The sequence below is a fragment of the Pseudomonas sp. M5A4_2d genome (genome assembly GCF_053345295.1).
In genome coordinates, this window is record NZ_JBKEZW010000001.1 from 1,363,306 (window position 1) to 1,414,935 (window position 51,630).

The window sequence follows — 51,630 nt, forward strand, 5'->3', positions numbered from 1 at the left end:
ATGGTTTGCAGTGCGCCGCCGCGCTTGCTCCCGGTGATGATCGGAGCGATACGGATGTCCCCCTCACCGGTAAAGCCAAGCTCCTTTTCCGCCAAATTATTCTTGCCTCGAAAAACGGCGAACTCAACCCCACGGGACTTGGCGTTGGACAAGAAGCGCTCGAGTCCTGGAATTTGCACGCACAGGGCTTTCACCGCTTCAGCTGGCGTCCTCACAGCCATCCGGAAGGACCGCCCAAACTGTCGAAGTTGACCATAGAGCAATATCGTGGTCATGGGCTGATGATTGATGGCAAGCGCCGCCATGTGCTTTTCTCCGGGCAATAAAAAGGCCCGCCTAAGCGAGCCTTGAAAGAGTTGATTTTCAGCTACAAGCAGCCTTGTAACGCTGCCAGTCTTTTATTGGCGATCCAGTTGCGAACTACCACATAATACTTGGCAACCGAGCCAGCCCCTTGAGGCTGGATATCGACGAAATATTGGGTGCCTTCTGTAAAAACGGTGTATCCACCGTCGCGCCCCGGCTGAAGCGTCGCGCCGGGCGTGCCACCGAAGATCGGTTGATTCTGCCATTCGTAGTGAACGCACTTAGCCAGTGCGGCGTCGGTTTTCTTCGAGGTCAGTACCTTGTACGGCCCCTCCTGACGCGCTTCGTTTATCGTAGGCGCCATGCACCCCGCCAGCATCGCCACCGCTACCGCCGCTATCAAAATCCGCATGTCGCTCCCTCTTTGGTTTGGCAGGACTGTAGCGCTGAGGAACGGATGCAAAAAGCCCAGCGCGAGAATGGGCATCGTAAAGGTCAATGAGTCAGGTTCGTCGGAGATCAGATTCGATCCATCATTCCTATTATCCTGGCAACCTCCGCAATATGCTTCTGTGTTTCAGGACGACCTATATGAATCCCCAAGTCATAGTCACAATTGCACCTGTATCGCTTCAGTTTATCTAGGGTCACAGCAACGGCTTTTGCCTTCAGACTGATGGCAGCCATGCTGCTAGTAAGGCTTTTGTGAGATCCGCCATCTGACGCCTGCACGATCCTAATGTTCTTATCTTTTAGTAATCTCCGGGCGCGATGGTAAGCCGAGTAATACGCTCTGCTACCAACATTTCGAAGCAAAATCTCGTCATCGACTCCCTTCTCTATCTCAGAAGTGGCATACAGCATGAAGTCCTGGTCTGTAACTGGCACTTACGCCTCCTTGTCTTCGGGAGTCGTCCCTATGGTGATGTATTCAGAAAGAGGGTTATCAAATTTAGCGCAAAGAGCTTCGGTAATTTCCCAATCAACATCAATCAGAGTTTCAATATCTGCATCGACTATATACTCAAACGAAACGCCCCACTCATTTGCTGTGAGCCGAAAGTTTTTTAGTCTTATGAAATGCTTTCTGACTATCTCGGACGCACGCTGAATTCGCAGCGCCACCTCCTTTTCGTCAACACCGTGAGCTTCAAAATAGTCTGCAGCCGCGACTAAGTGAAAAACATTTGCAGATGTGAGCGACTGGACATCGGCAATGCCCATACTGTGAAGCTGCGTCACGATCTCCTTTGCTGTTCTGAATAAACCAAATTGTGTTACAGGCTCTAGCGCCCTTATCAAATTCGTCGGATTATCTTTCGGATAACCAAAGGAGAGCATCTCAAGTACAAATGTAAGATTACTTATTGACGGCCCAATACCCGCTCTCGTCGCGTACCAATTCCAGTCTTTACCAATTAGTCCAGCGTGCATATTGAGCATCCGCTCGGTAGCATCGATATCCTGCTTGAAACTGAAAATTACTGCCCTCAACAGATAAGAATGGCGGGCTAGCTCTGGCGTTTTCTCTGCTTTTTCAAGGTCACGGCGTAAAGCGTGCCAATCGAAGTCATTAAGCTCGCCGGTTTCCACCAGCTTTGACCACATCGCATTCACCCGCTCCGCGAGTTCAGTTGCGTTTTTCTGTGCTGGGGCGACAGCCATGAATCCTCCTACGATCAGCAGAGTAATCTACCATTACCAATAGCCTAGGACGCACTGGACACTTAGCCAGCAACAAAACCGCTCGAGGTGACGAGTTAGTTTATCTAGGCTGCCTAACCCCACCATAAACTCTTCGGCATCAAATGGTTGCTTGTGCATCGTTGTGCCTGAGAATCAGGCGCGTGCGATCGAACCATGGGCCACCGAAAACTATGATCTCACTTGGCCGGCCGTACAGATGGTGCATCAGGAATGGGCCAGGTCCAAACGTGCCAGACTCTTCGCCGGGCAGCGCCGGATCTGCACCAAGGTAGATCCCTGCATGATTAGGATGAGCCGTCCGCCCTACAGCCATGACGATCATATCGCCGCGTTGCGGTTGGCCGACGCACATAAATCCGGCGGCCTGGTAGTGCGCCTCGTACAGACTGGTGTTCTCCGCACTCTCCCACCAGCCATCCGCACGCTCGAAGGCGTCAAATTTCAGCCCCCATTCGCGCTGGTACCAGTCGGCGCATACCTGCCAGCAGTCCCAGGCACCGTGCACGAATGGACGGTTGAGCAGCGGCGTGCTGCCAGTTGGCGTGATCGTGCGCAGGTCGCCCTCGGGCCAACTTAGGATGTACCAGGGCAAGGCCGTGGTCTCACACATGGCCAGGTCGTGCGGTGAAGGCCTGCTGGTAGCGTCCGGGTGCGAATGAACAATGCCGATGACTTCGCCCAAGTCTTCCGCTGCGGCGTAGTCCTCAGGATCGAGTCGAAACTCTTCATTCGGCTCCATGGCAATGTTCCTGCACGGGAAGTACTTCTGCGTGCGGCCCACGGCCAGCAGCAGGCCGCAGCATTCACGGGGGTATTCAGACGCCGCGTGCGCCTGGATGGCCGCAATGATGTGCTTGCGCAAGGTCAGCTCCGGGCAATGAGGGATACGGCGGGGAATCCGCCGAAGGACAGTTCGTTGTTCTCGCCGAAGCGCAGCTTGCAGGACGACAAACAGCCCTTGCACTGGTCAAGTGCAGAGTCGTCCGTGGGGTTGTCCTCGTCGTCGAACATGGCCGCGCCGGTGTAACCGCAATCAGGCCCGCGGTAACCATTGGTCATGGCCCAGTGGCAGAACGTCGTCATCTGGCGCCCGGGCAACGCGTGATTATCGATCTCTCCGGGAGACGACAGCTCCCAGACCACCGCTTCGCCGTCCTCGCTGGTTTTCTGGTCGATGTACCAGATCTCCAGCGCCTCCTGGGTCGGGTCGGCAGTGGGGTTGCCTTCGGGGAAGTTGGCCGCGTCCAGGTACTTGGCCAAGGTCTCGCGGACCGTCAGTTTGAACTTGAGCATGTCCTCGAAGGCCAGGCACAGTGCGGTGACGCGGCCGTTGACGTTGCCAGCGGCGAACGTTGGACGAGTGGCCGTGCCATCGCTGCTGGAGCCAATGCCTTCAATCTGTACCGGCCAGGCCGCGTACTCGGCGCCTTGCCACCAAATTGACTTGGCTGGCAGATCCTCTTCCGAATGCTCGTAGGCCAACAGTTCTTCGGGCGTGTGCGGAATTGTATGCCCATGGAAGCGCAGGTAATCCGCGCCGTACTCGGTGCCGTCAATTTCGAACAGGCGAATCTCGCCGCCGGGCTCCAGTTTCTGGATGTCCGTGATCAGTGCCATGGGCGGTTATCTCAGGGGTGAAAGGTTTGCTGGAAGGTGGCGGTGATGGCGTAGACCTGGCCTCCACGGTGCACAGGCTTGTAGCCGTTACACTTGTAGAGACCAAGCTCGCCAAGGGGCGGCGTCCAGAGAAAGCCTTTTGCCCCCTTGTGCCGGTCGAGGAACTTCCTGATTTCCAGGATACGGGATGCCATACCGGTGAAGGTCACCGGCCAAGATTCCGACTGATTATTGATCCCGTCCTCGACCGACTGCTCGTATCCGTCGCCGAACTTCTTGGAGCGAACGCGCTGGGTGATTTCCCCCTCCGCGCCCTTCTCCGTTGCCCAGGTGAATCGCTCAATTGCCATCAGCGCCCCTTTATTGCTTTGTTGATGACGCCGCCCTGGCCCATGTCTTTGTTACGCAGCTGCTGATATTTCTGCTCGACGAACGCGGCCAGCTCCTTGCCGAACAAGTCATACCCGGGCGTGTCAGCAGTGGACGACGCATTGCCGTCACCGTCGATGTGTACCTCGACATTGATTTGCGTTGCTCCCACCCCGCTGCCCCCCATTGCCATAACACCCAGCCTGCCGCTGGATGTTCGGGTCAGCGGCATGATCGCCTCTGCTCCAGCCTCACCCATGACGCCGGTTTTGCCATTGGCCATACCGAACGCTGTAGGCTTGCTGACAACAGAGTTGGTGAACGCTCCGCCGTCGGCGAACATCTGTACGCCGCCCGACCAGGCACCACCCTTGGCCTGAATGCTGCCAGGGGTGAAGTTGGATAGGTCGGTACCGGTATAGCCAGCAGTAGTGGAGCCTGCCGACGCTGCGCCGCCGAAGTACGAACCTGCGGCAGACACACCGAGCCCTACAAGGGAGCCGAGAAGGCCAGAGGTTGCTTGCCGAGTAGCAATGCGAGCCATGTCCGCGAGAACCGACTTCGTGAAGTCAGCAAACGACAGCTTCCCGGTCATGGCAAAGTTGACGACCGAATCCTCCATCGAGCTGAACGCATTGCCGAACAGGCTCTTGGTCTGCCCGGCTACGTTCTGCGCCGAATCCAAATAGTTGTCCCAGGCCGCCGAAGCCCCCTTCGTCCAATCTCCCTGGGCGTTCTCCACATCTGTGTAGTTTTGCCGGATCTGGTCAGTAGCAGCCTTGTTCGCATCTGCGAGCGCCTGCGACTTACGCTTGAACTCTTCCTCTGACATGTTCCGCGACGGGTCTGATTTCTGATTGGCCAACTCCAGTGACTGCTGCGCGAACCGGTCCTGCTGGTTGTTCAGTTCGCCGCTGAGTGCGTTCTGGCGGTCACCTTGTCCCACGCCAAGCACTGCGCGTTGGCCGGCCAGCTCCAAGGCCCTCTGTTGCTGCCCCAGTGCCTGCACGTAGGTGCTGATCGCTCGCTCCTGCTTCGCCAGGCGACCGGTCTCGTTGGTCGCCAGGACTTCAAGCTGGCTGTCAGCGTCTTTCTGCGCTTTGACCATCCCCGCGCGCGCGTCAGCGATCTTCTGGTCCAGCTGGATGCTTTGCGCGGCCGATGTGGTCTTCTTGCCCTTGGCAGCCTCCAGAGCGGATATCTCGGCCTCGTAGGCCGCCGTTACCTGGTCGCGCTCATTACCAATCAGGGCTTGGCGCCGCAACAGGTAGTCTGCCTCTGAAATAAGCCCAGCCTTTTGCGCTGCGTCCAACTGCTTCTGGTAGTTTTTGTAGTCGGCAGCGATAGCCGCGAGGTTGTTCTTCGCGTCATTGAAGCCGGTCAGATCCACGCTGCCGGCAGCAACCGCGGGGTCTTTGTTCTTGTCCTTAATGTTTTGGATCGTCTTAGCCACATAATCTGGCTGGACGAGCGGACTGTCCGGGTTTGCTTTGCGGAGATTTTCGACTGACCGCTGGTAATCTTTGATCAGCTTGTTGCGTTTCTCTGCATTGGTCAGGTTTGAATCGCTGATTGCCTTGAGCTTCTGCTCGGCATCAATCCCTTCCTGCTGAACACGCACCTGATCCTCTTGGGCTTTGGTTCGCTGATCGCCAACAAAGACCATAAGCTGAAGCTGATACAGTTCCTTCTCAGAAGCCGCGAGTTTCTTTTTGGCGTCAGTGTCATCCGGGTCAGCTTCGAGAGCACTTCGAGCATAAGCCGCACTTTGGGTAAGCTCGGTAATCCGTTTGGCCGGCCCTTCATCGCGACCAATATTTTTTATCGCGTCGAGGGACTTCTTGGCCTCATCCGTGATGCCTTTCCACGCCCTTTCGATAGTGCCGAGATTCTGAGTGATCTCACCAGCCCTGCCCTTTACGGTGTCGGCGTAAGTGTCGGTCAAGAGCTTCGCTGCACCAATGGTGTCGCCCTGCTCCTTAAGCGCAACAATCTGTGAATAAACCGAGGCGGTCAGGAAGTGATACTGATCATTCAGAGACTTCGCAGCAGCAACTGGGTCCTCAGCAATCTTGACGAACTCCGCTACCGTCGCGTCTACAGACTTCCCCGTCGCTTTCTCCATCGCCAAGGCGGCTTCTGAAATTTCAACGAAGCTCGTACCCGCAATCTTTCCATTGCCTGCCAGCGTCGACAGCACCTCTGCGGCCTGGCCAGTAGTACCGACCGTTGCGCTGATCTGACGCGCCATATCGCTCAGTTGGCCCGCACTCACACCGGCGTAATTGCCTGTGAGGATCAGCGCCTTGTTGTAGTTATCTTGCTCTTCACTGCCTTGATGGTAGGCGTATGCAAGACCGCCTACGGCGGCGGTAGCCAGAGCCAGCGGTGTCAGGATCGCAAGTAAGCCAACAGCCCCTGCACCCGCGCCAGCGCCCAACTGAGCCACGGCGCGAACACCGCTACCCCAGTCGCCCGAAGACAATGCATTGCCCAACTGAACAACGTTTTCCTGAGCTTGCCGAGTGCCCAGGCGCAGCTTGTCGAAACCGGTATTGGTTTTTTCGAGCTTTGCGTAATCCTTATCGATATTGCTCAGGGCTTTGTTGTAATCCTCCTGGCTCAAGCGCCCAGCATCCAGATGTTTGCCCAGTTGCTCTACCTGGGTGTCCAGCTTGGCCAGGGCCGCGCGAGCCGGGTCGATGGCACCCAACAGACTGTTGAGGGCCTTCTGCTCATCCATGGCGGACTTGGCCAAGGCCACCTGCTGCTTGTCGAGCTGCGCAGATATCTTCGCTGCCTCGGCCTCGCCATAGGCGCCGGTCTTGGTCAGCTTAGCGAGAGCGTCGCGCTGCTTTGCCAGGTCCTGGGTGGTTTTGGCGCTGGTGGACAGTGACTTTTCCAGCGCCTGCATTTCGTTCATCAGCGAAACGGCGGACTGCTCGGCCCGGCCGCCGGCCTTCGCCATATCATCCAGGCTCGTTTTAGCCTGGATTGCATCGGCCGAGTCGATCTTGACGCCGAGTTCTGCAATGTTCATCGACTCACCTTGAATAAGTGCCCGTGGTTACGGGCTGTTTTCCCTTTCCTCCGCCATGACGCGCAGGGCCTCGCCTTCCAGCACCTGCAGGTCCGGGAAGATTTCAGCGAGTTTCTTTTTCTTGATGCCGAGGAAGCTGGCAACATCGCGGATGCAGTTGTAGTCGAGGCCGATCGCGCCGCCGGCGCCCGCACGCCACTGCGTCGACATCCTGTTGAATAGGTAAAACGCTGGCCAGTTGCAGGGCCATACCTCGGTCACCTCTTCAAGGTCACCCGGGGAAAGCCCAAACAGACCCATCAGTTCAGCGGGTGCCGCCGGCGCGTAGAGTGCGCGGGCGGCGTCTGTCAGTTTCCCAGGCGGGCCTGGCTGAATGCGTTCTGGTAGGCGTTCACAACTGACTCAGCAGCGCCCTGGCAGGACTTCACCAATGCCAGGATGCTCTTATCGTCGAACTTGTCATCGAAGCCCCAGCCGACCACCAGGTCCTTGATCTGCTGCGCTTGCTGCTCAGTGTCAGCGGCTACGATTTCGGAAAGCGTAGGCGCATCGCCGAGGGCGGCCTGTGCCTCATCGCGCTTCAGGGTCCATTCATCGAACAAGGCGGCAAGCCCTGGACGATCCCGATACTTGAAGGTGAACTCGATCTTCTCGGGCTCGCCCCCAACGATAGGGATCGACACGAAGGCCTTGAACGTCGGGTTTTGGGCGATTCTGATCTTTGCCATGGGTTACGCCACCGCAGTCAGGTAACGGGTCGGCTCGCCCTGCAACGCCAGGTTGACCGTGCGGGTCAGCAAGTTGCTGCGGGACACAGTCGGCTGGTTGGAGAACGAGGTGAAGGCTCCGTAGAACAGCGTGTCGTTGCCCGGCAGGTTCAGGCGCGCAGCCTGAATGGTCTGGCTGGCATCTGCTGCACGCAGGATGGCGTTGAACGCCTGCCCCGGGTCATCAGCAATGGTCAGCGCCAGGCTTGCGGCAGCCTTGTCAGTTGGCATCTGGCGGCCCTGCTTGTCTTCCAAGAACACCACGTCCAGATAGTTCTGGGTTCCGCCGGCGAAAGCCACATCGGTGATTTGCGGAATCTGTACCCAGGTCAGAACCTTTTTCAGCGAGCCGATGCCAGAGCCGGCTGGGTAGACCTGCACGTCGGTGGTGTCGATCCCTTCGAGGGTGATGGCAGTGGCAGTGGCAGCTTTCACACGCACAACCCGATTGCCCAGCCGAGTCCAGCCAGATGTGACGATCACGATGTCGCCAGCCGACAGTGTGCCGCCAGTCACAGTGGCCACAGCCTCAGCCGCGTTGCTCAGCGCCGAAAACGGGATATCCGGGCCATAGGTAGCACCGTGCTGGAAGGTGCCACCGTCCGGAATTTTGTAGCCCATGGGTATTTCCTCTTTGCAGATATGAAAAAACCCGCTCAATGGCGGGTTCGTGGGTTTGCCCAGTGGGCGGGATCAGTTCGTGTCGGCTCGGTACAAGAACGAGACCGGGACGGTGTAGGTGGAATCGCCGGTGATGCCAGGGCCCGGGTCGACTGGCGACATGGTCACCACGGTGACCGAGCCCTTCTTGTCCCTTCCGTATAGTGGGAACAGAGCTGTCAGCTCGACCACAATCGGGTTTGTTTTAGTCTTGCCGGTGCCCGCTGGCGCGATGATGCTCACCTGGAACACGCCGGTGAAGAGTCGGTGATCGCCACCGAGCGTGTTGCTCGCGGTGTCGCCCGGGATAGTGAAGGCTCGCAGGTAGGTCTCGCCCTCCGCCGGCGTGTAGGCCGTGTTCTCGAACACGATCTTCAACTTCTCCGGCCTGGCAGCGTTCCAGGCGATCAGCTTTGTCTCGTAGATCGAGGCGATAATTGCGTGACTCATACCTGGTTGTTCCTGATGGCCTCCAGCACGATCTGCTGGAAGCGAGCCACGGTTACCCGGACCATGCCGCCGGGGGCCTGGGTGGAATGGCCGAACTCCAGCGGAATCGCGTAGGGCAAATTATTGATGATGTAGGCCATCTGGCCGGCAGTGAAGTCGCTCATCGCGGCTACCAGCGCCGCGGTAGTCTCGGCGCCGCTTGGGTCCACCTCGTCGAAGGTGACGTTCTCGACCATGCCAAGCGAGATGTGCCAGTTCGCACGGAACCTGCCGCCGACGTAGCCCTCTGGCGCCTTGATGTCCATGCCGTCGTTGAGCTTTCGGCCCTTCTTGAGCCTACCGCCCTTTTTGAGGTTGTCCGGGTCGCTGCGCAGCGCGCTGTTGTGATCGTCGACGGCCTTGTTGTACTGGGTGGCCACTGAGTTCTGCGCCCAGATCTCCGGGTTACCCACGGGGGACATCCGGATCAGGCTGCCGCCGACCTCAATGATGATTTCACGCACGCTGGCATCGATGGCTTCGCTAGTCTGCGCGGCGAACTCGGCCAGGCTCAGGGCGAAACTGCCGGATTGGCCAGCGCCTGCTCGGCTCACGAGCGCACCTGCAGCTCATACAGGATTGGCGTCCCGGCTGGGTTGACCTCTTTCAGCGGCGGCACGATTGACCAGGTGCGGCCCTGGGCCACGACTTTGTCGAGCAGACTAGGCACCCAGGCCAAGCCGTGCGCGGCGATTTTGAGCTTCTTGTCGCCCTGTTTGATGAGGCTGTTGTTCTGGAGTTCTTGCCCGGTGAAGTCGAGCAGGATGCCCTGGGCGGTTTGCTCGACAGTTGCGCCGGGCGCTGGGCCGCCCATTTCAGGGTCATACTCGCCCAGCTCCGTCTTGCTGATGGTCACGGACTGGCCGAACTCCGTGATCATCTCCAGAGCCATGACGGCCATTTCGTCGTAGAATGCCATGCTCATTTACCCAAGGAGGAAATATGAATTACGGAACGATAAGTGACGACCTAAACCGGACTTCGCGAGAGATTCGTGAAAATACCAGCGGTACAGGGAAAAGCCTTGAAGACAAGTTCAAGGCGAGAAATTCCTATCAAACTGCCTTTGAAAAGACAGGGTTCGGCGCCAAAGCTTCTAAGGAAATGGCAGAGCGAGACTTCCCTTTAGACCAGCCCGTGTCTTTCGATAACTTGGATAAGGCTGTGAGGACTATTAAAGATGGGGACCAAGCCATCAGAGATGCGTATCCGTTTCTGGACATGTATGAATTGTCCAACGACTGATCAAGCCCTAACAGCAAACAGCCCGCGTTTTTGTAGGTAGTCGGCAAACTGCGTTGCACTTGGACGGTCCGGCGCCGCCGGTAGAAGCCGGTTGCTGGTGGACGGGATCGCGGCGTACTGCCGCGTCACCGCCCCCTCAACACGATCCAGCAGCACGGCACCTTTGCGCTTCTCCACCGGGTCGATATCGTCCTGATGGATCTCGGCGGCGAGGGCCATCTGCCCGTACTGGATCCGCGCAGGAAGGTAGTTGTTCGGCTTGATCTCATGATCAAGCCGCACTTCCCGGCGCGGCCAGGACAGGGCCTGCTCGCTCTTCGTCTTACGCCCCTTCCAAGTCATGCCATCCATCGCCAAGGCAGCCCGGCGAAGCAACGCTTCCTGCGCTGGAACACCTTGAGGAATGACAGTGCCAAACTTCACGGCATACATGGCCAGGTCCTCGGCGCTCGCGTAGCTTTCGGCGTCAGGCTTGCCGGTGCCGTCCTCGATGATTAGTGTCATGCGTTTACTCGCTGAATGGGTTAAGACGGCCTGCTCGCTTTACGGAATACTGAATTCGACCAAGTGCGCACACGATGGAGTGCCCATAACCCTAAACAGAGTCAATGCAATAAATCGCCGGTCAGCCTAGTAGTTAAGAAATTCAAAGATCAGCACGTGTTTTGAGAAAGATCAGGTATCGAGCATCTTCAGTTGCGAAAATCTCTGGGCCAGCGCCCATGTATGCTCGCATCAACTCGTCTGCTGCAGAGTCTTCTTGACCGTCATCGAACAAAACCTGCCCAAGACGCAGATGCAAAAAGGGATTTCCGAGACCACCAGGGCAGGTCATTGCGTATTGCAAAGCTTCGCGAGCTGAGGTTTTGAATCCGGACAAGAAACACGCATCAGCGATAGCCGCCAGAATCCAAGTTGCGGCCTCCCAATCATTTTTGGGTGAAGGGATCATTTCCCAAGCCTTGTTATATTCTGTCACTGCTGCCTCAAAGCAGCCTGACTCAGCGAGCAGATCTCCGGCACTACTGAATTTCTTTATTTGCTCGTAAAGCTCAGGATTTAGCTCTCCATTTTCGCTCGTCATTATCCACTCCATAGATTCGGTGAAGTTCAGAAGTAAGAACCTATCTGAATCACGCCCTATTTAGTAGGTTTCTGAAGATCTCACGAAGCTTTTGCTTTGCCCTTTATTAGCCTTGCCTACATCTCAGTCGTATCACGCCCCGCTCAACTCGGCGACAAGCTTTTCCAAGGAGTCTTTCGAAGCGTTGGCCCGGTACTGGACATTGGCTTCATCGAGTTTGGCTTTCAGCGCCTCGATTTGAGTGGCCTCATCCGCCGGCGGTGTGGTGGCGGCCTTCTTCAGCGCTTCAACCTCGCCGCGCAGTGCGTCGACAGTCAAGGCAAGGCCGTCACGCTCAGTAGTCAGGTCACCTACTGAGGCATGGATGCTTCCCAGCACTTCGAACAGGCGCAACGCCAGTTCACCAGCCTCTGGACGGCGGATTTCGCCAGCCTCAAGGCCACCAATCAGGATCTCGATCGATCCATGTTCAACCCGCATAGTCGCGATGACTTTTTCCAGTTCGGCCTGGTTGGCACCGCCAAAAATCTGCACCCGCTTGGCCTCTTTCACCGACACGTCAATACCGGCCGCTTCGTATGCGTCGATCACGCTTGGCCAATCGCCAATCACCAGCACGCTGGTCACGCCGGCTTCGGGCTTATCGAAGTGTTCCGGATTGCGGTAACGTTTCTCCGGGTCGAAGCCATTGAGCTGGTTGCTGTAAGTCAGTTCCATGTGTTTTTCCAAGGCGGCCATTGCTGACCGCGCGTTGAGTTTTTGGGTTAGCCGCCAGTTGCCGGAGGCGTCGCAGTCAAAGTGATCATCACGCCGGCGGTTACCTTGTTGCTGCCCGCGTGCTTGACCCAGTTGGCAGCGGAGCCGACCGCGGCCAGGGTTGGGTTGGAACCGCCAGTGGTGGCTTTCCAGCTGTAACCCAGCACATCGATATTCACGGTACCTTCAGCGCGGTAGCCGATGCTCAGGTTCTCTTCGTCGTTCACTTCGTAGGAACGGAACCCCGGGGCCTGCGACTCGGTGATGGTTACCGCGTTTGGCAGCAGGCCGAAGATCACGTCCGCCGGCGCGGTATCGGTCACCAGTACAGGCTTGCCCAGTGTGCCCGGCAGGCCGCCGTAGATCACGACACCCGCTTCTTCGTAGATTTTGTTGGTGATCGCTTCGTCGACGATGTCGAAGTAAGCGCTGGAATGCATGACCCACAATGCGATACGGCCGAACTTGTCGCCGAATTTGCGCATGCCGCGAGTCAGGGTCTTCTTGCCATCAGTCTCGATGTTGGCCGAAACCACCATATCAGCGTTGGAGCCAATGGCAGCGCGCAGGCCAGCAGTAGCGTACTGGATGAAGCCTTCCAGGGTCGCGTCAGCAACATCGGCACCGACGATCTGGGAGAACTCCTCGACCGGACGACCGCGGCGCTTGAACGCTTCTTCGGTGGTCTGGTATGGGCCGTACTTCCAGGGAGCTTTGACGCCGACAGCTTCGCCGGCGCTGATCTTCTTGGCAGTTACCTTGCCGTCAGAGTTGACGTCACGATGCTCCAGCGAGCCGTTCAGCTTGTAGAGAGCGCGCTTGCGGAAGTCGCCTTCGATCAGTTCGTTGTCCAGCACCATTGCGCCGTTGGACGATGCGTTGAACACATCCAGGTTGTCCTGGACACGCTCGAGGTATGCGGTTTGCGCCTCATCGTTGTAGATGATCAAGTCGCTGTTAACGGTTGTAGCCATGGGTCAATCCCCTTATTTGGGCAATGCGAGATATGCGGTTTGGCCGTGCTTGCGCTGAAAGTCGCGCTTCTGCTCGGAGGTCATTTCGGAGCGCTTGAATGCAGCCTTGCCGCCACCCCCGCCCGGGGCAAATGTCCCTGAAGCCCTTGGCCACAGATGAGGTGCGCTCTCGCGCAGAGATTCCGCCCATTCGAGCGGAGTCAGAGGGGTCTTGCCGTCTTTACCGAGGATGACCTGGCCGGATTCATCAACGGCGACTGCATCGCCATCTTCGTTAAGGGTGAACACGCCTTTGGCGCGCAGGATGATGTCGTCGGTTGCTTCAGGTAGAGCGCCAGCTTTCAGTGCTGCTCCGCGCACGGAGTCGCCCAGGACTTTGCCCTGGAACTTGGCCGCGAAGGACTCAGCCTTCTCGGCGCGCTCGCTGATGGTCTTCAACTGTTTGTCGTAGTCACCGCGCAGGCGCTCGGTGCGACGGTTGAAGACCTCGTCCACCTTGCCCTCAGTCAGCAACTTGGTTTCTTCATCCTGGCCAGCACGACTGAGCAGGCCTTTGACGGCGTCGATGTCGATACCCTCAAACTGAGTTTCAAACTGAGTCAGCTTGCCGGAGGTTTCCTTCAGCTTGCCCAGCAGCTCCGAGTTCTTGGTTTTCAAACCCGAAACGGATGCTTCAACGGCAGTCGCGATAGCGGCCTTGATTGCCGGGTCTTCCAGGTCGATTTCGTTTTCTTCTGCCACGTTGGTGCACCCCTTGGGTTTAGTCGGCCCGCTTTGCAGGCAATAAAAAACCGCCCGGAGGCGGCTGGTTGAATGTGTTCGGTTAAATCCCGGCCCTCTCAAATGCCAGCGGCTCTAGTCCCTTCATCTGAGCCAGAGTTAGCGGTGCGAAGTTGCGATCAAGCTGCAGCTCGGCGAATCGCTCTACGGTCAGCCCTCCCTGCCGGAACAGCTTGGCCCGGGCGGGGCCGATGGCGACATCCTGAAACGAGGCTGGCTGCTGCTGGAGCCAGTGGTAGTAATCGAGGTCAGCACTGACCTGCTGTCCGCCATCAGCACCCACCGAGGCACGCGTAGCGCCCTTGGCGAACATCACGCTGAGCTTGGTCAACAGAATGAAAGTAGTACGGCAATTCGGGTGAAACGGCGGCCGAGGGCCGGACTCCACGGGAAACTTGCGCTTGTCCATTGAGCGGCATAGCTGACTGGTCTTGCTGTCCAGCGTGGCCACCATCTGGATCTCTTGCACGATATCCGTGTTGGCCTTGGCCACCTCCATCCGGGCCTGGGACGACACATGCTGAATCGCGGTGTGCACGACCGTGGCGGCATTGCGGTTGGTGGTCGCCAGGATGCCGTCTTTATACCCTGCCGCCTTGGTGCCGCGAATGTTGCGGATGATCTGAAAGTTCGTCTGCCCTTCGAAGAAACCCTGCCGGATCGTGCCGGTGACGCGCTCGCGCTCGGCGCCGGTCCAGCCCATGATGAAGGACTTCAGTAGCTTCCCGCCGCCGGTGCCGCGCACACTGAGTGGATTCGTCAGCACTGCCGAACGGATCGCAGCAGCCGTTGGTGCCACCACATCGAGCGACACGCCAACCGGCGCCGACCTGGCAAGGTTGGTCGCCTCAAATTCGGCCTCGTAGTTGGCGATGTCCACCAGGTCCAGGTTCAGTTGCGCGCTGTAGCGGTCGAAGATGCCCAGCAGCAGGCTATCCACCTCCTTCAGCAGCGCTTCCAGACGCTTGACGTTGTACTCGGTCAGGTCGGACTGGGTCAGCCGATCCCGTATAGACCGGTCAATCTCCTTGAGGAAAGGAGCAAACTTGCCGACCTCCCCTGCCTTCAGCTTTTCGAGGAAGACCGCATGCCGGATCGTGGCATCAAGTACTTTCGGATTTACCGCCATTTGGTTTGTCCTCGTCGTCCAGCCCTAGGCCGTCACCCTGCTCCTCCAGTTCACCGTCGATCTGCAGGTCAGTCCGCTCTGGCGCGATCAAGCCCAGCTTTCGCAGGTAGGCCCGAAGGTCTGCCTTGGCAAATCCGCGTTGCTGCCACAGCCCCACCAAGGCCGTGATCATCTGCGGGTCAGCAGTGAGCTCGACGAACTCTTGGTTCACCTGGTACGCGACCTTCTTGTCTGCAACGCCCATGTAGGCGCAGCACCACATGATTGCTCGGGTGTAGGCCTCGCTGACGTTTGCCACGCAGCCTGCGAGCACCGAAGTGGATGCCGACTGATCGCCTCGGGACTCGGTAGCGGTCTTGGTGGCAAGTGAAGCCACCACCATCCGTGCGCCGAGTTCGATCATCATCTGGTTCTTATCGGCCATTGCCTCCTTGACCAGCGTGTTCGGCGCCGGTTGCGCGTAGCCGAATGCACCACCCGCCGGCAGCATCATGGGAGCCCTGGAGCCAACATAAATGCCGTTCTTCTCCATCCAGTCGCGCCACTGCTCATCCAGGCCGCTGATCCACGGCTGAGCCTGACCACACCAGAAGACACTGTCTTCGTAGTCAGCGCTGTTCCGGTAATGGCCCAGGTTGATCATGGCGATGTCGTAGAGCGGCGATTCATCGATGGTTGGGTCGTTGTTCTGCGCGCCGACGAAGGTGAATGGGATCTCCTTGAGGCGACCGGTTACGCCTTCGGGCTTGAATTCGTCGGTGACAGCCAGGGGCCCACCGCCTTTCGGACCGGATCGGCGCCAAACACGACAAACGAAACCGTCGTCCTCTAAGGCAAGTTCCCGGTACTGCTCAGCCGTCTTGAAACCAAAACCGTCAGGAATTTCCGGTGACTCGCGGAGCACCACCAGGGTAAGCACGCTGTGACCGTTCACCATGCCCGTGCGCCAGTTGATGATGTCTTCAGCGCAATAGGACAGGATCACCGAGTGCCCGCCGATACCATCGTCTTGGTGGTAGTCGACGTAAAGCCCGTGGCGCCCAGCTTCAAGCACCTTCTCCAGCGTCCCTTGGGAGTGCTGGTAAATACTCACCCCGGAGCCGTTGGCGTTGTCTTGCAGGTATTCCAGCTTCGTCGGCACCGTCAGCGTCGGGTCTTTATGGAAGGCCAGGCCCAGCAACCCGTTACGGGTGTGCCCAGTGGCGTTCTTGAACACCGCCCGCTCGCGGTAAGCCCGGTTCCGGTCTTCGTTCTCCGGCGACTTGTCGTGCGCGTTGATGTACGGCAGCCGATCGATAACCCGGTGCTGGCCGGCGCAGACGTCGCGAATGGTCGCCCAGCGGTCCAGCACTGCCGTGTATTCCGCCCGTTTGAAGGAGACGTCGTTGCTCATCGGGCGTATCCCATTTTGATAGAAGTGACGATCGCTTTGATCGGATAGCGCTTGGCGATGAAGTAGCCGGCGGCGTCGTTCATATGGTCGTGACCCTTTTTCGGATCTTTGTCCGGCTCGCCCTTGTCGGTGTAGGTCTGTCGCTCCAGGCACAACGTGAGCTGAGGGCACTGGTCGATGTTGACCTTCAGTCGTCGCTCGCCGTAGGCGTTAAGGAACATGGCGTTCACCGAGTTCACGCGGTCTTTCACGCCTGGGTTTGTGGAGTCGACGATCACCGTGAATTTTGCTTTCTTCAGCAGCGACAAGTCGGACTCGCTCGCGTTTTTGCTGCTGGTGTTCTGCCCACTGGCGTCGGGATACACCGCCACCGAGTGCCCAGGGAACCGTGTCTGGATCTTCTCGATCATCTCAGGTGTGTCCCGCACGCCGTGAAACTCATCAAGGGCCATCGGCAGATCGTTACGCACGACGTAGACGACGGCGGCCATTTTCATGACGTTGAAGTCCATACCGATGTGCAACGCCTCGCCCGGTTTGATTCGCTCGCTGGTTCGGCACTCGTCGCGATTGAACGTGTAGTAGACGACGCCCGCGTAGTTCTCAAAGCCAGCTTCGTACTCTTGCCGGAAAGTGCGCGGGTCCATTTTCCGGCGAGCCGCTTCAAGCTCTTCAGGAGGAACGTTTCCCCCCTGCAATGACGTGTACTGCCAGCTCTTGTGGTCCGGCTCGCCGCCTGGTTTACCGTCCAGATAAGTGTCGTAGCAGTGGTTGAAGCCCTTGGGCGTGCCGATTCGCAACGCATGCCCGCCCTTACGCATACCAACGCCTGGAATCTGGTACTGACAAGTCGATAGCATCGGCCGCAGTACTTCTTCCCACGCAGCCCACGGGCAGTCTGCCCATTCATCCACCAGGACAAAGAACAGACCGGAGCCCCGCAAGTTGTCGTAGTTGTCGAGCCCCACCACGCGCATGACGTGGCCAGACTTGAGGGTGATCGAACATTCCGTCTCGTTTGGACGGTGTGCACGCCATGCTTCAGGAATGGCCTGCTTCAGTCGCCGCCAAAACACGCGCTTGGCCTGTTTGAAGGTCGGTGCGCCGTACCAGATCTCATCCTCGACGCTAACACCCCACTCCGCGGCCAGGCGAGCTGCGCGGCGCATTTCCGCCTTGCCAAGGAACGTTTTACCGAACCGTCGGCCACACACCGCATCGCGGAAACGAGCCTCAGGCTGGAAGCCCCAGCAGTAAATGTTCGCCTGCTTCGGCGTCAGCTTTACCGGCGGGTCAAAGGTACGGGGTAACGGGGACATTCTCATCAGGCTCCAGCGTGTATTCAGCAACGGCGTGCTGCTGGTCCGCGTGGGAGCCAAGTGGTTTTTCAGGTTCGAGGCGGCGATTCACGTAGACGTCGCCCACCTCTTTGGCGGCCTGCTCGTAAAGCTGTGCAGTCAGCGCCAGGTTGCGCATGTTCTCGGCCTTCTCTGCCATCCGCCCCAAGCCGCGAAGCCTGAATGCTCGATTGGCTATTGGGATCTCGGCCGTGTCCTCGCGAAAACGCTTACGGGTATCTTCAAACACGGTCCTCCACTTCACACCGAGATCGCGTCCGGCGTACTTCGTGGGGTCATACAGCTCGCATTGCTGACGCGTCACTTCGAGGCCGTATGTTTCCTTGACGGCCAGTACAACTTGGGAGGGTGTATCGAAACAGGCAAGGGCCTGCACAATGAAGCGCTTAACCTCATCTTTCAGGGCTGCCATATGGGTTTATTCCGTCAAGGTCCTGTCAAGGATCAGGCCAACTTGAGCAGACAGGTTCCGCAGGCCCTCGCAATGTTCAATTTCCCCACCTCAGCAGGACTGTTTGCAGCATCCACCAACGCCTGAACGTCAGGGCTTGCACCGTAGCGGCGAACCACACCGACGAACTCTTCGACGTCGTGACCCTGAAGCTTCAGCTTGGGTGCGCCGTCCTGGGTGAAGGCTGGTTGACCGTACTTATCGGTCGCCTGGGCGATGTGATAAAGCTCGTGCTCCAGGAGCGCACAGAACTCAAGGTCGCTGCACTGGGCGCAGTAGTCGGCAGCCAGCGTGATGATGAAAGCCGGCACGTCGCCGAACCAATCACGCATCTGTTGCTCCATCCGGGCTTTCTGCCAGCCGCCGGCGCGGAACGCTACCTGTTCGGCTTGGCCAAGCACTGTCCTGCCCTGCTTCTCGAAACTCGACGACGCCCACATAACTCGTATGTCTGCATCCAGTAGATGGGCATGGTCTTCGTTGTGAATGCTGCCGGTGTCGGAAAGGATCTCGGCTTGAAGCCACTCCCATACCTCGGGAGCTGGGATCAGGCGAGCACCTACGACAGATAAACCGGACAGCTCAAGCAGTGATGATGGAGGACCCGGTCTAAACATTTAGCGTCACCACTTGAAACAATCTCAATATGCCACCACCTATTCCTTGAACTCAAAAAAGGAATTTCAAAGCGATGCCGAAGATGATCTGCTTAGCTAAAAATAGTTGGCCGCCTACCGCTACGGTTCTGCATTTTTCAGACGAGGACGTACCGGTGATTTTGATTCTGGATGCCAAAGCAGCTGTGAAAGTCGCTATGGACCAGTTTCACGCAAATGAGAGCAGGCCAAAACGTCTAGCTACGAACTACCAAACACTCTCAACTACAGGGACGCTTTATATTCCAATGCTGCACGTCAATTTCGACGGCACAGTTGAATTCAGTGACGGCAGGCACCGCACCTTGACGCTGGACTCTATGGGGTTCGCAACCGTGCCTGTGCTGACCAGCCTGAAGAATGCAAACACGATTCAACATCTGTGGGGCTCCATCGCTACTGCCAACACTGAGTACGACTTTCCTGACCCACACGTAACAAAATTCATCGGCATTTAATCAAAAGGATCATCGCCAAGTTTTTAAGCATTCGAGAACGTGGCGCGGATTAATCAACCTTGCGGCTTGGCAACTTAAAGTCCGTCACACGATCGGCAATGGTGCGGATCTTCTCCACACCTAGGAAGCCAACCCAGCCACCGGCAAAAGTCGCCATGCTCTGGGGCAGGCCGAAGAAGTCCAGGCCGCTGATGATGGTTAACGTAAGGCCGCCACAGATCGCCCCCTCCACCAGCATCTGGCGCCGCGTACCGCCGCCGTAGGTGATGCGCAGAACGGCCATGGCGCAGGACAGCGCAGCCGCATAGAGGATTGGCGAATGCTGGCTCAACCACGCAAGCGCTATTGCCCATGTGTCTGGTTTGTCTGGCATGTTCGACATCTCGGTTCCTCCCCGTCAGGGAGTTGGGAGTACAGCAGGCCATGACCTGCAGATTTGAATCAACCCCAACAGCACTCCCTGCTCAGTGCGAAGGGTGTCGCGGGACTGAAAATGGACAAGTTCTGTGCAAAGACAGAGCTATGAAAAAATGCTCGTCATCTATATCAAGCGGAGAAAAGGCCGACACGGTGGCCGGCCAGTTATCGGTTACGGCAACAGGTCGTAGGTCATGAAAAGCGAGGAGGCGCCAGAATCGGTACCGATCCACAACCCAAAACCTGCAGGCAGGGTCAATGGAAACTGCAAAGAGGTGTAAGCCGCAGCGACCGACGCCAGAACAACAGGTTTAGTCTTATCACTTACGTTGGTAATAGGAGTGGTACCGGTAGCCAGCGTTGAATATTGAGTGCCAACGAGGTTAGCCGTCCGAATCACGATTCCAGTAGGATTTTCTGCTGGGCTGATGACCTGAACCACCTTGGCGGTGACTTGGCTAGAGAAGAACTTAGTGCCGATTGGTTGTGCGTCCATATTTTCACCTATTGAGTCGAATGATTTGTAGCGGAGGATTCCGCTTTCATGTCGCTCAAGGGCGATGGGGAGAGGCTCTTGACCTTCTTTTCTTCAGGCCTAGGGCAATGCTGAAGTCCTGAGTTGACGCGAAACAGCAAAGTAGCCCCGTACATTCACAGGGCCTCCTATAGCCTTAGAAGACGTTATTCCACGTCCATTCCTTGAATGTTGGCAGAGGACCGGTGCCATGATCCGGGTAAATCACGCGCGGCCGAGGAGCAGCAGTTGGCGTGAAACCAAATCGAGCCCAGGTAGGCACCCCGTCTACGATGACGATATTGCCATCGTCTTGCAGCTGCAAGAACGCACGCAGCGGCGCCCCCGCTTGGTCAGGTACCGGAATCCAACTGGTTTCAGCAATCCACATTCTGTTATGCACATGATCCATGAGGACCCCAGAGCTATGCATGTAGAAACAGCTGACCAGGCTCTTATTCGGATTGGAATCCACGTACGTGTAAGGTACGGAGTTATCCGAAACCCACTCCCTCACTCCATTGTTGTAGAGCACCAGGTTGGCATCAGCTTCAAAAACCAGCTTGTATTGCTTATTTGGAGACTCGAGGTACTGACCTGCGAGCATGAAGTTACGAGGAGGGAGAATGGAGCTTCCGTTCTGGGTGAACGGAAAGATCTGAAATTTGAGAGCCATGTAATTCACCTTTGAGTCGAATGATTTGTAGCGGAGGATTCCGCTTTCATGTCGCTCAATGGCGATTGCTCGAGGCTCGTGGCCTTCACATGATTCAGCGTCCCACATCGGGAACATTTGATCTGGAGCTCTGTAAACCCACCCGTACGGGCGAGAAGTCGGTTGCAGTTACCGCATCTGAATTCTTTCAACATCTGCAAATTCCTTTTGCTGAATCGCCCTTTCCATGGGCAACAAAAAACCCGACGCAATGGCCGGGTTTGAGTTTAAGTAGTGAGCCCCTTAGCTAGCAGGTATCACTTCAGTCACTACAGCTGCAGGAGCCTCAAGCGCAAGCCGCTGCTGTCGCTTTTCCTCTAGCAACTCAACAATTGAAACCCGATGTTTTTCGGTATGTGCGAGGAATGCGGACCTTGGGAGCAAAAGACGTACCGGCGCAGGCAGAAGCTCAAAAGCTTTTTCCGCAACAAGCAAAAACGCTTCGTCATCCTTGATGCGATCATGCGTAACAGTAAGCAGGCCATCAACCACGACGCGCTCTATCTGCGGCCAATTTTTCTCCAAATACTCAGTAGCTGCGCTTGCACCCTCTCCAACAGAGTTAAGGACGGCATCCTTCGCTGAGATCGCCGTCTCGCTAACCGCTTCTGACAATGCCTTCGCCTTGTCGGCCAAAAATCCGAACATATTCATCCGCTCCCTGAATGCACGATAAGGATTTATCGACAGCGATCGAGCGTTCTTTAGAACAAATTTCCAGCATAGAAAACCCGGCGCTTGGCCGGGCTCGGGATAAGTAGGGATGGATGGGGTTCGAACCCATGGTCGCCTTGGGTTAGCCCCGTAGTGGGCACCTCAACGACTAACTACCGGTGCGGTATCTATGCGCACTCATTCAACCTTAAGCCGCTCGGTCACCGCCCCCATAATGCAAAAAACCCCGCACATTGGCGAGGCTTTTTAGTGTCAATCCCTAACGCGGAAGATCGACAGGATGGGTAAATAATCTCTCACTTTCTCACTCATTGCAATGGCTATTTGCTACGCCGCGCAACTTTCGATTAAACCCTCGGCGTCGAGCAGTTCCTGAGCGGCAGTGAGCGCCTCGTTCACCTGGTCATCGAGCGACTTGCGAATCCCTGAGCGCCACCGGTACCGAGTCGACTCTGGCTTACCATCGTTATCCCAATTCGTGATGTCGTACCAGGCGGCCGGCAGCACTGCGGCAGAACGCTTACCGTCGGCACCGGCAACTTGCGGAATGGCCCAGGTCAGCACGGCACACTCCCGGAAGCGTTTCGGCGCAGGCGTCTTCACCGAATTGAGCAATTCCAAAATGGCGCCGTGCTTGCGCTCTTGGTGCGTCGAGTACTTCGCTACAAGCGCCCGCCAGTGTGCCGGGGTCAGCGCCTTATGCAGCCGACCGAACACCCAGCAGTCCTGGAGAAACGCCGCCTCCTTGCCGACAATCTCGCCCTTCTGCTTGGCGCACTGCACCTTGGGTTCGAAGTCGCAACCGCCGGCGGAACTGATGGTCTCGGCCGCAAGGGCCCGAACTACTGCTGAAACAACGTTGCGATAGGTCATGCGGCCTCCCCTTTTTTCAGTTCTCTGGTCTTTGCCCGGTATTCGGCGGTGATGGCTTTCAATTGCTCTACTGTTTCTTTGCGCGGCGTGTGGTCGGCTTCCAGCGCCTCGACAGCCTCCAGGCCGATGCGCGCGATGAGGCCGGTACGGAACCCCTGCGAAACCGTCTCGCCTTTGCGGGCGAACTTGGATGAGCCCGCATTACAGCTTTTGCACTGAAGCCAGATATTAGTCGGCACCAACCTCAGCTCGGGCCGGGCGCCCTTGCCGAGGAAGTGCCCCGCATCGAACGCGCCGCCAGTCTTCCAGCCCTGGGCGGCCAAAATCGATTCCTGCGAGTTACCACAACTGATGCATCCGCTGCCGATGCTAAGTTCGTAGCTTCGGCGGTAGTCGCGTACTGCCTTCTCTGTATCCTTGAGATGATCCGCCCTGCTCTTCAATTTTTCCTTGCGGACCTTGATCTCGCGACGCTCGACCTGGGCCAGCGACTTGCGCGCCTTCGCCTGGTTCACATCCTTGATGGCCAGCCCGCATTTCGGACTGCACACGGCTTGGCCCAGGCGCTGCGGCGGAAAGCTGATGCCGCATGCCGGGTTCTTGCACTTCTTCGGTTTGGGTTGCTTGGCGATCATGCAGCCTCCTTGCTGAGTAGATCAGTGAAAACCACACCTTGGCCTGTGAAATAGGCGGCGATGCGGTCGGTGTAATTGATGCCCTGGGCGCGATTGAACAGGCTGGTCACCGGGAAGCCGTCCGGCCCGAATAAGTGGCACTCGCCCATCATGGCCAACTTCGTTTCGTACGGCAGATGACGCATGACCCGGTACCACTCGGCCTGGAACCCTGCATCCTCGTTCAGCAGGATCTGCACGCCGAAGTGCAGCTTGCAGTAGCGCCGGGCGTCGGCCGGGTCGCCGATCTGGGTCATCTCGGCAATGCGCTTGTACATCCCGAACCACAACCGGTTTTGATCCAGTGTGCGGTCCTTGCCCGGACGCAGGGTCACCACGACATACTTCTTGTCTTTGTACATGGCGCTGATCTTGGTGATGACCTCGGAGAGCTTGGCCTGGCAGTTGACGCTGATTTTGTCGGACATCAGAAACCCTCCTTCCCGCGCTGCGATTCCCACTCAAATGGAATGACGATCACCCCGCCCTCCCGCAGCCGGTCAATGCAGCGCTCGCCGATAGCCCCTGGTAGCGACTGCCCATCCAGGTTGGAAACGATCACCGTCGGGCGCAGCTCTTCGTAGCGGCCATTGATGATTGCGAACAGCGTGGTCAGCTCGAAGTCACTCGGCTTCTCCTTGCTGACGCCGATCTCGTCTAGGATGAGCAGCGAGGGGCTGATCAGGCTGGCCAGGATCTGGCTTTCGCTCTGGTCGCTGGAGTGGTCGTAGGTGGCGCGGATGGCCTGCAGTACGGCGCCGATCGTGCGATACACCGCGGTCGCGCTGGACTTGGCCATGATCTCGTTGGCGATCGCCACGGACAGGTGGGTCTTGCCCGTGCCGGGCTTGCCCAGCAGCAATAGGCAGCGGCCTGTCTCGGCGATCTGCGCGAACTCAGCGGCATACCGGCGGCAGGTGTTCAACGCCTTTCGCTGTTCCGTGGTGGTTGCGACATACCCATCCAGAGTCTTGCTTGCAAAGCGTTTGGGGATCAGCGCGGCGCCGAGCTTCCGCTCCATTGCCATGCGCATTTCCATCGCTTTGTTGGCCAACTCCGCAGCTTCAGCCTTTTCGCGAATGATCCGGCCGCACTCAGGGCAACCGCTCTTCAGTTCCTTGCCAAGCACCGGAAAAATCTTCTGGTCGTAGTGGCCGTGGGTCTCGCACTCGGCGGGCTGGATGCGGGTGCCCGGCGGCAGTTCAGGAGTTTGCTGGGCCGGCTCAGATCGCATAGGAACCGTCCTCACGCTGAATCAGGCCATCGGTGTAGTTGCGCTCGGCAAACCCGGTGTGGCGTGACTGAGGGGCTGGTGCCGGTGCGGACTCAGCCAGGAGCTTGATCACCCAGGAGGCCTTGAAACCCTGCCAGCCGGAATTCAGCGCTTCGGTGATGGCCTCGTCAGCGGTGATCCCGGCCTCGGCGCACTTAGCCAGCTCGGTGTTCACGGTCGACCAGACGGTGGCGGTCACGGCGGCACGTTTGGCCTTGCGCTGGGTCAGCCAGTCAGCCAGCAACTGCTCAGGAACGTTGTGCGGGTTGTCGGCCAGCAACTGGGCCATGCCGAACGGAGTTTTGCGATCAGGCTTCGGCGGTTCGGCTGGCTCTTGGGGCGGATTAATCTCTTTCGAAGAAAGAGTTAATAGGGGTTCTTTCTTTATATAAAGAAGGGAGTGAGCAGTTTTGGTCTCACTCGCAGGACGTCTCAGTGAGACGATATTGTCTGAGTGAGACGTTTTGGTCTCAGTGAGATTCGCTTGTTTTTCTTCGAAGAACGACCACTCGCGGACCGGAGCGATTCCGATATCGCCACGGCTCCCACCTACGCGAAAAATGATCCGACGCTCAAGGAGGTGGCTGATCGCCTTCGACGTGACGTCGCGGCGCAAGTTGGTCTGTTTGCCGATATCGTCGGCAGTCAGGCGTTTGGTTTCCAGTTGATAGCCGATGGTCTGGCGTGCAATGGCCATGAGCACGCGCAGCTCACGCGCTGGCAGGTCAACCGTAGCTAAAGCCTCCATCAGGCTATTGTCCATACGGGTGAATCCCCGAGGGTTGTGTAACGCAACAATGTTTGGCATGATTTCTCTCGCTTAAAGCTGTTGAAGAAGCCGACCTCGTACGTCGGCTTTTTTGTGTCTGAAATTCAGGCTGCCTTCACCGACGCATCCATCACGTCCAGGCTCTGCCGAACGTGATTGATCTCTTGGCGGATCAGGCTCTTTTCGAAAGAGCTGACGTGGTTGTCGTCCAGCGCTTCGTGCACCGCGATCGTCAGGTCGGCAACTTCCTTACCTACGTTGATCAGCGACTTGGTGAGCGCTTGCGGCTCCGGCGCCGACTTCGATACCAAGTCAAAGCCGAACTCATTGGCCAGGGCCATCAACGGGCGCATGTCGCCGGTGTGCAGCAGGATCCCGAACAGGTGCTCCACGGTCAGGTGATGAGCCTCGTTGTCAGGGTTGGCGCGCTGAAGCAGGCCAACGTGCGGAATACCCATCTTTGCAGCCAGGGTCTTGGGCTCGTTGCCCTTCACTGCGGCCTGACATGCATCCAAAAAGTCTTCCATTCGTAAAACCTCAAATTTGTTTCCGTGGCGCCCTGCCGATGCAGAAGCGATCATTTGCTCAATGGATCGGCGGACACGGATGTCAGGCGGCCTGAGCCTTCTTTGCTGCCTTGAACCTGCCCTTGGAGAGAACCTGAATCTGGTATTGCCTGGATTCAGGGATTGTTTCGCCCCACATGGTCACTGCGCTTGGGCGGATACCCAGGGCTAGCGCCAGCTTTGTCTTGCTGCCGAAGAATTCGGCGACTTCATGCGTGTTCATTGCGCATCCTCGTTCGAGCCTGTCGCAATTTAAGCATGCTTAAGTTATGGCATCAACGGTGTTTTCTGCCTACTGCATGCTTAAATTCAGTTAACTTAATATTGAGTCCATGGAAAGACACGAACGCATCGCCCGCGCCATACAGGTCAGCGGTAAAAAGAAAGGAGAAATTGCATCGCTTTGCGGCGTTGCAAATTCTGCCGTTACTCAATGGATTACTGGTGAGAGCAAAAGCCTCAGACCGGAGAACCTTTACGCGCTGGCGAAAGCGACAGGCTTCCGGGCCGAGTGGCTTGCTATCGGTGAGGGTGAAGAGCGCGAGGTTTCAGAGTCGAATGTCTCCCCAGCCGTCCAGCCCACCAAATCATTCCGCTATCCGGTAGTGAGCTGGGTAGCCGCTGGCGCCTGGGCGGAAGCAGTGGAGCCCTACCCGGCTGGAATCTCGGACACCTACGAGTTTTCGGAGTACGACTCCAAAGGCCCGGCGTTCTGGCTGACTGTCAAAGGCGACTCGATGACGGCGCCTGCCGGCCAGAGCATCACCGAAGGCACGCTGATCCTTGTGGACACTGAGGCTGAAGTTGCACCAGGTAAGCTGGTCGTGGCCAAGCTGCCGGACAGCAACGAAGCCACTTTCAAGAAGCTGGTCAGCGATGGCGGCCGGCTGTTCCTGAAACCGCTGAACCCGAGCTACCCCATCGAGGCTGTCGACGAGAACTGCCGGATCGTGGGCGTGGTTGTGCAGGCGCTGCAGAAGTTTTACTGATGCCATCCGCCCTTGGTAAAACTTCGACCTCATGGCGAGAGCAAAGCTTTTGGAGCAAGGTGTGGACCTATACTCTGCTGGCGCTCATTGTGGTTTTCACAACCGAAGCTGGCATTTGGCCGGACGACAGTTCATCTAATCGCAAGCGGGTGTTCAGCCCTGGCTTCGTTGTGCTTTGCACCATCGTGGCGGTGGTTGAGCTGATAGCGCTGAACCACTTCTATGGCGTTCGCGGTTGAAGTTTTGACGAGATGACATCGAATACTTGAGGAAAGACTGAATAGTTTATGTGTCGCCGCCACCTGATCGTCGGGGCGGGTCACAAAAGCCGCCGTCTTCAATTTTTTCGTTTCAACCACTGAGGGAAGTGCTAATGGTCAAGGAAGTCGATGCTGGTAGTGCTGCAGGTCTCCCAACAGCTACGCACAAGGGCGTGCTGAAAATTGCAGACTTGGAAATAAATTGTTTTGTTCTAGACGACGGTCGCAGAGTTATTTCTGGACGGGGAATGACAGCGGCAATTGGCATGAAAGGGCGTGGCCAAGGTATCGCTCGAATTACCAGCTTAAAGGTCATAAAAACGTTTGAAAACAATGCATTGATGCTGGCCATGCAAAACCCTATTCAGTTTCTAGGTGGCTCACCTAGAAAAGGGGCGCCTAGCGACGGATTTGAAGCATCTACACTGCAGGATCTGTGTGAGGCTTTGCTTCAAGCCCGCGATGCCGACATGCTCAAGACAGAGCAAGAAGTTCGGTATGCGCAATTTGCTGATGTGTTGATCCGTTCATTCGCGCGAGTAGGCATTATTGCACTCGTGGATGAGGCCACCGGCTTTCAAGATGAGCGTCCTGCGGACGCGCTCCAGCAATATTTAGAGCTCTTAGTCAGTAAAGAGCTTGCTGCCTGGGTCAAGAAATTTCCTGACGAGTTCTACGAAAATATTTATAAGTTAAAAGGCTGGGTTTGGCCGGGAATGAAGAAAAATCGCTATAGCGTTGTAGGTAAGTATACGAGGAACCTCGTATTCGAGCGCCTCGCTCCCGGCCTGCTACCAGAACTTGAAAGTAAGAGCCCAAAGAACGCTAAGGGCCAGCGAAAAACGAAGCTTCATCAATGGCTCACTCAAGACATCGGCGATCCGATGCTCGCCCAGCACATGCATACTTTAGTGATGTTTCAACGCTTGGCAATTGCGAACGGACATAGTTGGGAGAGGTTCATCAAAACTGTAGATCAAGTGTTACCAAAACGTGGAGAGACACTTGAGCTTCCGATGGACCATCTTCAATAATTGAATTTATAAGCCCGGCCCAGCGCCGGGCTTCTTGTATCTGGCATCCCCACAAAACTCATCATCTGGACCTTCCCCAATGCCTTCCATCGTCTATTCCAATGAGTTCGACATCTGCGTATCAATGGCCGATTTAGTTTCATGGGTAGAGGACGAGCACTCACCCAATTCTGATTTAGAAGCCGCTTTGAACGCCGCCGGGATCGACCTCGACATTGTAAAATTCTACGACGACTACTTCGAATGCACGCCAATTGGTGCTGGTGATGTCCATGTCTACTCGTCCTCTGTGAATGAGAGCTTTATGGTCATAGACCTGTATCGAGACCTGACCGACCAACTTGATTTGATTACGGTTTCATTGAAAATTGACAAGCCACTTACCCATTTTGTCCTTCCATTACTCAGACGATTTTTTGATGCTGCTGAGTGCCAGGTACTTTTCAGTCAATCTACACACTCACAGCGATTGCGCTCACTGACAGATGAGAGTAGGTACCCTTTACCGATGGGGGAGAACGGATACCGACAACAGATAATTTTCCATAAATGATGCGCACGGCTAAGGGGCCACTGCCTTTCACACCCCTTCCACAGTCGGGCGCCTATGGTTACCCCAGCTCCTCGTGAACACCCTTCAAGTCCGCCCTCCCCATCGCGGGCTTTTCTTTGTCTGCGATTTGGCTCTAGATATCGCACACCGTCGGGCTAGATCGCCTCAACCTTTCTACACTGAGAAATCTCGGGCAATGCCTGAGCTGCGGGCACTTTATTAAGCTGCCACTGCAGGTCAACAGCGACAGCATTGAATTGTTTTGCCTGCACTCTCGTGCTGTTGGATGTGAGGCTAACGTAGGAGGCATCTGAGCGTTTAACACCGACTACAGTGGTCGTGGTGCCCCCCTCAAGATCGGAATTGCCCAAAATTCCTGCCTTCCATTTCTGGGTGATCGTGTGTTCACCTGGCGTAACAGGCACAGCTACGTAACCGCCGTTCTCTAGAGACGCTATCTGCTTTCCGTCCAAAGATATCAAGGCGGTCATTAGGCCCATATCGTAATTACTTGGCCGGTAGACATAGAGAACACCTTTTTGAGAATCAACGTTTTCGAGTGGCGTGAATTTTGGTCCTGTCATCGTGCAGGAGCTGAGGAGCCCCAATAAGACGAATACTGAGATCTTCCGTGCTTGAGTCATAACTGCTCCATCCTCATAAAGCGACTGATGATCAACACTGATGGGCTATCAATCAAATCTTTTGTTGGCTCACAGCAGTATTTGCTTCGCTTGCCTCCTTGCTGCACCTCATTCGCAGAATCTGCACAGACGACAGGCAGGGAACAATCTATGCATTTATGCATGAAACTTCTTGTCGCCCTATTGCCAAGATATGTCAGTGCAAATACTGTGCATACATACAGTATTCGCAAGGAGCGAGGCATGAACCAGGCACCCTACCCCACACCCAAACCGAGAAATTCCTACGAGCTTGTGGGCCACCGCCTGCAACGCTTGATCGCGTCTCCCCGGGTCCAGAGAATCCAGTTGGTGGAGGTATCCAGGCGCGACGATGAAAGCCCTGAAGCCTGGCGCCAGGTCATCCAGGATATCGGCGACACCGCCGGCATAAGGGTCGAGCACCTGGAAGGCGGAGCCGTCCGGATCGGCTGGCGCGAGTACTGCGACTCATAAAAGAGCCCGCCGATGAGCGGGCTTTTTATCGACTGTAAATTTCAGCAATCTGAATTATTTAATTAAGCATGCTTGACACATTAATTTCAGCTTGCTTAAATTCAACTCAAGCCAGCTACGAAGAACGCCGGCCAGCAGCTAAACCTGCGCCGCTCTTTAGCGACACCCCTTGCCGGATCACCACCGGCCCAGATTCAAAGGCAGCGATGAACCGGCCTAAACGGTTCAGAGGGTTGGCAACTGACCCGGGCGTGCAGCGTAAAGCGCCAAGAACAGTTATCCAGCGGGAGAACAAGCCGAAAGGCCCGCGGCTGGAAGAACAATTGATTCAAGCCGGTGACCGACGCCAGTAGCGGGTCACGGCGGAAAGCATCACTGAAGCCCGCGCAATGTTCGGGCTTTTTTACGCCCCTCTATTACGTCAGCACTCCTCCCCCGCGCCCATCGGCAACCAGCGGGAGGCATGAGTGTTGACGAATACAGGTGAACAACCCGCCACTCTGGAGGCGACCATGAACTCAGTATTGAAGATATGCCAAGAGCGTTACGACGCTCAGTTGCCTCCACCAGTGAGCGAGTCGGCCGTGGAGATTTCCCGCAAGGAGTGGATCGACAACGCGGTCGAAACGCTCGTTGATCGGCGCGGCGATGTGCAGTTCAAGCGTCGGCTGCATGCACCGCAGGGCGTGACATTCAAAGCATTCGCCGCTGAGGTAGAGCAGTTCGCAATCAACAGTGACAGCAAGAGCCCATGCGCAATTGGCGAAATGGTAATCGCAGGACTGCTGGGTGACCGGTTCCTGGCCCGCGACGGCGCCGAGGACTTGATGGCGGTAGCCGACCCCAAAGAACAGCTCAAGATCATCGCCAGAGGGCTTGTTAAGGATCTGGCAGACGATGCATTGATCGCCCAGGCCGAGGACAACGAACTGTGAGCCCATACGTTGAGATCGATAAAGCGCTGTTTGCTCTTGAAGATTTAGACAAACCCTTAATCGACGAGACCCTGACTGAAGGCTTGATCGTCCGCCACTTTACTTCGGGCGCCATCAACGCAGAAGAATTCCACTGGTATAGCGCCCGCCTACTGGATGTCAGCCGGCGGCGCAAGGAGATTCAATGAGTACCGCACCGGTTAAATCCCTGATCGACGAACAGCTCGAGGACATCAGTGCTCACAACCTGCGTGAGGCCTACAGCCTGGCCGAGCGCCGCGGCTTCTTCGGGGCACCGGTTGAACAATACGCAGAGCCTGGTTACGGCGGTCGAGTGCTTCAAGTACTCCGATATCGGGTTCAGCAGCAGAGCTGAACCTGCGCCAAGTCAGCACCTAGATCCCACCAGCCCCCAGTCATTTTTGAACGCTGCGATCATCGCGGCAAGGAATCCCCATGTCCGCAGTAATGAAGCAGGACGACAACACGCCTGCAATGTCGGAGGCTGCGCTCGTTGAAGTGCTGAGCAGCAGCCTCTACCCCGGTGCAGAAAAGAACTCAGTCGTGATGGTGTTGGCTTACTGCCAGGCCGCGCACCTGGACCCAATGTTGAAGCCGGTGCACATCGTCCCAATCTGGAACTCGAAGACGAAAAAGATGCAGGACACGGTGATGCCTGGCATCGGCCTGTACCGCATCCAGGCGGCGCGCACCGGCCAGTACGCCGGAATCAGCGAGCCGGAATATGGCCCTCCAGTAACGGCGAAGCTGAGCGGCGTAGAAGTCACGTATCCCGAATGGTGCCGCGTGACCGTCAAGCGGCAGATGAGCAACGGCCTGGTTGCCGAATACACGGCCAATGAACGCTGGCTTGAAAACTACGCGACATCGAGCAAGGACACCGCGGCGCCCAACGCAATGTGGAAGCGTCGAGCATTTGCCCAGCTCGCCAAATGCGCCGAGGCCCAGGCCCTGCGCAAAGCTTTCCCAGAAGTCGGATCAGCGCCAACGGCCGACGAGATGGAAGGCAAAGCGTTCGAGGAGCCGGCGCGCGATGTCAGCCCACGACAGCACGCCCAGCTAGAACCGGAAGCGCTGCCCGCCTACTCCGACGACCTGCTGACCGAGAACATCGCGAAGTGGCAGCCATTGATCGACTCGAACCGCACCAGCCCCGAACACCTCATTGCGACCATCAGCAGCAAGTACACGCTGAGCCCAGCGCAGATCGAAAAAATCACCAACCTCAAAGCCCTCGATGGAGACACAGCATGAAAATTCATAACGTAGCTCAAGGCTCCGCCGAGTGGCTTGCCCTCCGCGCCCAGCACTTCACCGCTTCTGAAGCCCCGGCAATGATGGGCGCTTCGAAGTACCAAACCCGGACCGATCTGCTGATCGCCAAGAAGACCGGCATCACACCGGACGTCACGCCCTCTCAGCAGTTTATCTTCGACAAAGGCCACGCCACTGAAGCCATGGCCCGCCCACTGACTGAGGCGTTGATCGGCGAAGAGCTGTATCCGATCGTTGCGACCGAAGGCAACCTGCTAGCCTCCATGGACGGCGCCACGATGCTCGGCGAGACCCTGTTTGAGCACAAACTCTGGAATGAGTCGGTCGTGGCCCAGGTGAAAGCCGGCGACTTGGCTCCGCACTACTACTGGCAGCTTGAGCAGCAACTGCTGGTCAGCGGCGCCGAGCGAGTGATCTTTGTTTGCTCGGACGGCACGCCGGAGAACTTCGTGCACATGGAGTACCGGCCCGTCGCCGGGCGCGCGGCCCAGTTGATCGAAGGCTGGAAACAGTTCGAGGCTGACCTGGCGAACTTCGAGATGGCCGAAGCGCCTTCAATCGTCGTCGGCAAAGCGCCTGATGAGCTGCCAGCCCTGCGCATCGAACTGACCGGCAAGGTCACAGCCAGCAACCTGAGGGTATTTGAAGACTCGGCGCTGGCTGTCATCGACTCTGTAAAAACCACGCTCTCAACCGACCAGGACTTCGCCGACGCGAAGAAGGCGGTCAAGTGGTGCGGCGACGTTGAGGAGGCTGTCGCGGCCGCCAAGAAGCAGGCCCTGTCGCAGACGCAAAGCATCGACGAGCTGTTTTCCTCGCTGGATCGCATCAGTGCCCATGCCCGCGAGACCCGCCTGAAAGTCGACAAGCTGGTGAAAGCTCAAGAGCTGCTGGTGAAGACCGCCATCAAGCAAAAAGCCGAGCTGGCACTGGCGGATCATATCGCCGCAATCAACAAGACGCTGGGCAAAGTCACGCTGCCTCATGTCGTTTCGGACTTCGCCGGCGCCATGAAGAACAAGCGCACTATCGCCAGCCTTCAGGACGCAGTTGATACCGAGCTGGCCCGGGCGAAGATCGATGCAAGTCAGGCAGCAGACAGCATTCGCTTGAACCTGACCAGTCTGGCGGAGCTCGCCGTTGATTACGCCTTCCTGTTCAGCGACGTGCAGCAGCTGGTGACCAAGGCCAATGATGACCTGGTGACGCTGATCAAATTCCGAATATCCGAACACCAGAAGGCGGAGCAGGCAAAGGCCGACGCGAAGCGCATCGCCGAAGAGCAGGAAGCCGAGCGCTTAGCGGCCATCAAGCCAGAGCCGGTCGTGGAGAAAGTGGCGACACCAGAGCCTGTCCGAACCAATCCGGTCCAGGCGGCGGCCACCGTCGGCCAGGCCACCAAGCCTGTGATGAGCCACACGGTGGAGCAGGTAGCGCTGCAGGCCAACGTGACGGACTTCGAGGCACTGATCAAAGCGGTGGCATATGGTCAGGCGCCGATCACCCTACTCCTGGTCAACTGGGAAGCGCTCGACGCAATGGTCGCAGCCCAGGGTTCAGCCTTTAGCATGGCCGGGGTGACACTCAGCAAGGCGGCAGCATGAAATGGGACGCCCACAAGGCTGCTGAGCCGGAGGTAGCCGCGGCCCTGCCCCGTTACGTCGATGCAGGCATTCTTGCCGCATCGAAGGCTCTCGGAAGGTCCACGCGCTCACTTAACCGGATCGCGGAAGAGCATGGCATCGAGTTCGCAACCTGCACCGCCAAGACGATGGAGTCGCGACGGCGGGCCCGGGCCTCGTTAGTAGCTCAGGTCAAAGCGCTGGCTGAGTCACGTACCCATCAGGCAGAGATCTGTTTTGCCTTGGGCATCACCCGTGCGGCACTGCGCGAGATCGCCGAGATTAATCACATCAACATCGACAATCGCTCAAGAGGTGCCCGGAATGCATCCGACACTTGAAGTACACAATCAGGAACAGGCGAATCTGGAGACGGCGAAGGCTGCCTTCTTCGCTTCTGGCGGAACGGCCCAGTTCATCCGACCAGGTGTTGGCAAGGACAGCCCAGGGATATCGCACGAGCCGAAGCGGCCATACGGCTACGCGCGCATTGCACCGAAAACGAAGCGCGGCCGAGTCATCACGGCGGACGACGAAGTGGTGATCTGTGCCCAGCTCGTGGAGTGCAGAAAGGCTGGCATGACCCGGTACAAGGCAAGTAAGCACGTCGGCATCAGTGAGACGCTTTGTCGACGCCTGATTGCTGATCACTCGCTCGACTTTCCGAAGGCTGGCTGATGCGTCGCGTATCCAGACCCCAGCAACGCAAACGTCAAACCTGGCTCGCACTGCCGGCCAGCGGAATAAAAGAGGTAGGCTATGGCCAAGGACAACGCGCAGATCCAACGGGACAAGCGCGCGAAAGAGAAGGCGCTGCTCGAACGGATCGGCGCCGAGAAGCGAACACTGATTGTCTCGAAAGCGCTCGATGATGCACTTCAGCTGCTTGGCGAGCGCCACGATTTCGAGGAGTGGCAGGAGACGGTATCGACCTTTCTGATCAACCTGGCAGCAGCACCTACCAAGGATTCGGCCCGATTCGCCAACATGTCACGACATCCTTTAGAAATTTCTGAAAAGTGGTCGCGGCGGCTGGAAGCATTCGCCGCGACCGGGGCTGAGCCTTAGATCAGTTTATCTACCGCTTGCCTCGCGATCGTTATTCCAATGCGCACCGCATCGTCATAGTTCTTGTGCGTAGTGTCTGACTCTTTAAAGGTCTGAATAGGCTCCTTTCCATCTTTGCTGATGCTGATCGTGACCGTGAAGCCTTTACCGGCCTCGTTGTCGATTGGCCCGGTAATTCGCACGGCTATGTCATAGCCCTTGTAGTCGTCCATTACTGTTTGCTGCTCGGATCTGCTGCGCATAGAACTGCCCTCAGTTAATGAGCTGACAGCGTAGCCCAAAAAATTTTCCCTTTTGTATACCCACGCTGCGAACCCGGTAACCGGAGGGCGGCGCCTGACTGGAGATAATCCATGAAAGAGCAAGAACGCGCAGCGCTCACCGCCCGAGTCGCAGAAGACCTGGCCCAACACCTATACACGCTGCTGGTGAACCAAAACGGCGTCGAGGTGTGGCGTTGCGCACGGCCAGGCAGCAGCTGCTACGGGTTCGACATCTGCGTTACCCGCTTCGGCATGAGCATGATGGGCGACATCGGCCCGATCGTGTTCCACGTCGGCGCCAGCTATGGCATCAACTTCTTGCGTCATCAGAGCGATGGCTACCTGCATGAGAAGCTGGACGGCGACATTAAGCGAGTGGTGATCGACTTCGACGCGATCCGTGAAACGGTGTGCGAATGCATCGCCGGAAGGATCGAATACGAATTGCCGGGGGATGAGGTCCCGGAATGGATCGCGGACATCCCGAACAAGGGCGCCACACTGGAGCAGACTGAACAACTCGTTGAATGGCTGCGCGAGCGCGATGAGGCCGAAGACGAGCGCCTTCCTTTTGCTGACCTTGCTGACGTAGTTGAAGAGGTCGAGACCTTCGCCGATGGGCGCGACAGCGAGGTGGTGCTGGCCTATCACTTCCTGCGCGAACACGAAGAATTGATTGGTGGCAGCGACCTCTGGGAGTCGACGATCAGCAAGCCATGCCCAAGCCTGATGGCTCGCCTGTACTACGTGCGACACGCCGCAAACGCCATCATGGCAATCAAAGAAACCGCCAGCGCTGCCTGATCCGGCTCCATGCCGGTCACCCGTAATACCCCAACCCAAACCAAATTTCCACCACTAGTAGGAAGGTCGTTAAACGAACGACAATCACCTATGAGGCAGAAATTCTCGGCGGTAAATCGACTAGCGATCTCACGTGGTCCTTCAGCTCAGTCACGAAATGAGACATCGTACCTGCTGACTTTTTATGGTCGGTCGGATTAATAAACTCAAAGAAAATAATATTCTCACCGAGACTCGAGCCGACGAGTTCTGAGAACAAACGATCGCCATCGTCGTAAGTGTAATTATCAAAGTCGTCAAAGTTATGCGCAGCGAACTTGCTTCGAAGCGTAAACAGTTTCTTTTCTGCGACGTAGCGTCTAAACCACTTGACTCTCTCTCTAAGTGTCTCCGGAAATGTCGTGATTGCCCGGCCGTTGTCCCTCAACGCATCGTGGAGCTTGCACAGCGCGATTATCACTGAAAACTTACACATCCTAGAAACCCCTTGAAACATTGGCCCATCCTTCGGAATAGCCTCATGTTGTAGGTAGTCTCTATACACAACGGCCGCAACAGAAAGATCACCAATTAGGTCCACTAATAGCCAGCCAAAGTGCTGGAGACGCTCTTCCTCCGTCATACCGTACCCTCTTCAAAAAATCGTATCGTCGTAATACCCTATACCAACGAATCACGCCAGCCGAAGACGCAATCGGAAGCCTCTGCACCGGACTCAACCCAACTCATTCAGAGTCATAGGCAGAGAAATCGGAAGCCTCTGGCTTATCAAAATATATGCCCCACAAGCCTTTTTCTTGTATCGAGAAAAAATGAAAAAGGTATTTCTGTCTCATTTGGTGAATATCGAGAATTCGAACACCACCATCGCAACTGATTCCTCCATTGCGATTAAGATCACCCCAATCAAACAACCCATTGCACAGTTCGTGAGCATAGGGAACCTGCCAAATTAGCGGTTGAAAGCCTTTATGGACCACTCCACTACACCAATTATAAACATCACTCATTAGTGTGAAATCAAATTCTGGAAAATCAAAGAGGTCAATATTTTTTATTATAAAGTCGAGCTGCACACCATGTCTGAGTTTTGGTGTAGCACCATTTTTATCGAATAAAAACACCCCTAATATACGTTCAAATTTAAGCTCTAAAGCTTGTCTCAATACGAAAACCGCTGCAACCTGACTTTCCTTATGGTAGCCATGCAACAAATTATCATCATAAGTCCCGCCGTATGCCAAAGCCTTTGAGAATCTATAAAGATCTGCGGATCTCGTTGCCGAGCTCTTGAATCCGCTGAAAAAGACATAACTTGAATCTAGATCTTTCTCCAATGGCTCAACTGTAATTTTGAAATCAAAAATAAAATCATTTACCTGTCCTTGATAAAGCTTTATCACGACCAAAGCAAAATCATTATCTTTACCCTTAATCCTTTCTTCAATATCCACTATCAAAGACTCGAAATATTTGATACCAATTACCAGTTGAACCTTGCAATATTCTAGGAGCGGCCTCGGCTTAAAATAAAACTTTTTATCAAAGCAAACACGACTCAAATGCTTTTCACTGTAAGCTTTCTTGATGTGCCTATACTTTATCTTCTTAAGATAAGACAACAAGTCACGCAAATTTAAAACAAGATCAACTACATCAGTTCCTTGTCCCATCGCAATACGACTTAAATGCTTAAAAGAATCATCTACGCATTGCACCATGCTTACAGTCCTTTGTTTATAGGTATCTAAAGTTGGCTAGCATTTTGCCATAACCAGGTCCTTCGCACATCACCAACCCTCCACCGCCCGGATATGGCCCGGCAAGGACTCCCCGTGAAACGAATTTACCTAAGCGGGCCCATGAGCGACTTGCCTGGGCTGAACTTCCCTAGCTTCCACAGTATGACCGCCAGCCTTCGCGCCATCGGCCACACAGTCACTAATCCCGCCGAACTGAACCCAGACGGCGGCACCTGGAACGACTGCATGCGCCGAGACATTGCCGTCCTGATGCGCTGCGACAACGTGGCCACTCTGCCCGGCTGGGAGCATTCAAAGGGCGCACGACTGGAGTCCTGATCGCTGAACGCCTTGGCATGACGGTTGTGAATGCCCATGATCTGGTAACGAGGGAGGCCAAGTATGGTCCTTTAGTAGATTAATGAAGATAGAGTTTACGTAGCTAGGCCGAGCACAGTGCAATTGCTCGTTAGTACAGATCGGAAGTATGTGCCTCGCAGGACAACTACGATTTGAATGCGGGCCAGCTGAGCAACTCAAACAAATAAAATCAGACATTACGCGGATGGGAGATAGTGCATAAAACCTTACGACCCTGTGTATTTTGAAATCGTGACTTCTCCGTGGCCACTTTCTGATCTGAAGAGCTCAACCCTAAAAGTCTGAACGCCGTGTTGACTAACAGAATTTACATACTTCGCGGACACATTGAAATTGACTGGCAAGTCACAGCTCTCAAACTCACAAGAAAACCGAACATCCCCATCCCTCCTAAGCAACTGAGCATTTTTCAATATCTTTGGCACACCTAAACCCTTGAGACTTACAACCACCTTTTGAGCGTCAGCACCTATATTTCCAAGAGAGAAATCCCTGTAAATGGCACCATTGCTAAACCCTCCTGTTGGAGAATATAGTTGAAGATTTGGCTCCACCATTAATCTAAACTGCACTTCCTGTCGCATAGATGCCTCGGCCTGACTCTCAAGCTGCCGTTCTTGAAGTGCGACAATTTTCATCTGCTGTTGGACATTCTGTGCAAGCTCACCAGCCTGCCTAACTAGCGACTCTGAACTTACTTTAAGTTCACGACCCTGCTGGACATAGCCAAGCACCAGCCATAAGAAAGCAACGGGGCCAAACACGCCGGCTGAAAGATCACCGAGCTCATTGAGTTTTAAATCAACTAACTCATCAAACCTTGAAGCTATTATTAATACGGCGCCCCCCACGTAGCAAGCAGTTAAATGCGCAGCCCACCACTCGAAACTTCTACTACACCACCACTGCATTTGCTGTAGCCAGTAGGTCCGGAAACGCCTCATAGATTTCGTCCTTGGCGAAATGATTTGAGCACTGTAACAAAACACCAACACTACGCGGCACCTCCCTCCCAAATTTTAATGCCAGCCGCTATAGCGGCAAGGACGAAGTCATGCCTGAAGAAAAGAAAATCCCCGACGAAACCTGGTCAGCCAATGAAGAGCTGTTCAATTGCGACAGTCTTGGTGAGCTGCTAGACGAGAACGACGACCTTGAAGTAGGGGCAACCGTTTGGAAGGGAGAGAAATTCCCGGTAAACACCGCTGGCTATGTTGATGCTGGCGACGTCATTGAAATGCTCGGCGAGCGCGCCTATGACGATGTGGGTGAATTCGCGGGGGACTGGCCGGATTTTCCTGATGAGGCCCGCCAGGAGCTCGACGCACTTCTGTCCGCATGGATAAGCAAGCATTGCCCCGCGACGTTCTACCGAGTGCGCAACGTCGTCGAATACCAGATCACCGCAGAGGATATGGCGGATCGGGTGACGCCATGATCGCCACCCTCTGGTTCGCCTACGTCTTCATCTACAAGGGGCCAAGGCCATGAGTGAATACCAGCTCTATCTCGGCGACTGCCTGGAGGTCATGAAGCAGTTGCCCGACGCCAGTGTCGACATGGTGCTGGCTGACCTGCCCTACGGCACCACCCAGTGCGCCTGGGACACCATCATCCCGCTCGAGCCGCTCTGGCGGGAGTACTTGCGGATCGCCAAGCCGGAAGCCGCAATCGTGTTGTGCGCGGCCCAACCGTTCGCATCGATGCTGGTGGCGAGCAACCCGAAACATTACAAGTACGAATGGATCTGGGAGAAAGGCGCGGCCACGGGTTTCCTCAATGCCAAGAAGCAACCACTGCGGGCGCACGAAAGTGCCCAGGTCTTCTACCGCAAGCTACCGGTGTACAACCCTCGCATGACCACGGGCCATGAGCGCAAGACATCTAAGCGCAAGTCGGTGGAGTCGGAATGCTACGGGAAGGCGCTGAACCTGACCGAATACGATTCGACAGAGCGGTACCCGCGGTCGGTGCAGTTCTTTTCCAGCGACAAGCAAACCGCCAGCTATCACCCAACCCAAAAGCCTGTGGCATGGATGGAGTTTTTGATAAGCACATACTCCGATCAGGGAGGTGTCGTACTCGACAACACAATGGGTAGCGGTACCACAGGCGTTGCCTGCATGAACCTGCGGCGACAGTTCATCGGCATTGAGCAGGACGCCCGTTACTTCGAAACCGCCAAACAACGGATCGTCGATGCGGCCACCATCCGCGACACCCCGGTACCGCAATTCGATCTATTCGCAACAGCCTAACCCCAATCCCCCTACATGCCTGCCGGTAAGCGGTGGGCCCACCTTCTGCCGCCCAGCGCGGCAAGGACACCCCATGAACATCATCAACACAGCGCCGCCCACTGCGGGCAGCGGGAGGTAGGCATGCAAGCAGAGATACTGTCGGACGACGAGCTCGCCGACCTAACCGGCTACAAGCAGCGCGCTCACCAGCGCAAATGGCTGAAAGACCGAAACTGGGTATTCATCGAGAGCCGTGGCGGCCGCCCTCTGGTGGGCCGGATGTTCGCGCGCATGAAGCTTGGTATGGTCAACGCCACAATCGCAGATCCAAACCCGCCGCCAGCGCGCCCGGCTTGGACGCCTGATTTTTCCAGAGTGAATTGATATGCGCCCCCGTAACACAGAGAACAGGGACTTGCCGCCAGGGATGGTCAGGCGCAAACGCCCGCGCAAGAACGGAACTGTGTGGGTTGGTTATTACTATAGGGACGCGAACGGAAAAGAACTTCCGTTGGGGGGTGATCTCGACAAGGCCAGGCTCAAATGGGCAGAACTGGAAGCCAAGGCGAAGCCAGCAGATCTGAAAATCATGCAGGGGATTTTTGATAGGTACGAGCGGGACATTATCCCGAAGAAGGCGCCGCGCACGCAGAAAGATAACAGAGCTGAACTCAAACACCTGCGCAAAGGTTTTGAGGGAGCGCCAATCGACGCGATAACCCCGTCAATGGTTGCGCAATATCGCGACGCCCGCACAGCGAAAACTCGAGCCAACAGAGAGATCGCGCTGTTATCCCATGTGTTCAACATGGCTCGAGAGTGGGGTTTCACCGATCGGGAAAACCCCTGTGCAGGCGTTCGCAAAAATAAAGAGAAGGTGCGCGACTACTACGCCAATGACATGGTCTGGGCGGCAGTGTACGGGCAGGCTCCGCAGGAATTGAAAGATGCGATGGACCTGGCATATTTGACTGGCCAACGGCCGGCAGACGTTATCGCGATGAAGAAGGGAGATGTGGAGGGAGATTTCTTAACAGTCCAGCAAGGCAAGACCAGCAAGCGATTGAGGATTCAGATGCAGACTGACTCGGTAAAAAACAGCCTGGGTTTACTTATCGACGACATCACCGCCAGGAACAAACATCACATCTCGCAGCACTTTGTGCTCAGCAAAACGGGAATGCGAGTCTCACAGCAGATGTTGCGTAACAGATGGGATGATGCCCGCGAAGCGGCTGTGGCTCTGGCAGCAAGCGAAGGACGAGCTGGCGACGCGGCAAAGATCCGGCAGTTCCAGTTTAAAGACATTCGCCCGAAAGCCGCGTCCGAGATTACAGATATCGCCGATGCAAGCTTGCTACTTGGCCACTCAGAACAAGAGATCACCAAGCGTGTCTATCGACGCATCGGAGCGGTCGCCCAGCCGTCGAAATGAAATAGTTTCGGAACTCCACCCCCTAAAGTTTCGGAACTCCTGCGCTTTCACGCGGGCAATAAAAAACCCCGTAGACGTTAATCTACGGGGTTTCTAAGAGTGGAGGCCGAGGTCGGAATCGAACCGGCGTAGGCGGATTTGCAATCCGCTGCATAACCATTTTGCTACTCGGCCTCAAACGATCAATGCCATTACCGCCAACATTCACCGCATAAAAACTTGAGTGGGCTATATAACCCTGCCTCTACTCTAACTCATTGAATACATTGAAGTTTTTAATGCTTCGTTGCGTTCGATGGGCGCCATTATGTACTCATTTGCTTTTGGCTGCAACCCCTTGATTTCAAAAATATTTCGTATTGGCATCAAGGGGTTGCGTACCTGCCCTACTCCTTGATGACGTGCTCGCGGTACTGCGGGTCGGCCCTTATCTGGGCTTCGGTGAAGGGCAGCGGGCGCAGTTTTTTCTCGGAGAAGGCTTGAGTCTGGTCCTTTGAGTGGTTCGACTCGGGATTGCTGGATTCGGAGAATGCCAACACGCCCAGGGCTTGGGGGCCTTGGTCATCGAAGGTGACGATTTGCAGGTAGCTGGTGCCGCTGACCACTTCACGTTTGCCGTCGGCACGTGGCACGGTTTGCATGGCGTTGTAGATGCCCAGTTGTTGCGGGCCGCCGTGCATGGGGGTTTGGCCGGAGATTTGGATGTCGCCCCAGCGGGTCAGGCCGAGTGTGCTGGCGTCTGCGGTGGAGGCCAGCATGGCGTCGCGCAGGGCCTTGGCGACGGGTTCGCGCTCGATGGCCAGGCCGCGTGGCGTGGTCAGTGGGTGTGCAGGGTCGAAGGCGACGCGCCAGGCGTCAGGGATCTGCTGCAGGTGTTCGACCAGGTTGATGAAGTGCACCAGGCCGATGCCGCTGTCGAGGTTGGCGTGCCGGTCCCAGGTGTTCAGGCTGGTGCACAGGGGTTGCAGCGCAGCCGCGTCACCGCCGAGGTGCTTGGCGCAGAATTCAAGCAGGTCGGGCATCACCAGGCCCGCGAGGTACACCTCGTTGTCCATGACCATGTCTCGCAGGTCGGCCACGCTGATCGGTTGTTTTTCCAGGGATTGCAGGCGCTGCACGGCAAATCGCGCGCGGGGGCCGAGGCCGATGCGGTCCTGGCTGATCACCGGGGAGAAACCGCTCAATGGCGCCTTGGGGTTGGCCATCCACGCCGAGTCATTGGAGTGTTGCACGTAGTCGGTACGCTGCAATTGCGGCAGTTGGTCGGCCGCGAAGATGCCGGGTTGCGCCGCGCGCGGGTCGATATCCCAGGCACAGGCGCTGCGGGCGCCGTCGAGCATGATCATTTGCAGGCCGACCCGTGGATCGCTGCATTGCGCAAGTTTGGCGGCGCTGACGTTGGGCACCACCGACAGGTTCATGTACAGGCTCTGGCCCTGGTCATCGGCGGCCAGGGTATTGACCCACGGGATGCCTTGCAGGGTGTGCACCGAGGTTTGCAGCGCCTTGAGGCTGCCGGCGCGGTTCATCGCGTCCCACTGTTGCAGCACGCGGTCATTGCCCAGGTTGGCGTCGCGCAGGCTGAAGGCGTAGTGGCTGTCCCAGTCGAGTTTGCCGGGCCACTGCACCACCGGGCCGAATTGCGAGCTGTAGACCGTATGGGGCACACCTTTGACGCTGCCGTCGGCTTGTTTGACCTGCACATTGACGGAGGTCTGATCCAGGGGAATGGACTTGCCGTCCAGCATATAGCGCGTCGAATCCTTGGGATCCAGGGTGAGGCGATACAGCGTGAAGTGCTTGGACGTATCAACCGTGTGCGTCCAGGCCACATGCTGGTTAAAACCGATGTTGATCACCGGCAAGCCCGGCAACGCGGCACCCATCACGTCCAATTGGCCGGGAATGGTCAGGTGCATTTCATAAAAGCGCATGCCACCGACCCAAGGGAAATGTGGGTTTGCCAGCAACATACCGCGACCATTGAACGAACGATCACGGCCCACGGCCACCGCGTTGCTGCCACGGTCCAGGGTGAAGCGTTGCTGGTGGGCGGCGGCCAGTTCAAAGGCCTTGCTGTTGGGCGGCACGCTGGCGGTGGCTTGAGGCGGTGTCGCACCGACCAAGGCTTCGGCGAATTGGCCGACACCGCCTTCAACCAACAACCTGCGCGTCAGCTTGACCAGGTCTTCAACATTCAAGGGCCGTACCCACCCCGCCTGGCACTGCGCCGGCGCGCCCTGCTCTTTGAGGTAGCGGTTGTAGCCAGCGACATAACCTTCAATACGCTGCTGCATCTGCGGGGGTTGCGCCTTCCAGAAAGCGGCAACGGCTTGTGGCGTATTCAGCCAAGTGAAAAACACATCACTGGCGAGGTTGTTACGCGCTTCCACGGTCGACTGGTCGGGGCCGAAAAACCGCGCGCGCTCACCGTTCACCGTGACCACTTCATTGGCCAACAGGCACAGGTTGTCCTGGGCATACGCGTAACCGATGCCGTACCCCAGGCCGCGCTCATCCAAGGCGCGAATGTGCGGTACGCCGAACGTGGTACGGCGAATATCCGCCGAAGTCGGTGTCACTTGCTCCCGCGCCGATGCGGCAAGGCTCAGCCCCAGCAACAGTCCCGCCACACACGCCCTGGACAACCCGTTGGAAATAATCACGCAAACCCCACAGTCAAATTGAACACCCTCACACGGGGCTGTTCCCCCCACGTAAGAACGCAGACAACCGGGAATAATTTAGACGAGGGGATGTTTATTGACGGGGTTTGACCTGTGACAAACAGGATACCGACAAAATTTCTACATGAAGGACTTCATGATTTCCGTGGCTGGTTCGTCTAATTAATCAAGAGCGCCATCATTTTCCTGATCAGGCTCTGATAAGGAGTTTTTTGCATGTACAACTCGCACCTGCCCACGGACGGACATTCACCGGCTGCCGACGCCAATTTCGGCGGCGGCGCACACGCATTCGGCAAAGCCCCGGGCAAACTGCCCGAACACCAAGGCAACCAGCGCATTCGCCACTTGCTCAAGTGTTTCGGTTTGCGCACCAGCCTGATTCGGCTGAAGGTCATCGACGCCCTCCTCACCGCTGCCGACAACCAGCGCACCCTCGGAGTGCGTGGCGTGCACAGCCATTTGCTGGAGCTGGGCATCCCGCTGTCGTTTCTGAGCGTGCGTGAGGTACTCAAGCGCCTGTGCACCGAGGGCGTGATTACCCTCAATGCCGATAAAAGCTACAGCCTCCATGCAGAGGCCGCCAAACTACTCAACGGGCACGCATGACGCTCTAAGCTGAATCGCGTGCCTGAATCAGAAGTTAGGCTTGACCTTGCGACGCATGATGCCGTTGATCACTACCACAGTGACCGCTACGGCGATGGCGATGTACTGGAACGTTTTCTCGCTGATGACGCCGGTGTTCTGCAAGTAGGACAGGCCAAACATCGTCCCCAGTACCACCAGAGAAATCAGAATCGAATATTTCAAACGTTGCTTTTGGGTCATGACGGGGTCCTGAAGCTGGTAAATGTATCCACTTTGTATCGCCGAGCATGCCAAGCTCATACCCAGTAACGGGGATGGCGCGGGGTCGGCAGGGTCCTATGTTACAGGCGCTGAAAATTTTTGGCTTGTTCCACGCCTGATTGAACCTGTCGGTACTTTAGAGGATTTCAAAATGCTCCGTCGAATCACACTGCTGATTCCATTGCTGATCATGCTGAGCATGAGCGGCTGCTTCTTTTTCCCCCACGGCGGCGGTGGCGGCTGGCACGACCACCGCTATGACGGCGGCCAAGGCTACGAACGCCGCTGATACACTGCGCGTCTCGCTTTGCATTGCGCAAAGCGAGACCCTTGCCGTTCAGCCGGCGTGCACCCACCGCTGGTGCAACCACCGCGCAAACGCATCCAGGGCAAACCCCAATAGCCCGATCAACAGCACCATCGCCATCAACTCCGAATAGGCCAGGCGATCACGGGTGTCGAGGATGTAATAACCCAGCCCCGCACTGACCCCGAGCATTTCGCACGGCACCAGCACAATCCACAGAATGCCGATGGCCAGGCGCACGCCGGTCAGCACATGCCCCACCACGCCGGGAATAATCACCCGACGCAAGGTTTCCCAGCGTGTCGCACTCAAGCTTTGACTCAACTGCAGCCACCGCGGGTCCAACTGCCGCACGCCGGCAGCCGTATTGAGCATGATCGGCCACACCGCGGCAAACGCCAGCAGGAAGTAAATGGGTTGGTCACCCACGCCCATCAACATCACCACGATCGGCATCCACGACAGCGGCGAGATCATTCGCAAAAACTGAAAGGCCGGCGTGGTTGCTGCCTCCAGGTTGCGCGAGCTGCCGACCAGCAAGCCCAGTGGCACTCCTACCAACAACGCGAGAAACAGCCCGACAAAAATACGCTTGAGGCTAACGGCGATGTGCAGATAGAGCTCACCGCGCCCGAGCAATTCCCACAGGCTGCTTAAGGTAGCGGCCAGCGAGAAACGTGCCGACAAGCCATCGGCCGCGCCAAACACCTTCACCCCCAGCCACCACAGCACCAGCAAACCTGCCAGGCCGCTTATACCGAGCAACCAGCCAGGCCATATGACGGTTTTGCCGTTGTTCAAACGCCAATCTCCTCGTGCCGCTCATAACCGTCCGGCAAGCCGAAGGTTTTCATGCCGCCCACCGACTCGATCGCGTTGCGGACGAAACGGTCGTCGACCAGGTCTTTGGCCACAAAGGCCGGGTCCAGATCGGCAAGAAACTTCTTGTCGCCTTCGATCAACGTGTCCTTCAAGCGCCGCACCAGTTCCTCGGTGTAGCTGGGGAACGGATAAGGTTGGAAGTCGATGCGGTGCTCGTCCCAGTTGGCGTGCTGGATCGCACCGTCGGCCAGGTAAGCCGCGCGGTCGGCAGCCGTCGGGGCCAGGACTTTGCTCAATACCGGTTCAGCATGCGGCGTGTAGCGATTCGGGCCGTCCTTGGACAGCAGCTTCACCGCCTCCTCGCGGTTATCACGCGTCCACACCTGTGCCTTGACGATGGCATTCACCACCTTCTGCGACCATTCCGGGCGGTTGGTCAGGTCATGCTCGTGCATGAACACTACGCAGCACGCATGGTTGCGCCAGACGTCGCCGGTAAACCGTTGCACGCGCCCGACCTTGAGGTTTTCCGCCAGGGCGTTGAACGGCTCGGCGACGATATAGCCGTCGATGCGCTTGCTCGCCAGGGCCGGGGGCATGTCGGAGGGCGGCAGTACGATCAGGTTGACTTCATTGGCCGCAATCTCAGTACCGGCAGCTCGCGCCACGGGTGTGAGGCCGTTGTCGCGGAACAGCTGCTGCACCACCACGTTGTGAATCGAGTACCAGAATGGAATCGCCACCGACTTGCCGCCCAGTTGCTTCACCTCGGTAATGCCTGGCGAAACGGTCAAGCCGGAACCGCCGACGTGGTTCCAGGCCACCACTTTTGCCGGGACTTTGCTGCCGTAGCGGGCCCACACCGTCATTGGCGACAACAGGTGAATCACGTTGACCTGCCCGGAAATAAACGCTTCGATCACCTGGGCCCAACTGCGCAACAGCACGGGGCGCTCGGCCTTGATGCCCTCGGCTTCGAACAGGCCGTTGTTGTGCGCGACCAGCAACGGTGTGGCGTCGGTGATCGGCAAGTAGCCGATACGCACCGGTGCATCCGGCTCGCTGGCGGCGCGGGCTTGCAGGCTGCTCAGCAGTGGCAAGGCACCAGCGGCACTGAGCACGGCGGAAAGTTTGAGAAAGTCACGGCGCGAGTGAGTGAGGTCATCCAGACACATGTGAGAACTCCGATTGTTCAAGAGGGTTGGGTTGAGGGCGGCTCGCCTGCCGTAAGGTTTTCAGAATCTCGATACGCAGTGCGCCGATGGCCTCAACCTGTTCTTCGCGCGGTTGCGGCAGGTCGATGTGCCATTCGCCCAGGGTACGCGCCGGGCGATTGCCCAGTAGCAGGATGCGGTCGGAGAGCAGCAGCGCCTCATCAATATCGTGGGTAATCAGCACCGCCGCCGAACCTTGCTCGCGGTTGACCTTGAGCAACAGGTGCTGCATGTCGGCGCGGGTGACTTCATCCAGCGCGCCGAAGGGCTCATCCAGCAGCAACACTTGCGGTTGCCGTGCCAGGCAGCGGGCCAACGCCGTGCGCTGGGCCATACCGCCAGACAACTGCGCAGGGAACTGCTGACGGGCATGTTCCAGCCCGACCGCCGCGATAGCGTGGTCGACGCGGCGGCGGCGTTCTTCATGACTCACATGCGGTTGGCGGGCGAAATCCAGGCCAAAGGCGACGTTCTTTTCCAGATTCAACCAGGGCAACAGGCTGGGGTCCTGAAAGGCCACCGCCACCCTCGGGTGCGGCCCGTTCAACGGCTCGCCCAGCACCTGCACTGTTCCGCCCTGGGGCGTCTGTAAACCGGCCAATACGCGCAACAGGCTGGATTTGCCGACGCCACTGGGCCCGAGGATCGACACCACTTCGCCAGGCCGCAGGTGCAAGTCGAACCCTTGCAGCACCGGCCCGCTGGCATAGCCCAGGCAAACCCCCTGGGCGCTCAATACTGTTGCGGTCATAGATTGGCCTGTCGGTGCAACTCTGTGCGCAGTTGCACCAGGCTTGGCGTGACGATCGGCACAAAGGCCGACTCGCGCCAGCGCCGGGCAAAGCCGCTGCCGTGTGCGGTGAGGTACGCCTTGCCGCCGCTGGCCTGCAGTTCAAGTTGCACGGCACTGGCGGCCGTTTCCGCAAGGCCAATACGCAGTTTGAACAGCGGCACCGGCTCTGCCGCAAACCGTCCGGCCAGCAAACCCTTTTTCAGCTCGGTGACCAGATGGTCGAGCGTCACCCGCAACGCTTCCAACTCATCACGCAGCACCGTGCGGCTCGCACCCAGGTGGTTGGCCACCTCCGCCAGCGAGCGGCGGGCCAAGCCGATGGACATGCCGCATTGCAGGCCCAGAAACGCCGGGCGTACTGCCGGCAAAAACTTGCGCGCGTCCTCGTGCAGCAACCAGTCGCGGCTCAGCTCGACACCTTCCAGGCCCAGCGCTGCCGTGTTGCTCGATTGCAGCCCCATCAGCTCCAGGTCACGTGAGCGCTGCAAGCCCGCCACCGAATCGGGAATCGCCAGGATAAACGGCGCGCCGCCACCGGCATGCTCGATCGCCGCGGCCGCGACAAACCCGTTCTTGCGCAGGTTCGTCACCCAGTGCAGCCGACCGTTGAGGGTCCAGCCGTCGTCAGTCGGCTCGGCGCTGATTTGCAGCGCCTCGATCCCCGACAGAAACTTCATCGCATTCGACAGCCCCGTGGCACCGGCGAGTTTGCCACTGAGCAAGTCCGGCAACAGCTGCTCGCGCAGCCGCTCATTGGGGCTCTGCAACAAATACTCGATAAAGGATCGCTGGCCCCAACAGACAAATGCGGCGGCCAGGGAATGGCTGGCGACATTGGCGATGGCGTCCACTGCACCGGCCACATCGCCGCCCAGCCCGCCGAGTGCTTTCGGCACGCCGATACGTAATACATTGGCTTCTGCCAGCCGTGGCAGCACTTCCTGTGGATCGCAACTGCCCACATCCAGGGCCTGCGCTTGAACATCGAGCCAACGGCTCAAGATTGGGTCAAGCATTCGTGTTTCTCCTTGTTACTGCAGGTGGGCGATCGCCCATTCAGCTTGCCGGTTTTTCCCAACGGTATTGCGCCAACTCCGGGTTCAACGGGGTACGGGCAAACACGTTAGCGAAGTTGCACAACGTTGCCAGGCTTACGCCCAAAATAACTTCCAGCGCCTGGCCATCGGAATAGCCGGCGGCGCGGAATGCCTCGAAACCAGCGTCGCTGACGTCACCCCGGGTGGCGATCACTTCACGGGTGAACGCGGCGAGTGTCTCATAACGGGCATTGGGCAATTCACCCTGCTGGCGCAGGGCATCAATAACGTCTTCCGGCAGCTTGGCCTTGTTGCGTGCAACGGCCGTGTGACCGGCGACGCAGAAATCGCAGCCGTGGGTGGTGGCGGCAATCAGCTGCACGACTTCGCGGTCGGCCAGGCTCAGTTCAGATTTGGCGTTGAGGCCGGAGACAGTGATGTAGGTTTCCAGGGCGGCCGGCGCATTGGCCAGCACGGCGAGCAGATTGGGAATGAAACCCGAGCCCTTGAGGGCATTTTCGAGGAACGGCTTGGCCGCTTCAGGTGCGGTTTCAGGGGTCAGCAACGGTACACGGGACATGGAGTGGTCTCCTGGTGGGTTCATGTCTCCAGTCTGTTGGTTATAAAAAATCCCCTCAATAGGCTAAAGTAGCGATTACTTGCTCTTGAGTCTTTACGTTAGATGAATTCGTCCAGTGCTCTCGTCGATTGGTTATTAGACAGCCTCGAACTCAACACCAGTCTGTTCCATGTCGGGCGCTATTGCGGCGACTGGCATGCGAGCACTCATGGCCTGGCCAGCGCGAGTTTCCACTTGATTGTGCAAGGCCAGTGCTGGCTGCATATCGACGCACAATCCACCCCCCAACACTTGAACAATGGCGACGCGGTGTTTCTGCTGCGCGACCTTGAGTATCGGCTGTCCGGCGAAGCGACGGCGCAGGGCGCACAGGAATGTCCGCGCCGTGCCATGCTGCCGCTGGATAACGAAGCCAGCGATGGTGTGGGCCTGGTCTGCGGTTTCTTCCACTTCCATTCCGGCCTGTCGGCGATGATCGTCGACACCCTGCCCGCCTGGATCATCTTGCGGGCCGGCGACCCATCGTTGACCGCCGCACGCAACCTGTTCGAACTGATCCTGCAAGAATGCCAGCGCACACCCGCGCCCTCTTCGGCCTTGCTCGAACGTCTTTGCCACTTGTTGTTTCTGTATGTGCTGCGCCAGCAAGTGATCGACAACACTGACCTCGGCGGCCTGGCGGCATTGGGACGGCAGCCGGCATTTGCCCACTTGCTGGAACAGCTTATCGCCCGCCCCGCTGAGGCCTGGACCCTGGAAAGCATGGCGGCCTGTACCGGGCTGTCGCGTTCGGCGTTTTTCAAACGGTTTAACGAGCTGTGTGGCCAGTCGCCCGGGCAGGTGCTGTTGATGATGCGCATGCGCCATGCGTGCCAGCTCTTCAAACAGGACCAGACCGTGGCAGAGGTAGCGCTGGCGGTCGGTTACCAGTCGGTTGCGGCGTTCACCCGGGCGTTCCACAAAGTCACCGGGCAACAACCCGGGGCCTATCGCAAGGCCCAAGCCTAGCGGCGCAAACCATTGCCCGGCCGGGCGCAGAGATCCACCAGCCAATCGACCAATACCCGCACCCGCGGCGATAGCTGGCGGTGCGGCGGGTACAGCGCGGTCAGTGGCAATCGGGGTGGTTTGATGGCGCTTAACACCTCCACCAGGCGGCCTGCTTCCAGCTGCAGTTTGGCGTGATAGAACGGCGTCTGCACCAGGCCATAACCCGCTTCGCACGCCGCCAGATAACCATCTGCACTGTTGACGGCGACCTGCTTGGGCAAGTCCACCAAACGAATTTCCTCGCCCACCTGAAACTCCAGGCCATAGCGTTTCCCACTGCTGCTGGAAAAGTATTCGACGACTTGATGGCCGGCCAGTGCTTCCAGGCACTCGGGCACGCCGAACCGCTGCAGGTAGCCGGCGCTGGCACAAGTCACCTGGTCCATCATTGCCAGAGGCCGTGCCACCAGGGATTCGTCAAGGGCCAGGCCGCCGCGCAACACACAGTCCACGCCTTCGCGGATCAGGTCGACCGGACGATCGTTCAGGCCGATCTCCAACTCGATCTGCGGGTAGCGCGTGCTGAATTCGGGCAGCGCGGGGATCACCAGAAATCGCCCGATCCCCGACGGCATGTCGATACGCAACGTACCGCGCGGGCTGCCACGGGTGGAGAACACTGCTTCGGTTTCTTCAAGATCCGCCAGGAGGCTGACGCAGCGCTGGTAGTAAGCAGCACCATCCAGTGTGGGGCTGACTTGCCGTGTGGTGCGCTGCAACAACTGCACACCCAGGTGCGCCTCCAGTTGTTTGATCACGATCGTCACCGAGGCACGCGGCAATTGCAGGCTGTCGGCGGCTTTGGCGAAACC

At 57.2% G+C, this 51,630-nt stretch carries 72 protein-coding genes and 1 tRNA gene (2 of these 73 cut by a window edge); 24 read left to right on the forward strand and 49 right to left on the reverse strand.

Annotated features, from left to right (window positions below; translation table 11 throughout):
* The 13 genes from ACLBW8_RS06295 to ACLBW8_RS06355 form a co-directional block, all read right to left on the reverse strand.
* Positions 1-305: the 5' portion of a tail assembly protein gene (locus ACLBW8_RS06295; protein WP_447804912.1), read on the reverse strand. Its footprint begins 307 nt before the window's first position; the window shows 305 of its 612 coding nt (coding positions 1-305); its start codon is at positions 303-305; its stop codon lies off the left edge, out of view.
* A gap of 62 nt (positions 306-367) precedes the next feature.
* Positions 368-793, reverse strand: coding sequence for a hypothetical protein (locus ACLBW8_RS06300; RefSeq protein WP_447804913.1), 426 nt, complete (start codon positions 791-793; stop codon positions 368-370).
* Between the two features lie 401 nt (positions 794-1,194).
* Complete coding sequence (locus ACLBW8_RS06305; protein WP_447804914.1) at positions 1,195-1,971, reverse strand: hypothetical protein; 777 nt, start codon at positions 1,969-1,971, stop codon at positions 1,195-1,197.
* 139 nt (positions 1,972-2,110) lie between these two features.
* A complete protein-coding gene (locus ACLBW8_RS06310; RefSeq protein WP_447804915.1) occupies positions 2,111-2,875 on the reverse strand; it encodes a C40 family peptidase in 765 nt (254 codons plus the stop codon).
* A gap of 2 nt (positions 2,876-2,877) precedes the next feature.
* Complete coding sequence (locus ACLBW8_RS06315) at positions 2,878-3,630, reverse strand: phage minor tail protein L (protein WP_447804916.1); 753 nt, start codon at positions 3,628-3,630, stop codon at positions 2,878-2,880.
* Positions 3,631-3,641: 11 nt separating this feature from the next.
* A complete protein-coding gene (locus ACLBW8_RS06320) occupies positions 3,642-3,980 on the reverse strand; it encodes a phage tail protein (protein ID WP_447804917.1) in 339 nt (112 codons plus the stop codon).
* On the reverse strand, positions 3,980-7,039 hold the full coding sequence (locus tag ACLBW8_RS06325) for a phage tail tape measure protein (RefSeq protein WP_447804918.1): 3,060 nt from the start codon (positions 7,037-7,039) through the stop codon (positions 3,980-3,982). The genes ACLBW8_RS06320 and ACLBW8_RS06325 overlap by 1 nt, the downstream gene beginning before the upstream one ends.
* A gap of 27 nt (positions 7,040-7,066) precedes the next feature.
* The gene (locus ACLBW8_RS06330; protein ID WP_305438148.1) at positions 7,067-7,339 is read right to left on the reverse strand and encodes a DUF1799 domain-containing protein; all 273 of its coding nucleotides are present in this window, start codon (positions 7,337-7,339) and stop codon (positions 7,067-7,069) included.
* A gap of 47 nt (positions 7,340-7,386) precedes the next feature.
* Positions 7,387-7,767, reverse strand: coding sequence for a phage tail assembly chaperone (locus ACLBW8_RS06335; protein ID WP_447804919.1), 381 nt, complete (start codon positions 7,765-7,767; stop codon positions 7,387-7,389).
* Between the two features lie 3 nt (positions 7,768-7,770).
* Positions 7,771-8,427 carry a phage tail protein gene (locus ACLBW8_RS06340; protein WP_010211415.1) on the reverse strand — a complete coding sequence of 219 codons (657 nt, stop codon included), beginning with the start codon at positions 8,425-8,427 and terminating at the stop codon, positions 7,771-7,773.
* Between the two features lie 72 nt (positions 8,428-8,499).
* Positions 8,500-8,916 carry a phage tail terminator-like protein gene (locus ACLBW8_RS06345; protein WP_447804920.1) on the reverse strand — a complete coding sequence of 139 codons (417 nt, stop codon included), beginning with the start codon at positions 8,914-8,916 and terminating at the stop codon, positions 8,500-8,502.
* Positions 8,913-9,509 (reverse strand): hypothetical protein, encoded by a 597-nt coding sequence (locus ACLBW8_RS06350; RefSeq protein WP_447804921.1) that lies wholly within the window; start codon positions 9,507-9,509, stop codon positions 8,913-8,915. Before ACLBW8_RS06350 ends, ACLBW8_RS06345 begins: the two co-directional genes overlap by 4 nt.
* Positions 9,506-9,874 carry a hypothetical protein gene (locus ACLBW8_RS06355; protein ID WP_447804922.1) on the reverse strand — a complete coding sequence of 123 codons (369 nt, stop codon included), beginning with the start codon at positions 9,872-9,874 and terminating at the stop codon, positions 9,506-9,508. The genes ACLBW8_RS06350 and ACLBW8_RS06355 overlap by 4 nt, the downstream gene beginning before the upstream one ends.
* 23 nt (positions 9,875-9,897) lie before the next feature.
* On the opposite strand from ACLBW8_RS06355, the gene ACLBW8_RS06360 reads away from it, so the two are divergent.
* On the forward strand, positions 9,898-10,200 hold the full coding sequence (locus tag ACLBW8_RS06360; protein ID WP_447804923.1) for a hypothetical protein: 303 nt from the start codon (positions 9,898-9,900) through the stop codon (positions 10,198-10,200).
* Here the strand turns inward: ACLBW8_RS06360 and ACLBW8_RS06365 are convergent, their stop codons facing one another.
* The 10 genes from ACLBW8_RS06365 to ACLBW8_RS06410 all read right to left on the reverse strand — a co-directional run bounded on the left by ACLBW8_RS06365 (position 10,201) and on the right by ACLBW8_RS06410 (position 18,742).
* On the reverse strand, positions 10,201-10,704 hold the full coding sequence (locus ACLBW8_RS06365) for a DnaT-like ssDNA-binding protein (RefSeq protein WP_447804924.1): 504 nt from the start codon (positions 10,702-10,704) through the stop codon (positions 10,201-10,203). It abuts the gene before it with no gap.
* Between the two features lie 142 nt (positions 10,705-10,846).
* Positions 10,847-11,284: a tetratricopeptide repeat protein gene (locus ACLBW8_RS06370; RefSeq protein ID WP_447804925.1), complete on the reverse strand. Its 438-nt coding sequence runs from the start codon at positions 11,282-11,284 to the stop codon at positions 10,847-10,849.
* Positions 11,285-11,416: 132 nt separating this feature from the next.
* Positions 11,417-12,001 carry a hypothetical protein gene (locus tag ACLBW8_RS06375; RefSeq protein ID WP_447804926.1) on the reverse strand — a complete coding sequence of 195 codons (585 nt, stop codon included), beginning with the start codon at positions 11,999-12,001 and terminating at the stop codon, positions 11,417-11,419.
* A gap of 47 nt (positions 12,002-12,048) precedes the next feature.
* On the reverse strand, positions 12,049-13,014 hold the full coding sequence (locus ACLBW8_RS06380; RefSeq protein ID WP_311903502.1) for a major capsid protein: 966 nt from the start codon (positions 13,012-13,014) through the stop codon (positions 12,049-12,051).
* 12 nt (positions 13,015-13,026) lie between these two features.
* Complete coding sequence (locus tag ACLBW8_RS06385) at positions 13,027-13,755, reverse strand: hypothetical protein (protein ID WP_447804927.1); 729 nt, start codon at positions 13,753-13,755, stop codon at positions 13,027-13,029.
* An 82-nt stretch (positions 13,756-13,837) separates the two neighbouring features.
* Complete coding sequence (locus tag ACLBW8_RS06390) at positions 13,838-14,923, reverse strand: phage minor head protein (RefSeq protein ID WP_447804928.1); 1,086 nt, start codon at positions 14,921-14,923, stop codon at positions 13,838-13,840.
* Positions 14,898-16,316, reverse strand: a complete 1,419-nt coding sequence (locus tag ACLBW8_RS06395) for a DUF4055 domain-containing protein (protein ID WP_447804929.1) — start codon at positions 16,314-16,316, stop codon at positions 14,898-14,900. Before ACLBW8_RS06395 ends, ACLBW8_RS06390 begins: the two co-directional genes overlap by 26 nt.
* Positions 16,313-17,635 carry a phage terminase large subunit family protein gene (locus ACLBW8_RS06400; protein ID WP_447804930.1) on the reverse strand — a complete coding sequence of 441 codons (1,323 nt, stop codon included), beginning with the start codon at positions 17,633-17,635 and terminating at the stop codon, positions 16,313-16,315. The genes ACLBW8_RS06395 and ACLBW8_RS06400 overlap by 4 nt, the downstream gene beginning before the upstream one ends.
* Complete coding sequence (locus tag ACLBW8_RS06405) at positions 17,610-18,086, reverse strand: DUF2280 domain-containing protein (RefSeq protein WP_447804931.1); 477 nt, start codon at positions 18,084-18,086, stop codon at positions 17,610-17,612. The genes ACLBW8_RS06400 and ACLBW8_RS06405 overlap by 26 nt, the downstream gene beginning before the upstream one ends.
* Positions 18,087-18,118: 32 nt before the next feature.
* Positions 18,119-18,742 carry a putative metallopeptidase gene (locus ACLBW8_RS06410; RefSeq protein ID WP_447804932.1) on the reverse strand — a complete coding sequence of 208 codons (624 nt, stop codon included), beginning with the start codon at positions 18,740-18,742 and terminating at the stop codon, positions 18,119-18,121.
* A gap of 74 nt (positions 18,743-18,816) precedes the next feature.
* Here ACLBW8_RS06410 and ACLBW8_RS06415 point away from each other — a divergent pair, with 74 nt between their 5' ends.
* Entirely contained in the window at positions 18,817-19,239 is a 423-nt protein-coding gene (locus ACLBW8_RS06415) for a hypothetical protein (protein WP_447804933.1), read from the forward strand.
* Positions 19,240-19,288: 49 nt separating this feature from the next.
* Here ACLBW8_RS06415 and ACLBW8_RS06420 read toward each other — a convergent pair whose 3' ends face one another.
* The 12 genes from ACLBW8_RS06420 to ACLBW8_RS06475 form a co-directional block, all read right to left on the reverse strand.
* Complete coding sequence (locus ACLBW8_RS06420; RefSeq protein WP_406991201.1) at positions 19,289-19,621, reverse strand: phage holin, lambda family; 333 nt, start codon at positions 19,619-19,621, stop codon at positions 19,289-19,291.
* A gap of 207 nt (positions 19,622-19,828) precedes the next feature.
* On the reverse strand, positions 19,829-20,152 hold the full coding sequence (locus ACLBW8_RS06425; RefSeq protein WP_447804934.1) for a hypothetical protein: 324 nt from the start codon (positions 20,150-20,152) through the stop codon (positions 19,829-19,831).
* A 175-nt stretch (positions 20,153-20,327) separates the two neighbouring features.
* Entirely contained in the window at positions 20,328-20,846 is a 519-nt protein-coding gene (locus ACLBW8_RS06430) for a hypothetical protein (RefSeq protein WP_447804935.1), read from the reverse strand.
* Positions 20,847-20,851: 5 nt separating this feature from the next.
* Entirely contained in the window at positions 20,852-21,040 is a 189-nt protein-coding gene (locus ACLBW8_RS06435; protein ID WP_432750697.1) for a zinc finger domain-containing protein, read from the reverse strand.
* An 88-nt stretch (positions 21,041-21,128) separates the two neighbouring features.
* Positions 21,129-21,539 (reverse strand): hypothetical protein, encoded by a 411-nt coding sequence (locus tag ACLBW8_RS06440; protein ID WP_207200999.1) that lies wholly within the window; start codon positions 21,537-21,539, stop codon positions 21,129-21,131.
* 348 nt (positions 21,540-21,887) lie between these two features.
* Positions 21,888-22,433: a hypothetical protein gene (locus tag ACLBW8_RS06445; protein WP_447804936.1), complete on the reverse strand. Its 546-nt coding sequence runs from the start codon at positions 22,431-22,433 to the stop codon at positions 21,888-21,890.
* A complete protein-coding gene (locus tag ACLBW8_RS06450; protein WP_447804937.1) occupies positions 22,430-23,068 on the reverse strand; it encodes a recombination protein NinG in 639 nt (212 codons plus the stop codon). Before ACLBW8_RS06450 ends, ACLBW8_RS06445 begins: the two co-directional genes overlap by 4 nt.
* The gene (locus tag ACLBW8_RS06455; RefSeq protein WP_447804938.1) at positions 23,065-23,535 is read right to left on the reverse strand and encodes a hypothetical protein; all 471 of its coding nucleotides are present in this window, start codon (positions 23,533-23,535) and stop codon (positions 23,065-23,067) included. Before ACLBW8_RS06455 ends, ACLBW8_RS06450 begins: the two co-directional genes overlap by 4 nt.
* On the reverse strand, positions 23,535-24,341 hold the full coding sequence (locus ACLBW8_RS06460; RefSeq protein WP_447804939.1) for an ATP-binding protein: 807 nt from the start codon (positions 24,339-24,341) through the stop codon (positions 23,535-23,537). The genes ACLBW8_RS06455 and ACLBW8_RS06460 overlap by 1 nt, the downstream gene beginning before the upstream one ends.
* Complete coding sequence (locus tag ACLBW8_RS06465) at positions 24,331-25,188, reverse strand: replication protein (RefSeq protein WP_447804940.1); 858 nt, start codon at positions 25,186-25,188, stop codon at positions 24,331-24,333. The genes ACLBW8_RS06460 and ACLBW8_RS06465 overlap by 11 nt, the downstream gene beginning before the upstream one ends.
* 65 nt (positions 25,189-25,253) lie before the next feature.
* Positions 25,254-25,676, reverse strand: coding sequence for a phage regulatory CII family protein (locus ACLBW8_RS06470; protein WP_177023432.1), 423 nt, complete (start codon positions 25,674-25,676; stop codon positions 25,254-25,256).
* A gap of 82 nt (positions 25,677-25,758) precedes the next feature.
* Entirely contained in the window at positions 25,759-25,938 is a 180-nt protein-coding gene (locus ACLBW8_RS06475; protein WP_024075251.1) for a Cro/CI family transcriptional regulator, read from the reverse strand.
* A 109-nt stretch (positions 25,939-26,047) separates the two neighbouring features.
* On the opposite strand from ACLBW8_RS06475, the gene ACLBW8_RS06480 reads away from it, so the two are divergent.
* The 4 genes from ACLBW8_RS06480 to ACLBW8_RS06495 all read left to right on the forward strand — a co-directional run bounded on the left by ACLBW8_RS06480 (position 26,048) and on the right by ACLBW8_RS06495 (position 28,551).
* Positions 26,048-26,704 (forward strand): LexA family protein, encoded by a 657-nt coding sequence (locus ACLBW8_RS06480; protein ID WP_177049267.1) that lies wholly within the window; start codon positions 26,048-26,050, stop codon positions 26,702-26,704.
* A complete protein-coding gene (locus tag ACLBW8_RS06485; RefSeq protein WP_447804941.1) occupies positions 26,704-26,943 on the forward strand; it encodes a hypothetical protein in 240 nt (79 codons plus the stop codon). The genes ACLBW8_RS06480 and ACLBW8_RS06485 overlap by 1 nt, the downstream gene beginning before the upstream one ends.
* 134 nt (positions 26,944-27,077) lie before the next feature.
* Entirely contained in the window at positions 27,078-27,998 is a 921-nt protein-coding gene (locus ACLBW8_RS06490) for a P63C domain-containing protein (protein ID WP_186607663.1), read from the forward strand.
* Between the two features lie 79 nt (positions 27,999-28,077).
* Positions 28,078-28,551: a hypothetical protein gene (locus ACLBW8_RS06495; protein ID WP_447804942.1), complete on the forward strand. Its 474-nt coding sequence runs from the start codon at positions 28,078-28,080 to the stop codon at positions 28,549-28,551.
* Positions 28,552-28,706: 155 nt separating this feature from the next.
* On the opposite strand, the gene ACLBW8_RS06500 is transcribed toward ACLBW8_RS06495, so the two are convergent.
* On the reverse strand, positions 28,707-29,195 hold the full coding sequence (locus ACLBW8_RS06500; RefSeq protein WP_447804943.1) for a DUF2846 domain-containing protein: 489 nt from the start codon (positions 29,193-29,195) through the stop codon (positions 28,707-28,709).
* Positions 29,196-29,438: 243 nt separating this feature from the next.
* Here ACLBW8_RS06500 and ACLBW8_RS06505 point away from each other — a divergent pair, with 243 nt between their 5' ends.
* The 9 genes from ACLBW8_RS06505 to ACLBW8_RS06545 all read left to right on the forward strand — a co-directional run bounded on the left by ACLBW8_RS06505 (position 29,439) and on the right by ACLBW8_RS06545 (position 34,611).
* Positions 29,439-29,690: a DUF1654 domain-containing protein gene (locus ACLBW8_RS06505; RefSeq protein WP_447804944.1), complete on the forward strand. Its 252-nt coding sequence runs from the start codon at positions 29,439-29,441 to the stop codon at positions 29,688-29,690.
* Between the two features lie 512 nt (positions 29,691-30,202).
* Complete coding sequence (locus ACLBW8_RS06510; protein WP_447804945.1) at positions 30,203-30,625, forward strand: hypothetical protein; 423 nt, start codon at positions 30,203-30,205, stop codon at positions 30,623-30,625.
* A complete protein-coding gene (locus ACLBW8_RS06515) occupies positions 30,622-30,813 on the forward strand; it encodes a hypothetical protein (protein ID WP_447804946.1) in 192 nt (63 codons plus the stop codon). The genes ACLBW8_RS06510 and ACLBW8_RS06515 overlap by 4 nt, the downstream gene beginning before the upstream one ends.
* Entirely contained in the window at positions 30,810-31,001 is a 192-nt protein-coding gene (locus tag ACLBW8_RS06520; protein WP_201228767.1) for a hypothetical protein, read from the forward strand. Before ACLBW8_RS06515 ends, ACLBW8_RS06520 begins: the two co-directional genes overlap by 4 nt.
* A 92-nt stretch (positions 31,002-31,093) precedes the next feature.
* Positions 31,094-31,900 (forward strand): phage recombination protein Bet, encoded by an 807-nt coding sequence (gene bet / locus ACLBW8_RS06525; protein ID WP_447805028.1) that lies wholly within the window; start codon positions 31,094-31,096, stop codon positions 31,898-31,900.
* Entirely contained in the window at positions 31,897-33,525 is a 1,629-nt protein-coding gene (locus tag ACLBW8_RS06530; protein ID WP_447804947.1) for a YqaJ viral recombinase family protein, read from the forward strand. The genes bet and ACLBW8_RS06530 overlap by 4 nt, the downstream gene beginning before the upstream one ends.
* On the forward strand, positions 33,522-33,884 hold the full coding sequence (locus tag ACLBW8_RS06535; RefSeq protein WP_447804948.1) for a hypothetical protein: 363 nt from the start codon (positions 33,522-33,524) through the stop codon (positions 33,882-33,884). The genes ACLBW8_RS06530 and ACLBW8_RS06535 overlap by 4 nt, the downstream gene beginning before the upstream one ends.
* Positions 33,868-34,221, forward strand: coding sequence for a hypothetical protein (locus ACLBW8_RS06540; protein ID WP_447804949.1), 354 nt, complete (start codon positions 33,868-33,870; stop codon positions 34,219-34,221). The genes ACLBW8_RS06535 and ACLBW8_RS06540 overlap by 17 nt, the downstream gene beginning before the upstream one ends.
* Before the next feature lie 81 nt (positions 34,222-34,302).
* Complete coding sequence (locus ACLBW8_RS06545) at positions 34,303-34,611, forward strand: hypothetical protein (RefSeq protein WP_447804950.1); 309 nt, start codon at positions 34,303-34,305, stop codon at positions 34,609-34,611.
* Here the strand turns inward: ACLBW8_RS06545 and ACLBW8_RS06550 are convergent.
* Positions 34,608-34,823, reverse strand: coding sequence for a hypothetical protein (locus tag ACLBW8_RS06550; protein WP_447804951.1), 216 nt, complete (start codon positions 34,821-34,823; stop codon positions 34,608-34,610). The two genes, ACLBW8_RS06545 and ACLBW8_RS06550, sit on opposite strands and share 4 nt — an antisense overlap.
* 141 nt (positions 34,824-34,964) lie before the next feature.
* Here ACLBW8_RS06550 and ACLBW8_RS06555 point away from each other — a divergent pair, with 141 nt between their 5' ends.
* Positions 34,965-35,678: a hypothetical protein gene (locus tag ACLBW8_RS06555; protein ID WP_447804952.1), complete on the forward strand. Its 714-nt coding sequence runs from the start codon at positions 34,965-34,967 to the stop codon at positions 35,676-35,678.
* A gap of 88 nt (positions 35,679-35,766) precedes the next feature.
* On the opposite strand, the gene ACLBW8_RS06560 is transcribed toward ACLBW8_RS06555, so the two are convergent.
* Positions 35,767-36,300 carry a hypothetical protein gene (locus ACLBW8_RS06560; RefSeq protein ID WP_447804953.1) on the reverse strand — a complete coding sequence of 178 codons (534 nt, stop codon included), beginning with the start codon at positions 36,298-36,300 and terminating at the stop codon, positions 35,767-35,769.
* A 103-nt stretch (positions 36,301-36,403) separates the two neighbouring features.
* Complete coding sequence (locus tag ACLBW8_RS06565; protein ID WP_447804954.1) at positions 36,404-37,399, reverse strand: hypothetical protein; 996 nt, start codon at positions 37,397-37,399, stop codon at positions 36,404-36,406.
* Between the two features lie 141 nt (positions 37,400-37,540).
* Here ACLBW8_RS06565 and ACLBW8_RS06570 point away from each other — a divergent pair, with 141 nt between their 5' ends.
* Positions 37,541-37,759 (forward strand): DUF4406 domain-containing protein, encoded by a 219-nt coding sequence (locus tag ACLBW8_RS06570; RefSeq protein ID WP_447804955.1) that lies wholly within the window; start codon positions 37,541-37,543, stop codon positions 37,757-37,759.
* A 248-nt stretch (positions 37,760-38,007) separates the two neighbouring features.
* Here the strand turns inward: ACLBW8_RS06570 and ACLBW8_RS06575 are convergent, their stop codons facing one another.
* On the reverse strand, positions 38,008-38,745 hold the full coding sequence (locus ACLBW8_RS06575; RefSeq protein WP_447804956.1) for a hypothetical protein: 738 nt from the start codon (positions 38,743-38,745) through the stop codon (positions 38,008-38,010).
* Positions 38,746-38,855: 110 nt separating this feature from the next.
* Here ACLBW8_RS06575 and ACLBW8_RS06580 point away from each other — a divergent pair, with 110 nt between their 5' ends.
* The 4 genes from ACLBW8_RS06580 to ACLBW8_RS06595 all read left to right on the forward strand — a co-directional run bounded on the left by ACLBW8_RS06580 (position 38,856) and on the right by ACLBW8_RS06595 (position 41,476).
* Positions 38,856-39,239, forward strand: a complete 384-nt coding sequence (locus ACLBW8_RS06580) for a hypothetical protein (RefSeq protein WP_447804957.1) — start codon at positions 38,856-38,858, stop codon at positions 39,237-39,239.
* 49 nt (positions 39,240-39,288) lie between these two features.
* Positions 39,289-40,059 (forward strand): DNA-methyltransferase, encoded by a 771-nt coding sequence (locus tag ACLBW8_RS06585; RefSeq protein WP_447804958.1) that lies wholly within the window; start codon positions 39,289-39,291, stop codon positions 40,057-40,059.
* A 123-nt stretch (positions 40,060-40,182) separates the two neighbouring features.
* Entirely contained in the window at positions 40,183-40,425 is a 243-nt protein-coding gene (locus ACLBW8_RS06590) for a DUF4224 domain-containing protein (protein WP_447804959.1), read from the forward strand.
* Position 40,426: 1 nt separating this feature from the next.
* Positions 40,427-41,476, forward strand: a complete 1,050-nt coding sequence (locus ACLBW8_RS06595) for a phage integrase (RefSeq protein ID WP_447804960.1) — start codon at positions 40,427-40,429, stop codon at positions 41,474-41,476.
* A gap of 100 nt (positions 41,477-41,576) precedes the next feature.
* Here the strand turns inward: ACLBW8_RS06595 and ACLBW8_RS06600 are convergent.
* Positions 41,577-41,650, reverse strand: a tRNA-Cys gene (locus tag ACLBW8_RS06600).
* A 212-nt stretch (positions 41,651-41,862) separates the two neighbouring features.
* Entirely contained in the window at positions 41,863-44,142 is a 2,280-nt protein-coding gene (pvdQ, locus tag ACLBW8_RS06605; RefSeq protein WP_447804961.1) for a bifunctional acylase PvdQ, read from the reverse strand.
* Between the two features lie 237 nt (positions 44,143-44,379).
* Here pvdQ and ACLBW8_RS06610 point away from each other — a divergent pair, with 237 nt between their 5' ends.
* Positions 44,380-44,772, forward strand: a complete 393-nt coding sequence (locus ACLBW8_RS06610) for a fe2+ zn2+ uptake regulation protein (protein ID WP_447804962.1) — start codon at positions 44,380-44,382, stop codon at positions 44,770-44,772.
* Between the two features lie 27 nt (positions 44,773-44,799).
* On the opposite strand, the gene ACLBW8_RS06615 is transcribed toward ACLBW8_RS06610, so the two are convergent.
* Positions 44,800-44,994 (reverse strand): hypothetical protein, encoded by a 195-nt coding sequence (locus ACLBW8_RS06615; RefSeq protein ID WP_053255884.1) that lies wholly within the window; start codon positions 44,992-44,994, stop codon positions 44,800-44,802.
* Between the two features lie 172 nt (positions 44,995-45,166).
* On the opposite strand from ACLBW8_RS06615, the gene ACLBW8_RS06620 reads away from it, so the two are divergent.
* Positions 45,167-45,304 carry a hypothetical protein gene (locus tag ACLBW8_RS06620; protein WP_167353702.1) on the forward strand — a complete coding sequence of 46 codons (138 nt, stop codon included), beginning with the start codon at positions 45,167-45,169 and terminating at the stop codon, positions 45,302-45,304.
* Positions 45,305-45,352: 48 nt separating this feature from the next.
* Here the strand turns inward: ACLBW8_RS06620 and ACLBW8_RS06625 are convergent, their stop codons facing one another.
* The 5 genes from ACLBW8_RS06625 to ACLBW8_RS06645 are packed head-to-tail and all read right to left on the reverse strand — an operon-like array spanning position 45,353 to position 49,768.
* Entirely contained in the window at positions 45,353-46,102 is a 750-nt protein-coding gene (locus ACLBW8_RS06625) for an ABC transporter permease (RefSeq protein ID WP_167353731.1), read from the reverse strand.
* A gap of 17 nt (positions 46,103-46,119) precedes the next feature.
* A complete protein-coding gene (locus ACLBW8_RS06630) occupies positions 46,120-47,319 on the reverse strand; it encodes an ABC transporter substrate-binding protein (protein WP_064452593.1) in 1,200 nt (399 codons plus the stop codon).
* A complete protein-coding gene (locus ACLBW8_RS06635; RefSeq protein WP_262664829.1) occupies positions 47,306-48,109 on the reverse strand; it encodes an ABC transporter ATP-binding protein in 804 nt (267 codons plus the stop codon). Before ACLBW8_RS06635 ends, ACLBW8_RS06630 begins: the two co-directional genes overlap by 14 nt.
* On the reverse strand, positions 48,106-49,167 hold the full coding sequence (locus ACLBW8_RS06640) for an acyl-CoA dehydrogenase family protein (RefSeq protein WP_447804963.1): 1,062 nt from the start codon (positions 49,165-49,167) through the stop codon (positions 48,106-48,108). The genes ACLBW8_RS06635 and ACLBW8_RS06640 overlap by 4 nt, the downstream gene beginning before the upstream one ends.
* 40 nt (positions 49,168-49,207) lie before the next feature.
* Complete coding sequence (locus tag ACLBW8_RS06645) at positions 49,208-49,768, reverse strand: carboxymuconolactone decarboxylase family protein (RefSeq protein ID WP_447804964.1); 561 nt, start codon at positions 49,766-49,768, stop codon at positions 49,208-49,210.
* A gap of 102 nt (positions 49,769-49,870) precedes the next feature.
* Between ACLBW8_RS06645 and ACLBW8_RS06650 the strand changes: the two genes are divergently transcribed.
* Positions 49,871-50,776 carry an AraC family transcriptional regulator gene (locus ACLBW8_RS06650; protein WP_447804965.1) on the forward strand — a complete coding sequence of 302 codons (906 nt, stop codon included), beginning with the start codon at positions 49,871-49,873 and terminating at the stop codon, positions 50,774-50,776.
* On the opposite strand, the gene ACLBW8_RS06655 is transcribed toward ACLBW8_RS06650, so the two are convergent.
* A protein-coding gene (locus tag ACLBW8_RS06655) for a LysR family transcriptional regulator (protein ID WP_447804966.1) crosses the window boundary here: on the reverse strand, positions 50,773-51,630 show its 3' portion. The gene runs 51 nt beyond the window's last position; 858 of the gene's 909 nt are visible here — the last part of the coding sequence; its start codon lies off the right edge, out of view; the stop codon is at positions 50,773-50,775. The genes ACLBW8_RS06650 and ACLBW8_RS06655 overlap by 4 nt on opposite strands.

Bases quoted from the DNA above. Each gene is read 5' to 3' on its own strand.
- ACLBW8_RS06300 (WP_447804913.1), bottom strand. From the start codon at position 793: ATGCCCATTCTCGCGCTGGGCTTTTTGCATCCGTTCCTCAGCGCTACA.
- ACLBW8_RS06305 (WP_447804914.1), bottom strand. From the start codon at position 1,971: ATGGCTGTCGCCCCAGCACAGAAAAACGCAACTGAACTCGCGGAGCGG.
- ACLBW8_RS06315 (WP_447804916.1), bottom strand. From the start codon at position 3,630: ATGGCACTGATCACGGACATCCAGAAACTGGAGCCCGGCGGCGAGATT.
- ACLBW8_RS06320 (WP_447804917.1), bottom strand. From the start codon at position 3,980: ATGGCAATTGAGCGATTCACCTGGGCAACGGAGAAGGGCGCGGAGGGG.
- ACLBW8_RS06325 (WP_447804918.1), bottom strand. From the start codon at position 7,039: ATGAACATTGCAGAACTCGGCGTCAAGATCGACTCGGCCGATGCAATC.
- ACLBW8_RS06330 (WP_305438148.1), bottom strand. From the start codon at position 7,339: ATGGGTCTGTTTGGGCTTTCCCCGGGTGACCTTGAAGAGGTGACCGAG.
- ACLBW8_RS06335 (WP_447804919.1), bottom strand. From the start codon at position 7,767: ATGGCAAAGATCAGAATCGCCCAAAACCCGACGTTCAAGGCCTTCGTG.
- ACLBW8_RS06340 (WP_010211415.1), bottom strand. From the start codon at position 8,427: ATGGGCTACAAAATTCCGGACGGTGGCACCTTCCAGCACGGTGCTACC.
- ACLBW8_RS06345 (WP_447804920.1), bottom strand. From the start codon at position 8,916: ATGAGTCACGCAATTATCGCCTCGATCTACGAGACAAAGCTGATCGCC.
- ACLBW8_RS06355 (WP_447804922.1), bottom strand. From the start codon at position 9,874: ATGGCATTCTACGACGAAATGGCCGTCATGGCTCTGGAGATGATCACG.
- ACLBW8_RS06360 (WP_447804923.1), top strand. From the start codon at position 9,898: ATGAATTACGGAACGATAAGTGACGACCTAAACCGGACTTCGCGAGAG.
- ACLBW8_RS06365 (WP_447804924.1), bottom strand. From the start codon at position 10,704: ATGACACTAATCATCGAGGACGGCACCGGCAAGCCTGACGCCGAAAGC.
- ACLBW8_RS06370 (WP_447804925.1), bottom strand. From the start codon at position 11,284: ATGACGAGCGAAAATGGAGAGCTAAATCCTGAGCTTTACGAGCAAATA.
- ACLBW8_RS06375 (WP_447804926.1), bottom strand. From the start codon at position 12,001: ATGGAACTGACTTACAGCAACCAGCTCAATGGCTTCGACCCGGAGAAA.
- ACLBW8_RS06380 (WP_311903502.1), bottom strand. From the start codon at position 13,014: ATGGCTACAACCGTTAACAGCGACTTGATCATCTACAACGATGAGGCG.
- ACLBW8_RS06390 (WP_447804928.1), bottom strand. From the start codon at position 14,923: ATGGCGGTAAATCCGAAAGTACTTGATGCCACGATCCGGCATGCGGTC.
- ACLBW8_RS06395 (WP_447804929.1), bottom strand. From the start codon at position 16,316: ATGAGCAACGACGTCTCCTTCAAACGGGCGGAATACACGGCAGTGCTG.
- ACLBW8_RS06400 (WP_447804930.1), bottom strand. From the start codon at position 17,635: ATGTCCCCGTTACCCCGTACCTTTGACCCGCCGGTAAAGCTGACGCCG.
- ACLBW8_RS06405 (WP_447804931.1), bottom strand. From the start codon at position 18,086: ATGGCAGCCCTGAAAGATGAGGTTAAGCGCTTCATTGTGCAGGCCCTT.
- ACLBW8_RS06410 (WP_447804932.1), bottom strand. From the start codon at position 18,742: ATGTTTAGACCGGGTCCTCCATCATCACTGCTTGAGCTGTCCGGTTTA.
- ACLBW8_RS06415 (WP_447804933.1), top strand. From the start codon at position 18,817: ATGCCGAAGATGATCTGCTTAGCTAAAAATAGTTGGCCGCCTACCGCT.
- ACLBW8_RS06420 (WP_406991201.1), bottom strand. From the start codon at position 19,621: ATGTCGAACATGCCAGACAAACCAGACACATGGGCAATAGCGCTTGCG.
- ACLBW8_RS06425 (WP_447804934.1), bottom strand. From the start codon at position 20,152: ATGGACGCACAACCAATCGGCACTAAGTTCTTCTCTAGCCAAGTCACC.
- ACLBW8_RS06430 (WP_447804935.1), bottom strand. From the start codon at position 20,846: ATGGCTCTCAAATTTCAGATCTTTCCGTTCACCCAGAACGGAAGCTCC.
- ACLBW8_RS06435 (WP_432750697.1), bottom strand. From the start codon at position 21,040: ATGTTGAAAGAATTCAGATGCGGTAACTGCAACCGACTTCTCGCCCGT.
- ACLBW8_RS06440 (WP_207200999.1), bottom strand. From the start codon at position 21,539: ATGAATATGTTCGGATTTTTGGCCGACAAGGCGAAGGCATTGTCAGAA.
- ACLBW8_RS06445 (WP_447804936.1), bottom strand. From the start codon at position 22,433: ATGACCTATCGCAACGTTGTTTCAGCAGTAGTTCGGGCCCTTGCGGCC.
- ACLBW8_RS06450 (WP_447804937.1), bottom strand. From the start codon at position 23,068: ATGATCGCCAAGCAACCCAAACCGAAGAAGTGCAAGAACCCGGCATGC.
- ACLBW8_RS06455 (WP_447804938.1), bottom strand. From the start codon at position 23,535: ATGTCCGACAAAATCAGCGTCAACTGCCAGGCCAAGCTCTCCGAGGTC.
- ACLBW8_RS06460 (WP_447804939.1), bottom strand. From the start codon at position 24,341: ATGCGATCTGAGCCGGCCCAGCAAACTCCTGAACTGCCGCCGGGCACC.
- ACLBW8_RS06465 (WP_447804940.1), bottom strand. From the start codon at position 25,188: ATGCCAAACATTGTTGCGTTACACAACCCTCGGGGATTCACCCGTATG.
- ACLBW8_RS06470 (WP_177023432.1), bottom strand. From the start codon at position 25,676: ATGGAAGACTTTTTGGATGCATGTCAGGCCGCAGTGAAGGGCAACGAG.
- ACLBW8_RS06475 (WP_024075251.1), bottom strand. From the start codon at position 25,938: ATGAACACGCATGAAGTCGCCGAATTCTTCGGCAGCAAGACAAAGCTG.
- ACLBW8_RS06480 (WP_177049267.1), top strand. From the start codon at position 26,048: ATGGAAAGACACGAACGCATCGCCCGCGCCATACAGGTCAGCGGTAAA.
- ACLBW8_RS06485 (WP_447804941.1), top strand. From the start codon at position 26,704: ATGCCATCCGCCCTTGGTAAAACTTCGACCTCATGGCGAGAGCAAAGC.
- ACLBW8_RS06490 (WP_186607663.1), top strand. From the start codon at position 27,078: ATGGTCAAGGAAGTCGATGCTGGTAGTGCTGCAGGTCTCCCAACAGCT.
- ACLBW8_RS06495 (WP_447804942.1), top strand. From the start codon at position 28,078: ATGCCTTCCATCGTCTATTCCAATGAGTTCGACATCTGCGTATCAATG.
- ACLBW8_RS06500 (WP_447804943.1), bottom strand. From the start codon at position 29,195: ATGACTCAAGCACGGAAGATCTCAGTATTCGTCTTATTGGGGCTCCTC.
- ACLBW8_RS06505 (WP_447804944.1), top strand. From the start codon at position 29,439: ATGAACCAGGCACCCTACCCCACACCCAAACCGAGAAATTCCTACGAG.
- ACLBW8_RS06510 (WP_447804945.1), top strand. From the start codon at position 30,203: ATGAACTCAGTATTGAAGATATGCCAAGAGCGTTACGACGCTCAGTTG.
- ACLBW8_RS06520 (WP_201228767.1), top strand. From the start codon at position 30,810: ATGAGTACCGCACCGGTTAAATCCCTGATCGACGAACAGCTCGAGGAC.
- bet (WP_447805028.1), top strand. From the start codon at position 31,094: ATGAAGCAGGACGACAACACGCCTGCAATGTCGGAGGCTGCGCTCGTT.
- ACLBW8_RS06530 (WP_447804947.1), top strand. From the start codon at position 31,897: ATGAAAATTCATAACGTAGCTCAAGGCTCCGCCGAGTGGCTTGCCCTC.
- ACLBW8_RS06535 (WP_447804948.1), top strand. From the start codon at position 33,522: ATGAAATGGGACGCCCACAAGGCTGCTGAGCCGGAGGTAGCCGCGGCC.
- ACLBW8_RS06540 (WP_447804949.1), top strand. From the start codon at position 33,868: ATGCATCCGACACTTGAAGTACACAATCAGGAACAGGCGAATCTGGAG.
- ACLBW8_RS06545 (WP_447804950.1), top strand. From the start codon at position 34,303: ATGGCCAAGGACAACGCGCAGATCCAACGGGACAAGCGCGCGAAAGAG.
- ACLBW8_RS06550 (WP_447804951.1), bottom strand. From the start codon at position 34,823: ATGGACGACTACAAGGGCTATGACATAGCCGTGCGAATTACCGGGCCA.
- ACLBW8_RS06555 (WP_447804952.1), top strand. From the start codon at position 34,965: ATGAAAGAGCAAGAACGCGCAGCGCTCACCGCCCGAGTCGCAGAAGAC.
- ACLBW8_RS06560 (WP_447804953.1), bottom strand. From the start codon at position 36,300: ATGACGGAGGAAGAGCGTCTCCAGCACTTTGGCTGGCTATTAGTGGAC.
- ACLBW8_RS06565 (WP_447804954.1), bottom strand. From the start codon at position 37,399: ATGGTGCAATGCGTAGATGATTCTTTTAAGCATTTAAGTCGTATTGCG.
- ACLBW8_RS06570 (WP_447804955.1), top strand. From the start codon at position 37,541: ATGAGCGACTTGCCTGGGCTGAACTTCCCTAGCTTCCACAGTATGACC.
- ACLBW8_RS06575 (WP_447804956.1), bottom strand. From the start codon at position 38,745: ATGAGGCGTTTCCGGACCTACTGGCTACAGCAAATGCAGTGGTGGTGT.
- ACLBW8_RS06580 (WP_447804957.1), top strand. From the start codon at position 38,856: ATGCCTGAAGAAAAGAAAATCCCCGACGAAACCTGGTCAGCCAATGAA.
- ACLBW8_RS06585 (WP_447804958.1), top strand. From the start codon at position 39,289: ATGAGTGAATACCAGCTCTATCTCGGCGACTGCCTGGAGGTCATGAAG.
- ACLBW8_RS06590 (WP_447804959.1), top strand. From the start codon at position 40,183: ATGCAAGCAGAGATACTGTCGGACGACGAGCTCGCCGACCTAACCGGC.
- ACLBW8_RS06595 (WP_447804960.1), top strand. From the start codon at position 40,427: ATGCGCCCCCGTAACACAGAGAACAGGGACTTGCCGCCAGGGATGGTC.
- ACLBW8_RS06610 (WP_447804962.1), top strand. From the start codon at position 44,380: ATGTACAACTCGCACCTGCCCACGGACGGACATTCACCGGCTGCCGAC.
- ACLBW8_RS06615 (WP_053255884.1), bottom strand. From the start codon at position 44,994: ATGACCCAAAAGCAACGTTTGAAATATTCGATTCTGATTTCTCTGGTG.
- ACLBW8_RS06620 (WP_167353702.1), top strand. From the start codon at position 45,167: ATGCTCCGTCGAATCACACTGCTGATTCCATTGCTGATCATGCTGAGC.
- ACLBW8_RS06630 (WP_064452593.1), bottom strand. From the start codon at position 47,319: ATGTGTCTGGATGACCTCACTCACTCGCGCCGTGACTTTCTCAAACTT.
- ACLBW8_RS06635 (WP_262664829.1), bottom strand. From the start codon at position 48,109: ATGACCGCAACAGTATTGAGCGCCCAGGGGGTTTGCCTGGGCTATGCC.
- ACLBW8_RS06640 (WP_447804963.1), bottom strand. From the start codon at position 49,167: ATGCTTGACCCAATCTTGAGCCGTTGGCTCGATGTTCAAGCGCAGGCC.
- ACLBW8_RS06645 (WP_447804964.1), bottom strand. From the start codon at position 49,768: ATGTCCCGTGTACCGTTGCTGACCCCTGAAACCGCACCTGAAGCGGCC.
- ACLBW8_RS06650 (WP_447804965.1), top strand. From the start codon at position 49,871: ATGAATTCGTCCAGTGCTCTCGTCGATTGGTTATTAGACAGCCTCGAA.